46 protein-coding genes (2 of these 46 cut by a window edge) are annotated in these 57,671 nt (G+C 37.4%); 9 read left to right on the top strand and 37 right to left on the bottom strand.

Annotation, left to right across the window (positions count from 1 at the left end; translation table 11 throughout):
• The 5 genes from FHS59_RS16955 to FHS59_RS16935 form a co-directional block, all read left to right on the top strand.
• Nucleotides 1-3,078, top strand: the 3' portion of a protein-coding gene (locus FHS59_RS16955; protein ID WP_184496562.1) for a SusC/RagA family TonB-linked outer membrane protein. The gene continues 246 nt to the left of window position 1, outside the view; the window shows 3,078 of its 3,324 coding nt (coding positions 247-3,324); its start codon lies off the left edge, out of view; its stop codon occupies nt 3,076-3,078.
• Between the two features lie 11 nt (nt 3,079-3,089).
• On the top strand, nt 3,090-3,821 hold the full coding sequence (locus tag FHS59_RS16950) for a RagB/SusD family nutrient uptake outer membrane protein (protein WP_184496561.1): 732 nt from the start codon (nt 3,090-3,092) through the stop codon (nt 3,819-3,821).
• A gap of 4 nt (nt 3,822-3,825) precedes the next feature.
• Nucleotides 3,826-4,770 (top strand): RagB/SusD family nutrient uptake outer membrane protein, encoded by a 945-nt coding sequence (locus FHS59_RS16945; RefSeq protein ID WP_184496560.1) that lies wholly within the window; start codon nt 3,826-3,828, stop codon nt 4,768-4,770.
• Between the two features lie 93 nt (nt 4,771-4,863).
• Entirely contained in the window at nt 4,864-6,525 is a 1,662-nt protein-coding gene (locus tag FHS59_RS16940; RefSeq protein ID WP_184496559.1) for an FAD-dependent oxidoreductase, read from the top strand.
• Between the two features lie 117 nt (nt 6,526-6,642).
• The gene (locus FHS59_RS16935) at nt 6,643-8,292 is read left to right on the top strand and encodes an FAD-dependent oxidoreductase (protein ID WP_184496558.1); all 1,650 of its coding nucleotides are present in this window, start codon (nt 6,643-6,645) and stop codon (nt 8,290-8,292) included.
• A 319-nt stretch (nt 8,293-8,611) separates the two neighbouring features.
• Here FHS59_RS16935 and FHS59_RS23480 read toward each other — a convergent pair whose 3' ends face one another.
• Together FHS59_RS23480 and FHS59_RS16925 are read right to left on the bottom strand one after the other, a co-directional pair.
• Nucleotides 8,612-9,283, bottom strand: coding sequence for a GNAT family N-acetyltransferase (locus FHS59_RS23480; protein ID WP_184496557.1), 672 nt, complete (start codon nt 9,281-9,283; stop codon nt 8,612-8,614).
• A gap of 398 nt (nt 9,284-9,681) precedes the next feature.
• Complete coding sequence (locus tag FHS59_RS16925) at nt 9,682-10,590, bottom strand: glycosyltransferase family 2 protein (protein WP_184496556.1); 909 nt, start codon at nt 10,588-10,590, stop codon at nt 9,682-9,684.
• Nucleotides 10,591-10,633: 43 nt separating this feature from the next.
• Between FHS59_RS16925 and FHS59_RS16920 the strand changes: the two genes are divergently transcribed.
• Entirely contained in the window at nt 10,634-10,792 is a 159-nt protein-coding gene (locus FHS59_RS16920) for a hypothetical protein (RefSeq protein WP_184496555.1), read from the top strand.
• Nucleotides 10,793-11,085: 293 nt separating this feature from the next.
• Here the strand turns inward: FHS59_RS16920 and FHS59_RS16915 are convergent, their stop codons facing one another.
• The 4 genes from FHS59_RS16915 to FHS59_RS16900 form a co-directional block, all read right to left on the bottom strand.
• On the bottom strand, nt 11,086-11,913 hold the full coding sequence (locus FHS59_RS16915) for an ABC transporter permease (RefSeq protein WP_184496554.1): 828 nt from the start codon (nt 11,911-11,913) through the stop codon (nt 11,086-11,088).
• Between the two features lie 644 nt (nt 11,914-12,557).
• Entirely contained in the window at nt 12,558-12,836 is a 279-nt protein-coding gene (locus FHS59_RS16910; protein WP_184496553.1) for a GIY-YIG nuclease family protein, read from the bottom strand.
• A 319-nt stretch (nt 12,837-13,155) separates the two neighbouring features.
• Entirely contained in the window at nt 13,156-13,662 is a 507-nt protein-coding gene (locus tag FHS59_RS16905; protein ID WP_184496552.1) for a winged helix-turn-helix domain-containing protein, read from the bottom strand.
• Between the two features lie 276 nt (nt 13,663-13,938).
• The gene (locus tag FHS59_RS16900; protein ID WP_184496551.1) at nt 13,939-14,292 is read right to left on the bottom strand and encodes a four helix bundle protein; all 354 of its coding nucleotides are present in this window, start codon (nt 14,290-14,292) and stop codon (nt 13,939-13,941) included.
• Nucleotides 14,293-14,651: 359 nt separating this feature from the next.
• Here FHS59_RS16900 and FHS59_RS23475 point away from each other — a divergent pair, with 359 nt between their 5' ends.
• On the top strand, nt 14,652-14,777 hold the full coding sequence (locus FHS59_RS23475) for a hypothetical protein (RefSeq protein WP_262890873.1): 126 nt from the start codon (nt 14,652-14,654) through the stop codon (nt 14,775-14,777).
• Here FHS59_RS23475 and FHS59_RS16895 read toward each other — a convergent pair.
• From FHS59_RS16895 to FHS59_RS16865, 7 genes are all read right to left on the bottom strand, one after another.
• Nucleotides 14,774-16,333, bottom strand: coding sequence for a hypothetical protein (locus FHS59_RS16895; protein WP_184496550.1), 1,560 nt, complete (start codon nt 16,331-16,333; stop codon nt 14,774-14,776). The genes FHS59_RS23475 and FHS59_RS16895 overlap by 4 nt on opposite strands.
• Nucleotides 16,330-17,823 (bottom strand): hypothetical protein, encoded by a 1,494-nt coding sequence (locus FHS59_RS16890; RefSeq protein WP_184496549.1) that lies wholly within the window; start codon nt 17,821-17,823, stop codon nt 16,330-16,332. Before FHS59_RS16890 ends, FHS59_RS16895 begins: the two co-directional genes overlap by 4 nt.
• Nucleotides 17,824-18,133: 310 nt before the next feature.
• Entirely contained in the window at nt 18,134-20,584 is a 2,451-nt protein-coding gene (locus tag FHS59_RS16885; RefSeq protein ID WP_184496548.1) for a leucine-rich repeat domain-containing protein, read from the bottom strand.
• Nucleotides 20,571-21,413, bottom strand: coding sequence for a hypothetical protein (locus FHS59_RS16880; RefSeq protein WP_184496547.1), 843 nt, complete (start codon nt 21,411-21,413; stop codon nt 20,571-20,573). Before FHS59_RS16880 ends, FHS59_RS16885 begins: the two co-directional genes overlap by 14 nt.
• Complete coding sequence (locus FHS59_RS16875; protein ID WP_184496546.1) at nt 21,410-21,988, bottom strand: hypothetical protein; 579 nt, start codon at nt 21,986-21,988, stop codon at nt 21,410-21,412. The genes FHS59_RS16880 and FHS59_RS16875 overlap by 4 nt, the downstream gene beginning before the upstream one ends.
• 27 nt (nt 21,989-22,015) lie before the next feature.
• Complete coding sequence (locus FHS59_RS16870; RefSeq protein WP_184496545.1) at nt 22,016-22,483, bottom strand: nucleoid-structuring protein H-NS; 468 nt, start codon at nt 22,481-22,483, stop codon at nt 22,016-22,018.
• A 1,019-nt stretch (nt 22,484-23,502) separates the two neighbouring features.
• Nucleotides 23,503-24,432 carry an MraY family glycosyltransferase gene (locus tag FHS59_RS16865; protein WP_221444527.1) on the bottom strand — a complete coding sequence of 310 codons (930 nt, stop codon included), beginning with the start codon at nt 24,430-24,432 and terminating at the stop codon, nt 23,503-23,505.
• Nucleotides 24,433-25,229: 797 nt separating this feature from the next.
• Here FHS59_RS16865 and FHS59_RS16860 point away from each other — a divergent pair.
• Nucleotides 25,230-26,246: an MBOAT family O-acyltransferase gene (locus FHS59_RS16860; RefSeq protein ID WP_246388497.1), complete on the top strand. Its 1,017-nt coding sequence runs from the start codon at nt 25,230-25,232 to the stop codon at nt 26,244-26,246.
• 4 nt (nt 26,247-26,250) lie between these two features.
• Complete coding sequence (locus tag FHS59_RS16855) at nt 26,251-27,156, top strand: hypothetical protein (RefSeq protein WP_184496542.1); 906 nt, start codon at nt 26,251-26,253, stop codon at nt 27,154-27,156.
• A gap of 32 nt (nt 27,157-27,188) precedes the next feature.
• On the opposite strand, the gene FHS59_RS16850 is transcribed toward FHS59_RS16855, so the two are convergent.
• From FHS59_RS16850 to FHS59_RS16735, 24 genes are all read right to left on the bottom strand, one after another.
• Nucleotides 27,189-27,872 carry an FkbM family methyltransferase gene (locus FHS59_RS16850; RefSeq protein WP_184496541.1) on the bottom strand — a complete coding sequence of 228 codons (684 nt, stop codon included), beginning with the start codon at nt 27,870-27,872 and terminating at the stop codon, nt 27,189-27,191.
• Between the two features lie 111 nt (nt 27,873-27,983).
• A complete protein-coding gene (locus tag FHS59_RS16845) occupies nt 27,984-29,627 on the bottom strand; it encodes a hypothetical protein (RefSeq protein WP_184496540.1) in 1,644 nt (547 codons plus the stop codon).
• Nucleotides 29,628-29,855: 228 nt separating this feature from the next.
• Nucleotides 29,856-31,067 carry a glycosyltransferase family protein gene (locus tag FHS59_RS16840; RefSeq protein WP_184496539.1) on the bottom strand — a complete coding sequence of 404 codons (1,212 nt, stop codon included), beginning with the start codon at nt 31,065-31,067 and terminating at the stop codon, nt 29,856-29,858.
• A 95-nt stretch (nt 31,068-31,162) separates the two neighbouring features.
• Nucleotides 31,163-32,860, bottom strand: coding sequence for an asparagine synthase (glutamine-hydrolyzing) (asnB, locus tag FHS59_RS16835; RefSeq protein ID WP_184496538.1), 1,698 nt, complete (start codon nt 32,858-32,860; stop codon nt 31,163-31,165).
• Complete coding sequence (locus tag FHS59_RS16830; protein WP_184496537.1) at nt 32,848-33,555, bottom strand: acylneuraminate cytidylyltransferase family protein; 708 nt, start codon at nt 33,553-33,555, stop codon at nt 32,848-32,850. Before FHS59_RS16830 ends, asnB (FHS59_RS16835) begins: the two co-directional genes overlap by 13 nt.
• Complete coding sequence (neuC, locus tag FHS59_RS16825) at nt 33,556-34,710, bottom strand: UDP-N-acetylglucosamine 2-epimerase (protein ID WP_246388496.1); 1,155 nt, start codon at nt 34,708-34,710, stop codon at nt 33,556-33,558.
• Nucleotides 34,710-35,708: an N-acetylneuraminate synthase family protein gene (locus FHS59_RS16820; protein ID WP_184496535.1), complete on the bottom strand. Its 999-nt coding sequence runs from the start codon at nt 35,706-35,708 to the stop codon at nt 34,710-34,712. The genes neuC and FHS59_RS16820 overlap by 1 nt, the downstream gene beginning before the upstream one ends.
• Nucleotides 35,709-41,915, bottom strand: coding sequence for a PKD domain-containing protein (locus FHS59_RS23570; RefSeq protein ID WP_184496534.1), 6,207 nt, complete (start codon nt 41,913-41,915; stop codon nt 35,709-35,711).
• 315 nt (nt 41,916-42,230) lie between these two features.
• On the bottom strand, nt 42,231-43,340 hold the full coding sequence (locus tag FHS59_RS16810; RefSeq protein ID WP_184496533.1) for an acyltransferase family protein: 1,110 nt from the start codon (nt 43,338-43,340) through the stop codon (nt 42,231-42,233).
• A gap of 33 nt (nt 43,341-43,373) precedes the next feature.
• A complete protein-coding gene (locus FHS59_RS16805) occupies nt 43,374-44,378 on the bottom strand; it encodes a glycosyltransferase family A protein (RefSeq protein WP_184496532.1) in 1,005 nt (334 codons plus the stop codon).
• A 6-nt stretch (nt 44,379-44,384) separates the two neighbouring features.
• Nucleotides 44,385-44,852 carry an acyltransferase gene (locus tag FHS59_RS23465; protein ID WP_184496531.1) on the bottom strand — a complete coding sequence of 156 codons (468 nt, stop codon included), beginning with the start codon at nt 44,850-44,852 and terminating at the stop codon, nt 44,385-44,387.
• The gene (locus FHS59_RS16795; protein WP_184496530.1) at nt 44,833-45,267 is read right to left on the bottom strand and encodes a sugar 3,4-ketoisomerase; all 435 of its coding nucleotides are present in this window, start codon (nt 45,265-45,267) and stop codon (nt 44,833-44,835) included. Before FHS59_RS16795 ends, FHS59_RS23465 begins: the two co-directional genes overlap by 20 nt.
• The gene (locus FHS59_RS16790; RefSeq protein WP_184496529.1) at nt 45,260-45,664 is read right to left on the bottom strand and encodes a sugar 3,4-ketoisomerase; all 405 of its coding nucleotides are present in this window, start codon (nt 45,662-45,664) and stop codon (nt 45,260-45,262) included. The genes FHS59_RS16795 and FHS59_RS16790 overlap by 8 nt, the downstream gene beginning before the upstream one ends.
• A gap of 25 nt (nt 45,665-45,689) precedes the next feature.
• Complete coding sequence (asnB, locus tag FHS59_RS16785) at nt 45,690-47,549, bottom strand: asparagine synthase (glutamine-hydrolyzing) (RefSeq protein ID WP_184496528.1); 1,860 nt, start codon at nt 47,547-47,549, stop codon at nt 45,690-45,692.
• Nucleotides 47,550-47,553: 4 nt separating this feature from the next.
• A complete protein-coding gene (locus FHS59_RS16780; RefSeq protein ID WP_184496527.1) occupies nt 47,554-48,588 on the bottom strand; it encodes a glycosyltransferase family 4 protein in 1,035 nt (344 codons plus the stop codon).
• Nucleotides 48,585-49,481 (bottom strand): NAD-dependent epimerase/dehydratase family protein, encoded by an 897-nt coding sequence (locus FHS59_RS16775; RefSeq protein WP_184496526.1) that lies wholly within the window; start codon nt 49,479-49,481, stop codon nt 48,585-48,587. The genes FHS59_RS16780 and FHS59_RS16775 overlap by 4 nt, the downstream gene beginning before the upstream one ends.
• On the bottom strand, nt 49,478-50,674 hold the full coding sequence (locus tag FHS59_RS16770) for a glycosyltransferase family 4 protein (RefSeq protein ID WP_184496525.1): 1,197 nt from the start codon (nt 50,672-50,674) through the stop codon (nt 49,478-49,480). Before FHS59_RS16770 ends, FHS59_RS16775 begins: the two co-directional genes overlap by 4 nt.
• Nucleotides 50,671-51,990 (bottom strand): phenylacetate--CoA ligase family protein, encoded by a 1,320-nt coding sequence (locus FHS59_RS16765; protein WP_184496524.1) that lies wholly within the window; start codon nt 51,988-51,990, stop codon nt 50,671-50,673. Before FHS59_RS16765 ends, FHS59_RS16770 begins: the two co-directional genes overlap by 4 nt.
• Nucleotides 51,990-53,195 carry an O-antigen ligase family protein gene (locus FHS59_RS16760; protein WP_184496523.1) on the bottom strand — a complete coding sequence of 402 codons (1,206 nt, stop codon included), beginning with the start codon at nt 53,193-53,195 and terminating at the stop codon, nt 51,990-51,992. Before FHS59_RS16760 ends, FHS59_RS16765 begins: the two co-directional genes overlap by 1 nt.
• A 209-nt stretch (nt 53,196-53,404) precedes the next feature.
• Complete coding sequence (locus FHS59_RS16755; protein ID WP_184496522.1) at nt 53,405-54,532, bottom strand: glycosyltransferase; 1,128 nt, start codon at nt 54,530-54,532, stop codon at nt 53,405-53,407.
• Nucleotides 54,532-55,230, bottom strand: a complete 699-nt coding sequence (locus FHS59_RS16750; RefSeq protein ID WP_184496521.1) for a class I SAM-dependent methyltransferase — start codon at nt 55,228-55,230, stop codon at nt 54,532-54,534. The genes FHS59_RS16755 and FHS59_RS16750 overlap by 1 nt, the downstream gene beginning before the upstream one ends.
• Nucleotides 55,223-56,353: a glycosyltransferase gene (locus tag FHS59_RS16745; protein WP_184496520.1), complete on the bottom strand. Its 1,131-nt coding sequence runs from the start codon at nt 56,351-56,353 to the stop codon at nt 55,223-55,225. The genes FHS59_RS16750 and FHS59_RS16745 overlap by 8 nt, the downstream gene beginning before the upstream one ends.
• A complete protein-coding gene (locus tag FHS59_RS16740; protein WP_184496519.1) occupies nt 56,350-57,495 on the bottom strand; it encodes a glycosyltransferase family 4 protein in 1,146 nt (381 codons plus the stop codon). The genes FHS59_RS16745 and FHS59_RS16740 overlap by 4 nt, the downstream gene beginning before the upstream one ends.
• A 27-nt stretch (nt 57,496-57,522) precedes the next feature.
• Nucleotides 57,523-57,671, bottom strand: partial view of a hypothetical protein gene (locus FHS59_RS16735; RefSeq protein ID WP_184496518.1) — the 3' portion only. 1,261 nt of this gene lie beyond the right edge of the window; only the last 149 of its 1,410 coding nucleotides appear in the window; its start codon lies off the right edge, out of view; its stop codon occupies nt 57,523-57,525.

Here is a 57,671-nt window from a genome sequence, read left to right as displayed (position 1 = left end):
CAGATTCAGCTGTTAACTGCAACGGGTACGGTAGAAAGTTTTCTGATTGCAGTATCCAAGCAATCCAATTTGCGCTTCAGGCAGGTCAATAATTCTATAGATGTCAAAATCAACCCGTCACTACCTCGAGTATCGATTGTCACAGAAAACCAGGAAATCCCTATAAAAGGAAAAGTTGTAGACCAGTTAGGAGTCCCTATTCCAGGGGTAACTATCGTATTAAAAGGCACTACCGTCGGTACCATCAGTGATGTAGAAGGAAATTTCAGCCTTGATGTTCCGGAAAATTCCACATTGGTATTCTCATTTATTGGATATGAGGACCAGTCATTGGAGATTGGCAATCAAAGCACGGTCACTGTAACGCTACTAGAGAGTCTTTCTGACTTAGAAGAGGTAGTAGTGGTCGGATATGGTACCCAGCGAAAAGTGAATTTGACAGGAGCTGTCAGCGCCATTCCTTCAGAAGACATTAAAAATCAACCAGTAGGACAATCCTCTATGGTACTTCAGGGAGTTGCCCCGGGTGTCACAGTAACCCAAAGAAGTGGGCAACCCGGATCAGATGGAGGAAATATCCGAATTAGAGGAGTAGGAACACTTGGTGATTCCAATCCATTGATTATGGTGGATGGTGTAGAAACCAATATGAACAATGTGGATCCTAATGAGATAGAAAGCATTTCCGTGCTTAAAGATGCTGCATCTGCTGCAATTTACGGTTCCAGGGCTGCCAACGGAGTTGTTTTGATCACTACTAAGAGAGGTAAGGAAGGAGTAAGTGTCAATTATAATATGTATGCAGGAATTCAAGTACCAACGAGATTACCGGAAATAGTAGGTGCTATGGACCATATGCTTTTGGCAAATGAAGCCTTTACTAATATCGGCAATGACCCTCAATATTCAGATGATTTTCTATCTAGGTATGCCGCAGGTATGCCATCTGATCAATTTCCGGACACCGATTGGCAGGCACTAACAATGAGTAATTCTGCTTTTATGCAAAGCCATAATGTAAGCGTCAATGCAGGTAGTGAAAAATCAAAAATTCTAGGATCGTTTAGCTATTTAAATCAAGGGGGAATTATTCCCAATACAAGTTTCAACAGGTTTAATATTCGATTGAATTCTGATATTAAAATTACGGACCGATTAAACTTTTCATCAGATATTTTTCTCAGAAGAGCTGAGCAGATAGAACCTTCCAATGGGACAGGTTATGTATTTCATTGGATGAGAAGAATACCAGCCAATGAAGTGGGAATCTTGTCTAATGGAAGGTATGGAGAAGGATGGAACGGAGACCATCCATTGGCAAGGGCGAAAGATGGAGGTCTGACCACAATGGAGAGTTTAGATGCCATCTTGAACTTCAGGCTAAAATATGATTTGACAGATTGGCTTTCGGTGGAAGGAATGTATGCTCCCAAACTTTGGAATCCACATAATAAAAGCTTTGCCAACATAACGCAGACTTATGCCCGTGATGGAGAAACACCAACATTTTTTGTCCCTCAGAGAAACTCACTTTCCGAAAGGTATACGAGAGAGTGGTATAATAATGTGCGCTTTTTATTAAATATAGAAAAGACCTTTAACAATCTGCACACAATAGGATTTACAGGTGGTTACCAACAAGAGGATCAGACAAACAGTTGGATTTCCGCGTACAGGCAGGTATTTCCATTGCCGGATTATCAGCAGATCAATGCCGGTAACAGATTAAATGAACAAACAGGAGGATCTGCTACACATTGGGCACTTCGTTCTCTTTTTGGAAGAGTTACCTATAATTACGATGAAAGATACTTATTGGAAGCAAATCTGAGAAGAGATGCATCTTCCCGCTTTGCTGAAGGAAACAGAATTGGAGTATTCCCTTCTTTCTCTGCTGCATGGAGAATTTCGGAGGAAAGCTTTATGAAAAACTCCACTGGGATAATTGACCAACTAAAAATCAGGGCATCTTGGGGAAGGTTAGGAAACCAAAACATCGGTTTATACCCTTATGCCGCCTTTATTTCTTTGGGGGGCAGTGGCCAGGATTATTCATTTGACAATGTGATTTCTCCAGGTGCGGCACTAAACAGCATGGCAAACCAGGATATAAAATGGGAAGTAACAGAATCCACAGATTTTGGTATCGATTTCAACCTTTGGGGAAAACTCGATGTCACCATGGATTATTATATAAGAAAGACCAAAGACATCCTCTTACCTCTTAATATTCCATTGACTACGGGACTCAGTGCTCCCTATCAAAATGCAGGGATAGTCAATAACAAAGGTTATGAATTGATGCTCAACTATCGCAATCGAATCGGAGCTTTTAACTATGGAGTAATGGTCAATTTCTCTGATGTCCAGAATGAGATTATTGACATGAAGGGCATAGAAAATACTGGTCTCACCGTCAATAGAGAAGGTCATCCTATAGGCTCATTCTTTGGTTATGTTGCGGAGGGGTTATTCCAAAGCCAAGAAGAGGTAGACAACCATGCTACCCAGTTTGGAAACGTGGCTCCAGGGGACATTAAGTATAAGGATATAGATGGAGATGGGATGATTAATGACAGAGACTTGGCCGTAATAGGTAGTCCCATTCCTAGGTACACTTATGGACTCCGATTAAATGGAGATTATAATGGATTTGATTTTTCTGTGTTTTTTCAAGGTGTAGGGAAAGCCGATGGGTATTTATTCGGTCAAGGAATTATGCCATTCTACTTGGGAGGAACTGTACAGGAACAACATAAAGATCGTTGGACTCCAGATAATACCGATGCGAGGTATCCTAGATTAGCTTGGAATCAGACCAACAATCAACAAAATTCAAGTTTTTGGATGAGTGATGCTTCTTATCTGAGGTTGCAGAGTGTACAATTAGGTTACACTTTTCCTAGTCCATTATTGGAAAAATGGAAAGTCAAAAACCTTCGGGTTTATTTAAGTGGCCGAAACCTGTTTACCATCACCAATTTCTATGAGGGTTATGACCCTGAGGCACCAGTAAGTGATGGAGGTTGGTACCCACAGATGTCAACTTATACAATGGGGCTAAATCTTAACTTCTAATCTGGCAACTCATGAAAAATACAATCATATATATCGCAGTACTATTTGTTTTATTAATTGCTCCGGCTTGTGATGATCAATATTTGGACAGATTACCGCTGGATTCGCCATCAAGTGAAACTTTTTTTGCCAATGAAACAGAATTGGAGATGGCTGTCACAGGAGTCTACAATAGGTTAATGTATAAGACGCAGGGTGCAGTATGGTTTTTAACCTTTGATTTCGCTTCAGATGACGGTTGGGATCGAAATGGCAGTGCACTACAGGCATTGGGAAGAGGTGAGCAAAATGCTGATAATGGTTACACCAATGGGTTTTGGTCTAACTTTTACAGGGCGATCAATCGTGTAAATGCCATCACTTCAGGATCTGAAGATTTAAGGACAAAAATGGATCCTGAAAAGTACAATCGGCTAGTTAGTGAAGCCAGGTTTCTGAGAGCATATTTTTACGCCTATCTGGCTCAACTATACGGAGATGTACCATTGGTTACTTCTATACTTAGTTTAGAAGAAGCTCAAGTACCAAGAACCCCTAAAAGCGAGGTTATTGATTTTGTCCTTTCTGAAATGAATGAGGTAAAAGAGTACTTACCGATGAGCAGTACACAGAAAGGAAGAGTCACAAAAGGTGCTGTATTAGCGATGATTTCAAGAGTGGCGTTATGGAATGAGCGATGGGATGAATCAAAAGCTGCAGCCTTGGAGCTTATGGAATCTGAGGCTTATACAATAAGACCCTGAATACATGAGCATGTTTACTTTTGCAGGGGACAATTCTCCTGAAGTAATCATGAGAATCCAGTTTTTAAGGGGAGTTGAAACCCATAATACACCTAGGGACTTTCTATCCAGAATGGCTTTGGGACATTCCAATAAGAAACCACCGCAAGATTTTGTAGACACTTTTGACTGTATCGACGGATTATCTATCGATAAATCTCCTTTGTACAACCCGCAAAATCCTTTTGAAAATAGGGATCCAAGGTTGAATTACACTTTGGTGGTGCCTGGTTCAAGATTGGTAAACTGGATATTTGAAACACATAGAGACAGTACAGAGACTTGGGAATTTAGGGGTGATGAAAAAGTGAGGGTGCCTAACATTGAAGCCCAACATGCCTATGCTTCCTTTACTGGATACCTTTTCAGGAAACATGTGGATGTATCTGATTATCCTACAAATGTGGGATCATCTGATCAAAACTTGACAATTTTAAGATTTGGAGAAGTTTTATTGAATTACGCGGAAGCAAAAGTAGAACTGGGAGAAGTTGATGAAAGTGTTTACGAGGCCATCAACAGAATTCGTCAAAGAGAGTCTGTGCAGATGCCTCCTATCCCATCAGGGAAAACAGCTACTGAGTTGCTCAACATAATTAAAAAGGAGCGACGAAGTGAATTGGGTATAGAAGGATTGAGATATTTCGATATCAGAAGATGGAAAATTGCCGAAGATGTGATCCCAGGTCCGGTAAGAGGAAGAGTCAATCGGTATGGTGAAGGTGGATGGTTAACTGAAGCTCCTATAATTGATGAATTGGGAACTCCGCATTATGACCATATCAGTAATGCCGATGAAATGGTGGTCATAGAGACTAGGGCTTTTAATCCTAATAGAGATTATTTATGGCCAATTCCAAGAATCGAATTGGAAACCAATACTAATCTAGTGCAGAACCCTGGATACTAATATCACTTTAAGGATAGGGTTATCTTATTTAAAACAATCATTTTATTTAAGTGAGGTAATCCTATCTTTTTCAAACAGTTAAATAAAAATTTTATGAAAAGAATATTAATTGTCTTTTGCATTCTTTTATCATTCTCAATTACCCAAAATACTCAGGCACAGTCTTATGATTTAGTCATCTACGGCGGTACATCAGCTGGAGTAGCTGCAGCCATCCAAGCATCTAGAATGGAAAAGTCGGTTGTGTTAATTGAACCAGGCAGTCGATTAGGAGGCCTAACCACAGGAGGTTTAGGACAAACAGATATTGGAAACAAGCAGGCTATTGGGGGTATTAGTAGAGAATTTTACCAAGAAATAAAAAACTATTACAACCAACCTGAAAACTGGAAATGGCAAAAAAGAGAAGAGTATAAAGACGGAGGTCAAACCACCACAACTTCCAAAGAAGATGCCATGTGGACCTTTGAGCCATCTGCTGCTTTGAAGGTATACTTAGAGATGTTGGAAAATGAGAAAGTGGATATAGTATATGGAGAGAGACTGCTAAGAACAGCGACAGGGGTCAATAAAACGAATGGAAAAATCAATTCCATTACCATGGAAAGCGGAAAGACATTCGAAGGCAAAATATTTATGGATGCTACATACGAAGGGGATCTAATGGCTACTGCCGGAATTAGTTATACAGTAGGAAGGGAAAGTAATGAGCAATACAAGGAATCCCTTAATGGAGTTCAGGCGAATTATTGGGGTGTTACTTTGCAGACCAAACCTTCTAGAAATGCCAAGAACCATAATTTTGTCCCAGGTGTAGATCCCTATATCGAAAAAGGAAACCCCGAAAGTGGATTACTGCCTTTTATTACCAAAGGGGGACCGGGTATTGATGGTTCAGGGGATAATAAAGTACAGGCCTATTGCTTTAGAATGTGCTTGACAGATCATCCGGATAATCGAATTCCTTTTTCCAAGCCTGAAGGTTATAATGAGTTAGAATATGAATTATTGTTTAGAAACTATGAGGCAGGAGAAAACTCTGTGCCTTGGATTAATTCATCTATGCCCAATAGAAAAACAGATACCAATAACCGGACAGGATTTTCTACTGATTACATAGGTCAAAACTATGATTATCCAGAGGCTAGTTATGAAGAGCGGGAGAAGATTGTAGAAGCCCATAGAAAGTATCAGCAAGGGCTAATGTGGACTCTTGCATATCACCCAAGAATTCCTGAAAAAATCCGAAATGAAGTTTCCCGATGGGGTACGAGTAAAGATGAATTTGAACGTGAAGATGGTTGGCAGAACCAGTTGTATGTCAGAGAAGCAAGAAGAATGATCAGTGATTTGGTAATGACCCAACAGCATTGTGAAAGATTAGAAGTTGTAGATGATCCAGTGGGATTAGCTGCTTATGGCATGGACTCCCATAATATTCAGCGCTATGTAGATGCGAATGGATATGTACAAAATGAAGGAAATGTTGAAGCACATGTATCAGGTCCCTACCCTATCAGCTATCGATCTATTGTACCTAAAAAATCAGAAGCTCAGAATCTTTTGGTACCTGTTTGTGTCAGTGCATCTCATATAGCATTTGGTTCAATCCGGATGGAACCTGTTTTTATGGTTTTGGGACAATCTGCAGCAATAGCTGCTTCCTTGGCAATCGACCATTCACTTGCTCTGCAAGATTTGCCATATGACACCCTAAAGACTGCTTTGATTGAATATAAGCAACGTTTAGAATAGAGAATTTTTATAAACAACCTTTCCTAAAATCCAGTGAAAACCTGGTTTTTAAGGGATAATTATTTCAAAAATAACATGACAATTTCCTCAAGTATTAGATATTCCATTGGAATTTTTATGCTGCTATTTTCAATAGTGTTTGAAACTGGCTGCAATTCCAATCAAAAAGAAGAAGACATCAAAGACCTCATAGTATATGGAGGTACATCAGGAGCGGTTATCGCAGCAATTCAAGCAAAAAAAATGGGGAAATCCGTGGTATTAGTTTCTCCTGACACCCATTTAGGAGGACTTACTTCAGGAGGACTTGGCTGGACCGACACCGGAAAAAAAGAAGTTATCGGAGGTCTTTCCAGAGAATTTTATCAGCGGGTTTATGACAAGTATTCCCAAGAAGACAATTGGAAGTGGGAGGCACAAGAGGAATTCGGGAACAAAGGACAGGGCACTCCCGCCATTGATGGAGAATTTAGAACCATGTGGATTTTCGAACCACATATAGCAGAAGAAGTCTTTAATGAATGGGTCAAGGAAGTTGGCCTGGAAGTGTTTCGAGATGAATGGCTAGATAGAGAAAATGGTGTAATTGTTAAAGATGGGAAAATCACTTCTATCAAAATGCTAAGTGGTAAGGAATTCAAAGGTAAAATGTATATCGATGGAACTTATGAAGGAGATTTAATGGCTGCCTCGGGAGTGAGTTACCATGTGGGCAGGGAGGCCAATAATGTTTATGGAGAAGAGTGGAATGGAATCCAAACAGGAGTTTATCATCATAGACATCATTTTCAAGTCTTAGAATCGCAAATCGACCCATATTGGATAAAGGGGGATCCAAGTTCAGGACTTATACCTAGAATAAGTGAAAACGACCCCGGTATCAAAGGAGAAGGAGATCATAAAATACAAGCTTACTGTTTTCGGACTTGTATGTCAAATCACCCTGATAACCGAGTTCCATTTCCTAGGCCTGCAAATTATGATTCTACCCAATATGAGCTATTGGTCAGAATTTTTGATAATGGTTGGGATGAATGGTTTGGGAAATTTGATATGATCCCAAATCGCAAAACCGACACCAACAATCATGGCCCATTTAGTTCGGATAATATCGGAATGAACTACGATTACCCAGAAGCTACTTATGAGAGAAGAAAGGAGATCATCCGCGAACATGAGGATTACCAGAAAGGTCTGTTGTATTTTGTCGCAAATGATCCGAGAGTTCCGAAAGATATTCAGGAAGAATTCCAGAATTGGGGATTGGCCAAGGATGAGTTTATAGACAACGGAAACTGGCCACATCAAATATATGTAAGAGAAGCACGGAGAATGGTAGGGTCTTATGTCATGACTGAAAATGAATTACTCAAGAAGAAGGCTACACCTGAATCAATAGGAATGGGATCTTATACCATAGATTCGCATAATATCCAACGTTATGTAGATTCAGAAGGACATGTACAAAATGAAGGAGATATTGGAGTACACATTCCTGGCCCCTATGAAATTGCACTAGGATCTATCCTTCCCAAAAAAGAAGAAATCACCAATTTGGTGGTTCCCGTTGCTGTTTCATCAAGTCACATAGCTTTCGGTTCTATCCGGATGGAACCAGTTTTTATGATTTTGGGACAATCTGCCGCAACAGTTGCTATGATGGCATTAGATCAGGATTTGGCTGTTCAAGACCTGAAATACCAAGACCTTAAATCAGAGCTTTTACAAGATGGACAAGTTTTAACGATGGAAGATGCTATTCAATAAACTTTAATCTTTTTAAAAAGTAGGTTGGGGTTTGGGAGTGGGAAGTTGGAAGTACAAAGTACGAAGTATGAAGTCTGAAATAAGAAGGGAAAAGTCTGAAATAGGAAAGATGAAGTATTTAGTAAACTGTTAACTCTGCACTGATAACTATAAGATGTACAATGTACCAAGTACTAAGTACAAAGTATTTGGAATGTGGTATGTCGTATGTGGATGTTTGAGAGAGCTATTGATTACTGATCACTGCATACTGAGACTGCTTACTGTTTACTGAGACCTACCTTCGGCAGGCAGGCTGGATACTGACCACTGCGACTGCTCACTTACCTTTCCACCAATGATAGACATAAACCTGTTGAACAGGAGTATAGCCAAGGGATTGGTAGAGTTTGCATGCAGGAGTATTATGTGCCTGAGTGGGGATGAAAAGAGTCTCGGCACCAGAGAGTATGGCTTCATTTTCTGCAGCAAGTACGAGTTGCCGGCCAAGGCCTTTGCCCCTCTCCTTTTCATCTACAGAGAGTAAGCCTATGCTGGCTTCTTTTTCCTCCACTGAAAGTGTTGCCATTGCAGTCAGGCTTTTATTGGTAAGGACAATATCCTCGTCAATTGCTTTTTCTATCCAGTGCTGGTATAAGTTTTCAAACTCCTTTTGATTTAAGCGAGTATCCTTTTTGAATCGGGAATATTTTCCGCTATCCAATGCCAGAGAGACAATTTGTTGGTTTAATGTAGAGTTGAATTGTTGAATACCACCTACCTGGTTGGGATGAAACAATAGCTTTCTAAAAGTTACTTTCTCTCCCATAAATTGAATATCCAAGCTGAGAAACTCCTGAGGAGAATCAGAAAAAATATAGACGAGTTGGAATGCTGATGCAGCATCCAAAAAGGACTTTTCATTCCAATCCTGATCTACCTTCGTTTTGGCAACTGGGTATTTGAACAGGGAAGAGTCGAATGGAAGGGGTTGGAGGTTAATGGGGGACACGGGAAGTTGGAGGTTTGAAGTTGGAGGTTGGATCCGCCACAGCGGACAGGTGTACAAAGTACTTTTTTTAATTCAGAAGTCTTAAGTATGAAAGCTAAAACTGTAAGATTAACTATCCCAAATAAGGTTGACCTCTTTGGTACAAAGTATGTGGTATGTGGTATGTGGTATGTGGTATTTAGGAGGTAGGTTAGAAGTGAAAAGTTTAAAGTGGAAAGTGGAATAGGGCCTCTGGGCGAAATACCATAGAAATAGGCTCCCTACAGGAGCGAGATATTGAAACAGAATAATTTTAGAACCCTATCTCAGAATCGAAGATTCTGTATTTCTCTGCCGAAGGCAGAATATCTCAGCGAAGCTGTATCTCTGCGAAGCGGTATTTCTGGCGACGAAGGAGCCTATATCTCCTTTTCTATTATATAAATCGGCCTGTTCTTTACACCTTCAAAGGTTTTTCCTACATAGAGGCCTACCATTCCCAAAGTCACCAATAAAATCCCTGTCAACACCCAAATGGAAATAATCAAACTGGCATATCCTGCCACAATGATTTCACCGTTGAGGTATTTGTATAAGTTGTAAATTGCAAAAACAAAGCCTGAAAGGGCTACCAGCATACCAACTTTGACTACCAATCGGATAGGTTTATCGCTATAAGCCAGCATAATATCCAATGCTAGATTAAACAATCTCTTGAAATTGTAATTACTATTCCCCTCCTCTCTTCCTGCATGAACCACATCCATTGTAGTTTGCTTGAAACCAACCCATTTGACCATAGTTGGGAAGTAGCGGATGCTTTCCCGCATCTTGATAATTTCTGCAATTACTATTTTATGGTAAAGCCCAAAATTACCGATGGTTTCATCTTGTTCAGAGCCTGTAAGCCAAGCCAAGGTCTTATAAAAGATCTTGGAGGAAAGCCTTTTGAAAAAGTTGTCCTGCCGGTCAATTCTCCTGGCCAATACCACATCGAAACCTTCTTGAGCTTTTGCCAGTAAGTTGGGGATTTCCTCAGGTCTATCCTGAAGGTCGCAATCCATTACTACTACCCAGTCCCCTTTTGCTGCATCCAAGCCGGCAGTAATGGCATAGTGTTGACCGAAATTCCGGGAAAGTTTGATTCCACGGATTTCTGAATGTACCTCGGCTAATTGTTCAATTTTACGCCATGAATTGTCAGGGCTGGCATCATCCACCAAAATGATTTCAAATTCTCCTTCCGTAATACATGCCTGAATCCTGGACACGAGTTGGTCGAGGGTGTTTTCAGCACGATAAACTGGGGAGATTATGGAGAGAAGCAATTTTTTAATTTAAAATTTAAAATGAAAGAATTGAGAATTTAAAATGAAGGGTATTTACCCGCAGCCCCTAAAGGGAAGTATGGGCTTATTGGTTACTGGCTACTATGAGATGTACAAAGTACCAAGTACGAAGTACAAAGTATTTGGAATGTGGTATTGGGTATTGGGTACTTTCAACTGTCCACTGACCACTGTCCACTGAGACTGCCTACTATCAGATGTATAAAGTACCAAGTACCAAGTACGAAGTCTGAAATTGGAAAGATGATGTACTTAGTAAACCGTTAACTCTACACTGAAAACTGCCAACTGAGACTGCCTACTGCGACTGTCTACTGAGACTGATCACTATGGGAGGTACAAAGTACCAAGTACGAAGTACAAAGTATGTGGTATGTGGGATTTGGTACAGTCAACTGTCCACTGACCACTGAGACTGCCTACTGACCACTGCCAACTGCGACTGACCACTGCCAACTGATCACTGACCACTGTTTAGGCCACATCTGCAAAAATCCTCTCCATCCTACGAAAGTACATCATGCCAAAAACAAAAAGGATGAATGCGACGATAGTTCCTGGCCAGATCCATTCCCATGGCATGGGTCTATCGAGGAAGGCTGCACGGAAGCCTTCTATTACTCCTACCATAGGGTTCAGAATGTAAAACTTCTGGTATTGCTCAGGAACTGCTGTGGTGCTATACACTACCGGTGCAGCATAAAGCAGGAGTTGGACTACAAAAGTCAGGGCATGTTTCACATCCCTGTATTTTACTGCCATGGCGGAAAGCATCATACCCATGCCAAGGCTGCACATGAGGAGTTGGATGATCAAAAGAGGCAGAACCAATAAGCCCCAACCTGGTGTGATTTGGAAATAAATCATCATGCCGATCACTACCACAAAAGCGATGATAAAGTCCAGCAATTTGGAAAGAATAGAAGAAAGTGGAAGCACCATTCTTGGGAAATAGACCTTGGTGATCATGTTGGCGTTTTGGATAAGGGAATTCGCCGATTCTGTCAGTGTACCTGAGAAGTAATTCCATGGCCAAAGGGCTAGGTAGGAAAACAAAGTATAAGGGATTCCATCCGAATCTACTTTCGCCAATCCTCCAAAAACGATGGTAAAGACAACCGTTGTAAAAAGAGGTTGAATGATAGCCCAGGCAACACCTAAAACCGATTGAGCATAGCGGGCTTTAATGCCCCTAAGCGTCAGGAAGTATAATAGGTCTTTGTAGCGCCAAAGCTCTTTGAAGTCTATGAGTTGCCAACCGGAAGTTGGTTCGATGACTTTATAATGTTGTTTTTGTTCCAAGTTGAGTTAAGTAAATGGAATTTGGTATATGGTATTTGGGGTATGAAGTACTAAGTACTATGTACCAAGTACAAAGTATGGGGTACTTGACTTGTGGTATCTGGTATCTGGTATTTAGGAGGTGGGAAATACAATTGATATGTTACTATTTGCGAGATTTCTCCTCGCGGTATTAGCTGTTCTTCCTTTTCGTATGGTATTCGCTCGTTCGAAATGACTGAGTGTTAATTGATCGTTTTATTGTCATTTCGAAGGAGGGAACGAATCGGTTTTTCAACTCCTAAAAAACAACCGACTGAGAAATCTAAATCATTAGTATTTGTTACTATTTGCGAGATTTCTCCTCGCGGTATTAGCTGTTCTTCCTTTTCGTATGGTATTCGCTCGTTCGAAATGACTGAGTGTTAATTGATCGTTTTATTGTCATTTCGAAAGAGGGAACGAATCGGTTTTTCAACTCCTAAAAAAACAACAGACTGAGAAATCTAAATTATTAAGCCTATTCGAGATTATGAGATTTCTCTCTCCGCAAGCTCCGTTCGAAATGACTTTGAACTATGTTGATATGAATTATTCGAGTCATTTCGAACAATTGTTATTGATTTTTGTCATTTCGAAGGACGAAGGACTGAGAAATCTCAAACCTAGTCTATTTCTAAAAACTCCCATTTGGGATTTTGAATTTCTATAAGTTTGTTCTTTTTCTCCCTTCTCCACTTTTTTAATTCCTTTTCTCTTTCTATTGCCTCCTTTGGCGTCCCATATTCTTCATAATAGACAAGGTTGTGACATTGGTACTTTGAAGTGAAGGAATTTAAAGACCCAAGACCATTTTTATGTTCATAAATTCTCCGATGAAGATCATTTGTAACACCAATGTAAAGTGTAGTTTTTGATCTATTTGTAAGAATATATACAAACATATATTTAAAAGAAGATTGAATTTAGATTTCTCCTCGCGGTATTAGCTGTTCTTCCTTTTCCTATGGTATTCGCTCGTTCGAATGACTGAGTGTTAATTGATCGTTTTATTGTCATTTCGAAAGAGGGAACGAATCGGTTTTTCAACTCCTAAAAAAACAACCGACTGAGAAATCTAAATTATTAAGCCTATTCGAGATTATGAGATTTCTCTCTCCGCAAGCTCCGTTCGAAATGACTTTGAACTATGTTGATATGAATTATTCGAGTCATTTCGAAGGACGAAGGACTGAGAAATCTCAAACCTTCCGTCAATAAATTTTAGGAACCAAAAACCAAAATACCTTGGATATCCCCGGGATCGGACTCGAGGATAGTTACTTCCACTTTTCGTTGGACTTTTTCGAAGGTTTTTTCTTTGATGAATTCCAGGTATTTCTTATCCAGATTTTTACCAATTAAGATCATATTGACTGTTCCAGAGTCTATTCCCAAAGCATAATCTCCCACGATATAGGCCTTCTCCACCTCCCCCATTCTTTTGACGATTCTCTCCATCAAATCATCCAGCCCCAGAAACTTGGACACCATATTGGTGATTTCATTGAAAAAGGGATGGTTTTTATTGGCTTTGTAAAGCTTGGTTTTCCCCTCCTCCTCCGATACCAATAAACCAGCCTCTGTCAAGCGATTGAGTTCGACCCTAACGGAATTGGTAGACTCATCAAATTCCTTGGCCAATGAACGCAGGTATCCTGAATTGGCATGAGCAAAGAACTTGAGCAGAAGTTTGATGCGGGTTTTAGATGTGACTAGGGATTCGAGCACTTATTAATTTAAAATGGAAGAATTAGGAATTTAAAATGGAAGAATTAGAAATTTAAAATGGAAGAATTAGGAATTTAAAATGGAAGAATTAAGAATTTAAAATGGAAGAATTAAGAATTTAAAATGGAAGAATTAAGAATTTAAAATGGAAGAATTAGAAATTTAAAATGGAAGAATTAAGAATTTAAAATGGAAGAATTAGAAATTTAAAATGGAAGAATTAGAAATTTAAAATGGAAGAATTAAGAATTTAAAATCTCAACTGGTGGCGAGGAGCTATTTTAAATTTTCTCTAGATTTCTTGATTATAGAATTAAGCAGGAGAATTATTTCTTCTATTTCTGATTTTAAATAGGGAAATGAAGGATGTTCGGAGAGTAATTCTTTTTTATCCAATAGTCTTAGCCAGTACCTGGTTTCCCGAGCTTCTTTATTTGAGATCGTGAGTTTTGCTACGAAATCAAGCTTCGAGTGGGCAGCTTGTGCTTCTTCAACGTTGGCGCCAATAGAGGTTCCTGATTTTACTAGTTGATCTGCAATTTTGTAATGACCTTTTTCTCTTAAATCCAGATAAACAGTAATTATCTCCTGAGCAAACCTGAATGTTTTATCAACAATAATATTTGCCATAATAAAAAATTAAAAATGGGGAAATTTAAAATGGAAAATTAATAATTTAAAATTAGCAGATAATCATCCACCAAAGACAGTCCATTGTCCATAAAATGTTGAAAGAGACTTCAACCCCTTTTTTCTTTGGGTACAGGTATGAAAGCGTATACTAAAATTTAAAATTAAGGCCTAATTAATTTACAAAAGATTAGAAATAGAACCCAAGTTCAATTTTAAATTAAATAATTATAAATTTTAAATTCCGCCTCCGGCGGACAGCTTCGCCCTTTCACTCCCACCATGGAAACTAGCGACTGAGTAAATTTATTACTCGGTTAAACAAATTTAATGGGATTTGGGAATAATGCAATTTTACGATGAACGGTGAAGGGAGAGTAGAGAGTTTAAAGTTTAAAGTAGATGGGGAGAAGTCGGAAGTTGGAGGTGGGAAGTTGGAGGTTGGAAGTGGGAAGTTGGAGGTTGGAAGGATTTATTTTGATTAATGTTTCCCCACACTGGCTTTAAACCTTAAAAACTGAAAATTATCACTGGTATTATATGATTTCAATTGAAAATTCGGATTTATGGATTTCATATAATCAGGGAAAACAAGTGGCTCATCCATTCTAATTGCTAAAAGAGAAAAAGAATCCAAATCTTTTAAACTATTCACTCCAAACCTCTTTAAAATCTCTTTTTGAAAGGGGGATCTAGAAAGCCATCCTTGGTTGATAAAAGGTACCGGAGAACTTGCACTATAATTCAACCCAAACATATGTTCTTGATACCCTTCTAAAAACACAGGTTCTGTATCAGGCAATTCAGCCAATAATCTTTTCATCTCTTTTTTCATCACTCTTCTACCATTTCCTTCATCCAGAAAATTGTAAAAGTGATATCCTAAACCCAATACTAATAAGAGTCCAATTGCATAAATGAATTTAGGTTTTTTAATAACATGCGAATTTTGAAACAATACAAAAACTAAAACCAGAAAAAAGAGCATATTGACTCTTCCATAAAACAAATAAAAATGATTTAAAATCATAAAAATCAAAGCCCAAAGACCTAAAAACAGAACATTCTTTTTCTTGAAACCGAAAAGGATTAGAAGAACAACTATCAGCGATAAAAAGGATTTAAATGCTTCCGCCTTTTGAACCAAAACGATTCGAACAAATGTATTTTTGAATTGATTGATTGTAAAAAGCTCAGAATCCAAATTACTTTTCTCAGCGTTTAACGCATCTAAATCAATATGACCTTCTTCGAAATACCATCGCGAAAAATAGAACCAAGGATCATCAGGGTCAATTTCATTTTCCAGAACTTTCCGATAAAAAACCGGATGATCAATAACTGAGGATCTAGCTCTGTTAAAAGCCAAGAATTCATTATAATCCGATGCCTTTTCATAAATGGTTTTACTCCCAAAAACCATTGCTCCTATCAAAATGATTGAGAATAAAAAAGGAAGAAATCCTTTCAGATTTTTAAAAGGATATTGGCAGAAAATCCAGATGAGTATCCCGAAAGTAACCAGAGCAGCAGCTTCAAATCGGATTAAAAAACCAATTAAAATCAAGAGATATGACTCCCATTTAACTTTCTCAAATTCCTCTTTTTTAATAAGTAGGCCGAATCCAGCCATGGTCATATAGCCTGCTACCTGGGTGAATTGTAAAAAGAAAAGTAAATGAAGTAAGATGGAAAGGTTGAGCAACCCAAAGAGACTTTTTTGACTAATTGATACTTTTAATCTCCCAATAATTGATATTAATGAAGTAAATGACAGGAAAACAAAAAAGAACCAAGTAAGAGGATACCAAGGAATATTTGGCGCTAGGGTGTAAAGCTTGGAAAAGATCCAGCTGAGGATGGGATGGATGAAAACGACATAGGATTCAGGTGTGCAAGTATAGGCTCCTGAAACCAGCCACATCATGATTTCATCATCATTTACCTGAAACCTCCAAGGCAAAAACCAAATGGTAATGGTGGCGATAAGCCCAAGGATGGACCAGATGAATTGGAAATTATTCTTCAGTAGGGTTTTCAATCTTCTTGCTTTCTCAATTCCAATTTAAGAGTACCTTGGGCAAAGCTATATTCTTTTTCGATAAATTCTTCCGGCCTAAAATTTGGGAGCTCTTGATAAGGAAAATATAAAATGGCTCTCAGTCCCTTGGGAAATTCAGGATAAAGAGATTTTAATTGATCCTGATCCCAAATTCCGGGACTGTTAGGAGATTGTCTGTTCAGAAGATACATCCATCCTGGGTTTCTATAAACAGCGATCATTTCTGAATCGGGGATTTCGGCAAGCATTGGCTTCACATCTGACAAAATCTCATGCATTTCCCGAGAAAGCAAAATATACCTTCCTGGTTTATATTCCCATTTGCTGTTAAAGTTCCAAAGCGACTCTGAACCGAAAGGTTTCCACCATATCCCATTGAATACTAAGAGCAAGGAAACAATGGGAACTGCAACTTTTATTTGGGAGATTTTATCAGTGTCTGGGCCTACTAAAAACATCAAAGTAATAAGCCAAAACACCCAGTAATGAATTCCGAGTCGCAGCCAGTAAACATTGGAGCCCATATGTAAGGCAAAAGGAAGGATCAGAACTAATAACAGTAAAAGATGCTGATCTTTGGAAATTGATTTCCAATCAAATCTCCCGACAAAAAATCCCATCAGAGCAGCAGTGATCAACATAAAAATATGAGACCATTCCTCTGTAATCCAAGTGATATTAAATACTACTCCTATGATTCCTAAAAGAATAGCTAACAAGTATGAAGTAAAGCTGGATTTCAGTTTTGAAATCAAATAAGCAGGAATGGCTACCAGAAGAATCCAAAACGCTCCCACTAGGTTGATTTTAAATAAATGTCCCCATTGATAATCAGACCTCGAGTCCATCATCGCCCAACTTTCCTGAATTCGGGAGATGACCGAAACACCCACTGAAAGACTAAAAAAGCATTCCAACAAGATAAATGGAACTGAGAGGCTTAAGATAATTTTCCAGTTCAACTGCCTTTTATATCCCAAGCAAATCAGGGATAGGATCAGCAAGCAAAATGCTGCGGTTATTTTCACATAAATCAGCAAAGCCAAAATGAAACCCAAAATCAAAACTCTGGATAACCGAATTGTCTTATAAGAAATCATCCAAAGCCATAGGCAAGCCAATGTCACCGATAGGGAATTATAGGATAAACTTGCCGGCAAAAACGCATAACCTGAGAATATAGCTAATAGAAAAATCAAACCATGCTCCCAGTCAAAATCCTGTTTTTGATTAAGATTCTTCCAAAAATAAGTAAGAGATAATGCCGCTAGGAAATAGCAAAGCAATCTTAAAAATCTGGAGCAGACAATTCCGAATTCAAATCCAGTAAGTTGGTAGAAGAGCTTGAAGAACAAATCATAATGATAAATCCCAGCTTGATTTTCCTGTAAGGGATCTAGAAGAAGCAAATACAAACCTTCGTCCATGACATCGAAACCCTTATTGAAGCCAAAAATGATGAAAGCCAAGGTAAGCAGACAAAAACTAATGAGGTAAATCTGAAAAAGTCTGCTTTTTTTTAAAATCATGCTCCAAATGAAAACCTTAAGCCAAATAAATTTAACACCATAAAATACAATCAATTCCTTTAAAAAGACCAAAATGTGGATAAATTCATGTGCCTGAAACAAAAAAATACCCAGTACTGGGTATTTTTTTTTAATGGGGACTCTATACCTTTATGTCAGGGTGATTAAGCAACTTTTCTCATAATTTTTTCTAGAACATTGATAAGGGATTCTTTTTTATAATTTTTTATCCCTTATTTTTTTTACCCTTTTAATAGAATCGCACTTCGCAATCAGGCACTGCCTGCTTAAAGCTATCAACGGATCTACTATTCAATCTTGTGTTAAAACAAGAAAGCTTTTTAAGATTGGTCAATCCTTCAATTGGCCTCAGGGATCTTAGATTGGTACTAGCCACATCCAGTTCCTCGAGATTAATTAATCCTTCCAGACCTCTAAGTACTTTTAGGTTTGTGCCAGACAGATTCAACTTTTTCAAATGAATTAGATTCTCCATTGGGTCCAGATCGGAAATGCCTGTATTAGAAATATCGAGTTCTTCCAATTCATTTAAAGAAGCAATGGCTGAGAAGTCAGAAACCGGAACTTGGGAAATCTTTAGAGATTTAAGCAATTTCATTTCTGAGACAGGAGTAATATCCATCAGTGGAGCATCAAATATGGTCAGAGACCTTAAGTTGCTGAAGATGGTCAATGCTTCAATTTTCCCAATGGCTACCCTTTCAAAATCCAGAGAGGATTTTCCAGTCATGGCATGTAACTGATCTGTATTTGGGTTTTCAGGAGTAGAATTCTGTTTTCTCAATAAGGTTTTCCATACATCATCCAAAGAATCCCACCAAGCCATCAATTCATCTGTTCTGTAGATGATATTTAAGCTAGGTTTCTGGATCAGTACTTCAGGAACTTCCTCAGCAAATATTTCTGAGTTATTGACATTTAGATAAGTCAAAGCTGGCAGAGAAAGTACATCCATAATACTTTGAACCGGAGCTCCTTCCAGATCTATTCTTTCCAGTAACTCATTGTTTTTAATTGGTGAGATATCCTTAACCGTAGTGTTTTTACCCACAATTTCCACCAGAGTTTTTACTTCGGAAAGTGGCAAAAGATCAGAAATCTCATTTTCGGAGAAATTTAAGGTCTGTAATTTGACAAATCGTGTTATAGGATTTAGGGTCAATATCCCCTCCCCTGACATATCCAAAGATTCTAGACCAATTGTTTCAGTTAGGATTTCTACGTTTGGATTGTCAGTTCTGATTTTCGGGTTAGCCTTTTTCAATGTTGATTTCCAGGCATCGGAAAGTCCAGACCACCAGCTTTCCAAATCCTTGACATGGTGGATCAGGAGAACTTTCGGGTTATTTCTGGTGAAGTTATCTGCGGCCAGAACGGAAAGCTTACTTTGATCTGCCAGAACTTTTACCAGTTTAGGTTTGGCATTCAGGACAGAGATATCAGCAATCTGGGTTCCTGTCAAATCCACTTGTTCCAATTCCTGCAGGTTATTCAAAGGAGTTAAATCCTGGATATTGGTTTCTGAAAGATTCAGGTAAACCAAGTTTTTCAAGTCCGCCAGAGCTGTAAAATTGATCAGATAATTTCGGCTTAGATCTAGACTTTTCAATTTGCTTAATTCCTTGATATTTTCAGCGCTGTTAAATCCGCTTTCCACCAAGCTTAAGCTTTGAAGGCTATCAAACTCATTCAAGACCGCAAAACTCATTATTGGAGTTCTGTCAGCTTTCAATGATTTAAGAGACTTTAAATTAGCCAGTTCCTCTATTTGTTGGATTTGGGTATTCGAAATATCCAGATGCTTTAGGCGATCCGAGTATTTGATAAATTGAATATCAGAGGTAGGTGTATTGCTGACGTCCAGGTATTCCAGAAAAGTCACATTGGATATCGGGCCTAACTCAGTTACCTGAGTATTACTTAGGTTCACATATTTCAACTCCCTCATTGCCTCAAGTGGCTTTAGATTCAGGAGTGTAGTGGTGCCGGAGATATCCAAGGAATCCATGCCTACAAAACGGTAGAGCATATCCGTGTCGACCGAGTCAAACTCAGTCAGTTGAAATTTCTCCTTTAAGAATACTTTCCAGTTGGGATCCAGAATTTCCCACCATTCTGCCAATTCCTCGTCGCGGCTAAGTTTGGTGGTATAGATACTGGCAATTTTAAGTTCCTGGGATTTTTCATCCAGGTTGACTTCTACAAAGCGAGGTTTGGTGTTGGAGATCTTCTCTCCGGTTTTACCGCTGGCGGTGATGGTCCTATCCAATGAAACTACAAAGAAAACATCTCCATTATCCTTTTGGGAAGGTTTTACTTCCCTGATTTTGAATTTGAAATCGGCATTATCGAAAAAGAACTCAATATCTTTCAGGTAAGCAGTCACGTCCTTATTGGTCACGACTTTTCTGTCCATGAGAAGATCGTCTTCTACCTGCACCTGAGCATCTCGAAAAATTTTCAAATAGCTTTCTCTGATGACCACATCCTTATCTCTTGCCGGGGTTTCTGAGTTACCCACGGTGTTAAGAAGATATTCGAGAAAGCGGATCTGATCCTCTACTTTTCCACTGAAGTCTTTTATTTCATCTGAGGAATACCCCTTTATATTTTGGGCAAAGCTTGTAAGCCCAAAGCAAAAGAGTAGAACTAGAAGAGAAATTTTTTTACTGTTGATCATAAATATATTTCAGGATAGTATCCTTATCACCTGGATTTAATTTAACCAGATTTGATATCAACCAACCTGTGTTAAATCCCGGTCTATTGAATTGATTCACTTCAAAGTACCATCCTTCAATTTGGAAGAAATGGAATTTCACATCTTTGACAGTTTCGAATCGGATATTGTTCTGTTTCATTTCATACAAAAACAGTGTCAAATAATCAGGTTCGAAACTGGACTTGGTAAATGCTTCTGGCACTTTTGAATCCTGAAAAGCCCTACGAAGGTTCATAAAGCCCAATTCATGGCTCAAAGGGTGCAGAAAATCTTTTTCATTCCCGACGGGCTTGTTGAAGAGATCCTTAAAAGGGGGAAAACTCACCCTATCTATGACCCATTCATACCCCAATCCTTCTGGCTGCAATTTCAAGATCAAAGTGGCTGTTTCCCTTTTTCCTTTGAAAAGAAAATCTGCCTGTACTTCAGCAAGCCAACCTTCACGATGGAAGTTGAGATACTGTGGATATGCATCCGACAGTACGTTTTTGGTAAATTGATCTTTAAGGTCTGTAGAGATGGAGGAGGTTTGGTTATCAAACAGGATTTGTAAGAAACCTTCTCTTAAAGCCTTATTATGATATAGGGAATCCCCTGGGTAAAACCTTTTGTTTCCATCTGTTGGAGATTCTTCTGCATTGAATCTCCTAAAAAATTGATTTACTTGTTTTGTTGATGCTGCGAATCTGCCGTCATCTTTAATTGTCCCGGGGCTGCCTATGCCCTGCCCCGAGACAAGAAAGATGCTTGCATTAAAAAACGCAAAAATCAGGAAAATTAATCTCATGCGGAGGTTTCAGTAACTCTAACATCGCCTAACATCACATCCCAGAATTCGATGGTACGTCCGGCAATTTGAGTTTGCTTTTTCTCTACGTAAATAGTGATGTCTTTTTTCGTGGTATCCTTGTAGTTCATGCCAGTTTCAATGGATGTACCTTCGAATCTTTGGAACACGGTGATCACCCCTACATATCTTCCATCAGGCTGTCTTTCCAGATCAGAGATGTACTGGATATCGTACCAAGTGATATTTACTCTATCATAGTTAAGTGCCATCAATCTTTCGAAGTAGCGTCTTACTTTATAATAAGCAATTTCGCTGGAGTTAATGCTGGAAACTCCCATTTCAGCACCTGGAGCGAAAAGCTCTTCAGCTCTATCCATTACACGATTTGCTTCAGAAAACTGAGTTTCTTTGCTACCGATGATGCTGATATATTTACTTAAATCTTTTACTTTTTCTAAAGCTAGAGAGTCAATTGCCTGCTTTCTTGCTGGGCTAATATCATCTGCTTGTGCGAATACACTTACTGTTGTGGCAAGAAATAGGCCCAACATAAGGATCATTTTATTGTTCATGTCAAATCTAATTTTTCAGATGGGAGATTATTTTCTTCTAAGTTCCAATTCAGAAACTTTACCATTTGCATCCAGACGGATATCTGAGATGAAATTCAGGTTTTTCTTGGTGTCTTTCAGGTACTCAAGGTACTTTTTGATGGTGGTAGGCTCATCATAATCCTTGATTCCGTTTTCTTCATGAATCACGATCAAAACGGGAGTTTCCTGATTTGAGAACATGGCCAAAGTTTCCTGAATAGATTGATTTGCCATGGAAGTATTCCCGGAAGCTGCTACAGAGTTGAAGTAATTTTCAAGTTTTTCAGCAGCTACTTCTTCAGCAGAAGCCACTGGTGCTGGCGGAGGAGTTTCAGTAACTGTTTCTACTGGAGCCGGAGCAGGAGCTGGTTCTACAGCTTTCTTTTTACTCTTACATGCGCCAAGAGCCAATAGACCTACTAGGGCAATTATTAGAGAGCGGTTGATCGAAAAAGAGAGTAACTTTTCTTTCATTTTAGGGGTTTGATTTAATTTATTTAGGTTTTTCTTGGAATTGCAGAATAGGATATTCCCGATCGGCAAATGTGGTACAAAGTAAATAAAAACAGATGATTAAAAGGCAAATGCTGTACCAAATCATAAATCCTTTTTGTTAATATTTCATATTGCCTTTTTGACGGCCTTATATTTTGGTGAAAGGGGTATGGGTTGATGTATGATGTCGGATGTTAGATGTCAGATGTATGATGTTGGATGTGGGATGTCGGATGTTAGATGTTGGTTATCGAAGACGGATCCCAATCCCCCTTGTAGATAATTGTTGATAGGATGAAAATCTTAATTAAAGGGGGCTGGGGGATTTTTAACGAATCTCAGTAGGCAGTCGCTTCACCGGTAATAAAAGTTAAAGTGGTGAAGTTAAGTTAGAAGTATGAAGGCTGAAAGGATGAGAGACGGAAGACGGGTGACGGGAGACGGAAGTGGGATCTATGATGTATGATATATGATTTATGATGTCGGGTGTTGGATGTATGATGTGAGGTGTCGGATGTCGGATGTCAGATGTATGATGTTGGATGTCGGGGGTTATTTCAAATTTCAAATTTCAAATTTTGAAATAAGAATTTGAAATTTATTTGGAATGGGATCTGGTGAAAATTCACATTAGGGTTAAAAATCATGCGAAAAAGGTCAAAAAATACCCAATATTGGGTATTTTCTTTACGCTTTTTATGTACTTTATTTGTTAAGCGTTAAGTTTAATTAGGCTATTGCCTAACATATAAAGAGCCGGGGTCTTCCTCGGCTTTTTTTGCTTTGGGATGGATATGTCTTTTTTGATCAATTTTTCTTATTTCCCAGAATTCATGAACAGCTTAATATTCTAATCAAAAGTTGATTCCAATTTCATGAATTTGTTTCCTTCTTCCACAGATTGGATTGAAGAACCGAGGTAAACTGACAGAGAAAAAATAAGCAACTATCCGGTTTGCAGGATTGTCTGGGTTAAAAAACAAAAGCAAATAGGAATTTTAATTCAGATGGTGTTTTCTCTGTAGGGATAGTTTGATACTGAGGTAAAGCAAACAAAAAACAACTATTACCAAAACAGTTAAATCATTTGCAGGCATGGTCTTATATCGTATAAATAAAAAGTAATTTAACAGAAGTTGTATCATGGCATAAAAAACAGCAATAAGTACATGCTCTTTTTTACCTTCATTTGCAAGAATCTGGTAGAGGTGTTTTCTATGGGGTTGAAGTACGTTTTCTTTATTCAACCCCCTTTGGATCATGGTGAGGATGGTTTCTACCCCATAAACCAAAAGGACTAACACGACGGTCCAGCTTTTGGTCTCCAGATACCATTGGGTCATGAAATAAATCATCAAATAGGCAATAGAGATACTGCCTATATCACCTGCAAACATCATTGCCCGTTTTCTAAAATTGAAAATCAGGAAAACACAGATGGCAAGAATCTCATATTGGATCAATTCACTGTCAAAAATGGGGGTATATTCATTGATGGCAAGAAGACTTCCCAAGAAAACCAAGGAATATAAGCCCGTGATCCCATTGATCCCATCCATGAAATTGACGGCATTGATACATCCCAATCCAATGATATAAAATCCTAAAATGACATACCAGGGCATTAATTGAAATACATCCAATTCAAAAAACGCCATAGAAATCGCCAAGAACTGGACTCCAAATCGAAGTTTTCTGGAAAGAGAGTACAGGTCATCCATCAATGAAATGGCGGCAACCCATAAGATCCCAATTACCATCCAGGTATTCTGGAAGTCAAATGCCATCCACCAGAGTAAAACTCCAGCAGGAAAAAGAATCCCTCCTCCCCTTACGGTAGGGATTTGATGGGAACTTCTGTCATTAGGAACATCAATTATCTTAAACCTGATAGCAAGCCTTTGATAAACCAATGCTATTAATAACAAGATCAAAAAAACGATGAGGTGTGATAAAATCATCTAAACTGAAATGTACGAAACTTGAAATTAGTATTAAATAATTATTATTGAGGACAAAGATTTAATAAACATTTTTGAAAAAAACATCAAAAAAAATATAAGGCATTTTCTTCAATTGTGATTAATTGGAATTCAGCTGGTTACCAAATTAAACAATAAGTTAACAAAATCACCTTGAAAGGTGCATACAATCCAATTCGCTTATTTTAAATATAAAGAGCCCTAGCCCATTTTGCAATCCGAATCGGAAAATCGAATGGAGACAATATTCAAAATAGGTTTTCAAATTTGGAATAATTACGCTTGATTTGAATATGGCCTAATTACCTATTTTCAAAAAACTAATTCATACATTTATTATGCTGTTTAACTCGATTGAGTTTGTAATATTTTTGACTGTAGTTTTCTTCCTTTATTGGTTTGTGTGCAATAAAAGCCTCAAAATCCAGAATTCTTTATTATTAGCTGCCAGTTACTTTTTTTATGGATGGTGGGACTGGAGATTTTTGGGGTTAATCCTTTTCAGTTCACTTGTTGATTATATCATAGGCAAAAAAATACCCGAGACTAGCTCTCAAAATATTAAAAGACTGTTGCTCGGAATCAGTATTAGCTTGAATTTAGGACTCCTCTTTTTTTTCAAATACTTTAATTTTTTCGTTCAAAGCTTTATAGACTCCTTTACCCTATTTGGTGCTCAATTAGACTTCGTCACAATAAATATCATTTTACCGGTAGGCATCAGCTTTTACACTTTTCAAACCATGAGTTATACCATTGATATTTATCGGGAAAAAATAGAACCCAGTCAAAATTTGATCGGGTTTTTAACATTTGTCAGTTTCTTTCCTCAATTAGTTGCAGGGCCAATTGAAAGAGCTAGTAATCTTTTACCTCAGTTTTTTAAGGAGCGTAAATTCAATTATGAATTTGCCGTATCGGGTGTAAAGATTATTATCTGGGGGCTATTCAAAAAAATGGTGATCGCTGACAATGCCTCAGTTATAGTTGACGGTATATTTCAGGATTATAGTAATCAAAGCACAGGATCCCTATTGATAGGAATGATATTTTTTGCTTTTCAGATCTATGGGGATTTCAGTGGTTATTCAGATATAGCCATTGGCACAAGCAGGTTATTTGGATTTGACCTGATGACAAACTTTAAGTTTCCTTACTTATCGAAAAATATCAGTGAATTTTGGAAAAGATGGCATATTTCACTTTCAAGTTGGTTTAGGGATTACCTTTATATTCCACTTGGAGGAAGCCGAAATGGTAAATGGAGAGCATTAGTTAATGTAATTATCGTATTTATTATAAGTGGAATCTGGCATGGAGCCAATTGGACTTTTTTGGTCTGGGGCTCCATCCATGGTTTATTATACTTGCCGGTATTCATTTTGAGAAAAGAAAAAGATGAGGAATTCACCATCATTTCCCTTAAAAATATCGTCCCAATAATCTTGACTTTCGGGATGACCTGTTTGGCTTGGGTATATTTCAGATCAAATACTGTTTACGATGCAAATCAGTATTTAGTAAACTTATTTGCCTCAACAGGAACCACAAACCTAATTTTCTCTACCTCCAAACATTTATTGATAACAGGATTTGTGTTTATAGGGATATTCCTTTTAATGGGAATTGAAATATATTTTTCCCTAAAAAAGAAAGTTGAAGTCACTCTAAATAGTAAAATGCTTGTGGCCTTATGCATTTTGATCCTATTTATGGCAGCCTTTAAAAATCCTATCAGTTTTATTTATTTCCAATTTTAAGAGAATGAGACATTTTCTAGTTCAAATTGTCAAATACAGTTTACTAATCATTTTACTGGCAAACCTCATTTCATTTTCTGCGAATTACTTTCTGAAACAATCGTCCTTTTTCAAGCCTAGCTATATCATAAATGAATTTCAACCGGGACAAAAACTGGATTTCATAATTGCAGGATCCAGTCGTGGACTTACCTCATTGGACACCAAACTTCTTGGAAGTTTAATGAATCAAAAAGGTTTCAATCTTTCTTTGGATGACACCGGACTACCAAGTCATTTGTTGATGGTTCAACATTTCTTTGAATCAGGCTTCGAAGCAAAAAACTGCATTTTGGTCATTGATCAGGATCACTTTGTAACCTCCAAAATTGAATTAAATGACAATGATTACAGGATTGGGCCCTATGCAGAGAGGGAATATATCAGGAATTATTTATGGCTGAGGGAAAAAGGTATTCTAAAGCCCTTGTCATATATCCCTTATTTCCCTATGCTGGCATATAGTTACTATAATTCCGAATTATTGGTCTCCTCTATCATTTCTGCTATAAGACCCAAGTATCGGCATAGGTTTGATGAATTTGGAGATTACACTTATCCAAATGCAATAGACGAAGGAGTTTCTGAGTATTATGAAGGGACTGTATCCAAAAAAGTCAACATCACTAACCCAATCATTGAGGATTTAGCAGCTTACTTGAAAGAAAACAACTGCAATTTAATTTTGTATATCGCCCCTTATAAAAGTGAAAAAATTGAGATCTCTAATCAATTAAATTTTCCATTAATCAATCACTCTGATCTACTTAAAGAAGCTTCCCTCTTTTATGATGAAATCCACGTCAACCTTGAAGGGAAAATAGCTGCTACTACAGTATTTGCTGAAAGCTATCAGATACTTCAGAAATAATTGTAAAAGGAAATACCTGTAGAAAAAATCGATTAAATCCTGTATTCATTTTTCACAAAAATCAGGTTTCCAGAACCATGTATATTTTGAACATGCTTAGATATCAATCGATATTCTTTTTCTCTTAGAAGTTGATAAATACAACTATTCAAATCTTCCTCGAAAGATTGATCCGTTTCTACCATAATAACTTTTGGTCGGAATAGTTCCCAATTATTCGATTTCAAGACATCTAAATCAAGACCTTCAACATCCACATCCAAGAAGTCGATCTTGTTTTCCAGCTTGTGTTCGGAAATCAATTCATCCATGGTAATAATGGGAATTGAGAGCTCCTTCTCTATGTATTGAACCAGATTATTCTTTTCAAGAAAAGAATAATCAAAAGTATTCATTGAACTCATTTTATAAGGGAGAGTGTAATACTTGAGTACACCTGGAGATGAGGAAATCCCTTTGTTCACAAATGAATCTTGGGGACGAAGAGTTTTGAATAGGTTTTTTAATGTGGGATTTGGGTCTACGACTACACCTGACCAGCCCCTGAGGTAAAAAAAATAGGTATTGGAAAAAGTAACAGGTTCAAAACAGCCAATGTCCAAATATGCGCCTCCTGAAGAATTAAGCAATTTAAAAATCTGAATATCTTCCCCGGATTTTGAGAATGACACTCTATATCTTGAATGAATCAACCTTCTGAGTTTATCTTTCAACATAGGTAAAAAATTAATTCGTTTAATTTAATAATCCCAAAAAGCTCTGACAGACAAAATATAGATTACCTATCTACCAGCTTTAAACTAAAGTAATAATCAAATTTTGTTTTTTTATAGATTTTCTAAATAATTAATAAAATCTATAGCCTTTTGATCCATTTGGCCTTCAGATTTTATAGTGTCCCTAGGATGAAATTGATCTTGAAAACCTTGGCATTCTTTTAATGTATAGCCTTTTGATTTTCCAACTCCCGACTTTGATTGTCGATAAAAGCCCTTATGTATTGTTTTTCTAGCCCAGACAGAGATTTCTTCATGGTTATATGAAAGAACTCCAAAAGGATTAGAGGCCAGCATATAATCAATTCCATGATCCACCTCCACATTTGTCTGCCAGTTTTTATTGTATTTAAAGATAATATATCCAGGTCTAGGTTTTCCGTCCAGTAAAGCTTCTCCCATACTTTTAATTATTTCTACTTCAAATACCATGGGTACATTTGTAGGTAGAGCTTTATCCAATTTAAATTCTTCCGAATAATAAGAGTCTTGCCCATTGTGTCTATACTCTGAATTAAAGGCAACACCATTCACTCTATCCTTTACTTTAATCGTATATTCAATTGAATCAATTTTCAATACATCTCCAGCTTGAAGGGACCTTACAATATTTTTTGACGGAGTAATTCCTAGCTTTTCCCAATTAATTACATTTCGAATCATATCTGGAATGATTTCATTATCGATTGAATAGCTCCTGCTCACAAGAAACTTCTCCCCTTTTTGAGGAATTGAATGAATGTAGTGCGAACTATCATTATTGGTTTGAAGTAAAGAGTCAAAATTGTATCGATTGTGGTAGTTCTCGATAAAAGTTTTTGGAGGAAGTAAAAAAGTCATCCCTTCGCAAAAAATAATATTTGAGCTGTTCCCCATTCCCTGAAAGATATTTTCAATTTGATTAAAACTCCCTTCCAGTAGTGTAGCATAATTTTTAGAAAAGCTTATCTGTTTTTGAAAGTAAGTGGGAGGATCCCATTGCTCTAAATAGCAATTATCCATAATCAAAGATAGACCTCCCCCATTTTTTGCTTTAAGCTCCTGCCAAATCACTCCTTTAAATTTAATATCCTTTTGAATGACAGTTATACTTTCGTCTTGACCCCCAGAGTAAATCAATCCAAACTCCATATTGGTGTCTGAGTTAATGATGGCAATAAATCCGCTTTGTCCTTGCTCGATGGAATTAATAAATACTCCTCTATAAAATGGTTGTACCTCGGCAACTGTATTGGCAGACTTTAGATCAGTGTTGATGATTCCAACTTTTGAATTCCACTTTCCTAAATCAAAAACATATCTATCCTGATTCACTCCTGGATGAGGTTTCCATTGATCATAATTATCAATTCCGAAGATTAATTCCGAATCTCCTTCTGAAATAATAAAGAGGTCTTTTGTTAGTTTTTGGGTTGAATACTCTTTGATTTTGTATTTCTTCCCTTTTTGAAGTTTAATAATTGATACATCAGAATTTTGAGTGTGTTGGATGGCTTTTTCCCAATCGTAATCAAATTCCTCAAGGGTAATATATTTTGATTTTGAAATTTCTGGGCTAGCACCGGGAACCAAGTCTTTTGGAAGAGCTGCCACTATTGCCGAGGAAAGTGAATTAGCGATGGTTTCGGAAAGATCCTCGGCTTTCTCCACTTCTATGTCAAAGGATAGATTAGAGATATTGACACGATATTTCATAGTTTAAAGAATTAATAAAAGATAATGTTTAACAGATTCCCAAATTTTTTTTCGAATTAAAAGTCAATTCTGGACAGAAGGCAATCTAAAAAACAAAGGCAAAATTAAGTTTGCTACATCTTAGTCTAAATTAAAAATGTGATCTCAAGCTTGCGAATGTATTCTTTAAATATCGTGAATTTTTGATAAATTTTTAGGTTTCTATTTTATCTTTAATATTGAAAAAAATCAGGAGTTAGCATTTAAAATTTCATTCAATTGAACTTTGAAATTCTCTTGACTGAAATAATCCCCAAAAGGCTTAATCTTCTCTCCTTGGTTTAACTCATTATCTATGAGTCTTTTAAGTTTAGTTTTTATTTCATTGACATCTCCCATATCAGCAATGCAAGTTTCATCAGAAACTATATTTCTCAGTTCGCTTTTCTTCGGGGAAACACAGAATACAGATTTATCTATTGCTGCTAAAAAAGGAGCTTTCCCCACCAAAATATTGCAATAGTAAGGTCCGTTTTCCAGAATAATTACAATATCACTTTGAAATGCCTGTTCATTGGATGAGGTAGCAAAATCCACCGTATCCAAAAACTTGATGTTCAGGGCATTTCCATAAATCTCTTTGAAGCGAGCCACCTCATTTCCTTTAACCCTTAAAATCAATTCGGTATTTTCCACATAGTACGGATCGGAGTTTATCAATTCGCTGTATCCTTTAATCAGGTTTTCAATATTTCTACCAAACATCAAAGCACCATGGTAGGAAATGCTGACTGCCTTTTCTTTTACCCTCACATTAGAAGCTTTTTTTTCCACAAAGACAGTAGGATCATATTGATGAGGAAGTGTATAAAAAGGTTTTTTTGATCCATAGAGATGCTGCAAATCGTGGGACATATAGGAGGCTGTAGAAGTACATACATTTGCATTCTCTACAACTTTCATCATTTTTTCCAGCCTGTAGAAATCAAGTCTTGTTGGTTTTAATTTTGAACCGACGTACCATGAAACTGGAAATGGATCATGAAAATTAACGATGGCTTTTTTAAGAATCGGTAAATCCTTTATAGCCAAAATTATTTCATGGCCGATACCAGCACTTCTAATAAATATATGGTCGTATTTTTCGTAGTCTATCTTTGCTATTATCCTTGTGTATTGGTCTACCAACCACTCTTCTACCAAAGAAACATTCATTAGTCTCCAATACGGTTTGTTGACTAGTTTTACAAAAAATGGAGCAGAAGCATTTATTTTGTATTCTACAATATTATCTACAGGAAGTAAATCAAGCCTATCGACAGAATCCTCTGCTTTTATGTAATGAACATCAATTAAGGAATCTGGATAAGCCTTTCTTAACTTACCCAAAAATGATCGGGATATAATTCCCTGACTAGTACCAGAAACCCTTAAATCTTGTTCAACAATTAGAAACTTCATTTTTTTAAAATTTGAAAAACATCTTTAAAGATGAATTCTGTAAATATTATTAATAACTATTCTTGCTAACCCTGTATTCAAATGCATAAGGGTTTTTAAACGGAATAAAATGAACCATTAATCCATTGCCAAATGAAAAAACTATTGTCATTTTCCCCGTTTTTATAATTCTTCCATTCTTGCTCCAAGGCATTTCTTTCAAACCAAGGGTTTGATTTCAGCAAGCTGATTCTTTCTTCAACGTACTCAGCCATTGCGCCTCCTATCCATTCCCTTTGAGGAGTCTGTAATGGTCTTTTTGGAGCTAAGGCAATATTTTCCAAGGCTTCTTTTACCAACTGCCTTGGTAACCACTTCCCTTGATCCTCTCTGATTTTCATTTCCCTCTTCTGGGCAAAAGCCATTTCTACCAATCGATAGTCCAAAAACGGCTCCCTTAATTCCGTGCTATGCATCATGCTAACCCTATCATTAAATCGAAGGGCGCGAGGGATCTTTGTATAATACAGATCTCTAAATTGTTTGTTTTGAAGATCATTATCAAAAGGTTCTGGATAACTAATTTCCCTTGCCAAAGAGCGTAAATCAGGTGATAATGCATTCGGTCTTGTCAAAGGACTTTTTATTCCTTGCACGACTGCCTTGGACTCTGTTCTGTAATAATCATAACCTGCCCAGGCTTCGTCCATTCCTTGCCCATCCAATAATACCAAAAAACCTTTCTCTCTTGCACTCTCAAAAATTTTGGAATAAGCCAAAGTAGGGAAGCCTCCATAAGGTTCGTCTTGGAAAAACGTCACCTTCTCGATCAAATCAGGCACTTCCCCTATTGATAATAGAACAGGATTTAAAGGACTCTTGGTTTTAGAGATCAAATCCTTGACCCATGGTAATTCATCATAGCGATCATCACCAGTGTAAAATGAAAAGGCTTCAATATTTTCTGTTTCACCAGCCTTGATTTTTGAAATCATTGCCAACAAAATGGATGAATCCAATCCACCGCTTACATTGAAACCCACTGGTACATCCGACCTGAATCTGAGACGAATGGAATCAAGTAGCAATTCTAAATACTCTTCCTGAAGGTTGTTTACATTATCAAAAACCTTTTGACTTTCGACCTCAGAAACAAAATCATAGTAAGGTCTGATTTGAGGATTAGAATCACCTATCCTATATGTGAGGCTATTTCCAGGAGAAAGTTGATGAATATTCCTAAAAAATGTTTCTTCCGGAAAACCATAACTTCCATGAACAAAATAATCTGCCCAAACTTGTTCATTTGGAGTATTAGGAACACCGGCAGCTAGCAAAGTTTTAATTTCACTTGCAAATAAAAACTGATCCTTGTGGAAGGAATAATAAAAAGGTTTTACTCCAAATCGATCCCGAGCAGCAAAAAGCTTTTTCTCCTGTATATCCCAAATGGCGAAAGCAAACATCCCATTGAGATAATTAAGCATTTTGTCCTGGTACTTGATATACATAGCCAACAGAACTTCTGTATCAGATTTAGTTCTGAAAGAATAATCTAAGGTTTGCCTTAACTCTATGTAGTTATAAATCTCACCATTAAAAATTATAACAAACCTCCTGCAATTACTGAACATAGGCTGATTAGCTGCCTCAGAAAGGTCCAATATTGAGAGCCTATTATGACCTAAAAAAACCTCTTCATCAGCCCAAGTTCCTTGTGCATCAGGACCTCTGTGTTTCTGCATGTCTAGCATGCTTGTCAGAACAAGCTTATTTTCAGGATTTCTTCCGACAATACCGGCTATTCCGCACATTCAAATAATTCTTTATATGTTACTTCTGCTTTATCCCAATCTTTTGGAGTATCCAAATTGGCATAGTAGGATTTGTTAGACAAAACACCCACTGTTTTGCCTCCTACCAAAACTTTTTTATCTCTGATAAGGGACACTTTAGAGATATAAATCGATCCATCTCTATGGTAGGCCATTGGCAATTCCTGTCTTCTTGGGATCAAAGTTTCTTCACCTGTTGCTATGGATAAACTTCCTTCCTTATCCATTTTAAATGTCCAGTGCGGGTTGTATTCATGAGGCACCTCTAACACAGAAATTAGACTATCCGCATCAGTTTCTATAAATTTTTGGACACACTCATCTACAAAACCTTTGGGTCTGAATGGGCTAGTAGGTTGTAGTAGGCAAACCGCATCAAAAGATTCTCCATTTTGTTCAAAAAAATCAATTGCATGCAAAACCACATCTATCGAAGGAGTCTTGTCTTGGGCCAAGTCTTTAGGTCGGATGAAAGGAACTTCCCCACCATAATTCCTGGCCACTTCGGCAATTTTCTCACCATCTGTGCTTATAGCTGTTTTGCTTAGAAGCTTTGATCCAATGCCATCTTTGATTGAGTAAGCAATTAGAGGTTGGTGCCCTAGCGTTTTGATATTTTTGCCAGGTATCCCTTTTGATCCTTCTCTAGCAGGGATCAGTCCTAATATTCTCATTTAAAAGGTGATGGTTTTATGAAAAATCAAAGGGAGTTCAGATAAATACTGGGCAATCTTTTTGCCTGCATCCCCATCTCCATAGATGGTAGAAATCTCAGGTCTTGGAGATTCCTCAATTTCTCTCAATGCCTGTAAAATTTCTGCTCGTGAATAATCCACATCATTAACATTATTGCCTCTTTCTCTACTATTCTGACGTGAGCCTATATTGACTACCGGAACTCCCATAAAGGCACATTCTCTTATACCAACAGAACTGTTTCCTATTAATCCTTTACTGGAATAAAGAAGTTTCAAGAAATCCTGAGGTTCCATATTTTTAAAGAAATGGAAATTTTCCAGGTCATGCGTTTCCCTAAAAGATCTAATTCCGGTGCTGGTTCCATCTGCGCCGGCATCTACATTTGGCCAAAACCAAAATACGGGTTGATTTAGGCTATACATGGCATGTAAGGTCTCTTCAATATGAAACCGGGAGTTTCCAACTTCTGTGGTCACTGGATGCTGCATAACCACCCAATATCCTTTTGAGAAATCCATCACTTTCCCAACTCCTCCATATTTCTGGATAGGATCAAAATCAAGAGTAGGCTGTTGTTTTATTTCATATGCCAAGTCAATACTTGGGCAACCTGTATTAAACACGAATTCTGGATTTTCACCTAATTTGATTACTCTTTTATAAGCATCATCAGAGGCTACAAAATGATAATCCGCCAATTTTGTAATGGCATGCCGTACTTTTTCATCAATATTTCCTGTTACCTCACCTCCCTGAATATGGGCCAGGGGAATGTTCATGTAACTGGCTGAAATAGCAGTAGCCATGGTTTCAAATCTATCTGCAACTGTTACTACTATATCCGGATTCAAATTATTGAAAACAGTAGAAAGCTCTAGAATACCTATTCCGGTTGTTTTTGCAGCGGCGGTCAGGTTTTCACCTTCTAAGACATTGAATACCTTTGCGGTGATAGTGAAACCGTCTTTTTCAATATTATTTACAGCATTTCCATAGCGGTCCAATAAAGCGGATGCAGCTACAACCAATTGCAATTCCAAATCGGGATGCTCATTGATGGCTGCCAGAGCTGTTTTTATCCTTGAATAGGAAGGACGTGCGGTAATTACTACGCAGATTTTTCTTTTCATCATTTAGATTTAAGATCTTCCATAGATAGAAAATCCCATTTTTCTAGCTTTCTATTTAATTCTCTACCAAGGACATTTTGATAGTTTGAGGCTGGTATTCCTTTGTCTCCAGGCTTTTTTGATTCCAGATCATCCACTGTTAATATATAACCTTCACTTAAAGTCTTATTTACAGCTAAAGATTTCCCAAACATTACCTTTAATTCTGAATATTTCTGGTTATCAGATTTAACAACAGGATGTTGGATCGCAGATTGAATCTTTTTAATCCCTTCACATAAAACCTTTGTCTGATCTATGCTGATACTGGCAGGTGAATCCGGCCCAAACTGTCTTTTATCAAAAACCACATGAAATTCAAAGATCTCAGACCCAAGAGAGGCTGCGGCGAGACATGCATAAATATCTCCACTATGATCCGAAAAGCCTACAGGAACCTGATAACGATCTTTTAATTCAGACATCACATTCAATCCCCATTGTTCGGGTTGCGTGGGATATGCAGTAGTACACTGGAGAATACTTAAACTATTTCCAAATGGCTTTAAAAAATCAAAAGTCTTATCAAGCTCTTCGAATGAACTCATTCCGGAGCTTAAAATTATAGGTTTCCCGGTTTTTGCAATTCTATCAAGCATTAGAAAATTGCCTAATTCTCCGGATCCGATTTTATATCTTTTTACTCCTAGCTCTTCCAATAAATCCACGGCAGCATTGCTGAAGGGAGAGGATATAAATTCAAGATTTTTCTCCTCACAATGGTCTTTGATACCTTTCCATTGCTCTGGAGTGAATTCCATTCTTTTCCAATAGTCAAACCGAGTAGAGTCCTGTTTGGAAAATTTTACCCGGAAAGGTTCGAAGCTGGACGATTCTGCCTCTGCTATATGAGTTTGAAATTTTACAGCATCAATACCTGTTTCTGCTAAAGCATCAATAAAGGCATGTGCATTTCCCAGACTCCCATCGTGAGCCTGTCCTATTTCGGCTATGATCATTTATCGAATTAAAATAAATACTCCTGATTCATCAAATACATTTCCAGATCTGGTTTCGTATTTGACTTTGTATACATAGTTTCCATTTGGCGCAGGTTTGCCATTATGGTTTCCATCCCAGCCAAGGTCTTCCAAAGAATCAGTTTGATAAATCAACTCTCCCCAAGTATTAAACACATAAAACTCAATACTTGCTATGCCTCTCTGCAAAGGTTTATAATATTGGTTTTTCAGACCATCAGGAGTAAATGCATTAGGCATCATTAAAAGATAATCGTCTTTAACATCCACCGTAATAGAATATACACTTTGACATCCAATGGAATCAGTGGTTTTCAAAGTCACTGTATATGTTCCTTTTTTCTGATATACGTGATTCGGGTTTTGCTGATTACTGGTACTTCCATCTCCAAAGTTCCACTCCCAAATTATTACCTCACCTGTAGAAATATCTTCAAAATCAACATTCTCTTTGACCTGTATGACATCATTGCTGAGAATAATTCCACCGCCTTGATCTGCATGGTAAAGGAAGTTTGATTCTAAAAGTTCTTCAGCAATCCTCACTAAAATCCTTTGAGATGCTGTCCAACAACCTGTGCCTTTCATAGAAGAACTCACTTCATAATTTCCAGAAACATTTACTGCACTTACTTCATTTCCAACTAAGGCAGTTCCCAATGGGCTAATGATATTGTATTCATATACCGAAGGATTATAGCCTTCAATGTAATTGGTAAGGTCCACTGTTCCTTCTGGATCACAAACGATAGAAGGGTTTGAAACCCGAAGGTTTGGATAAGGGGTAACCGTAATTAGAGCTTTTTCAGGAATAACTCCGCAAACTCCATTACCCTCTACCATGGCATAATATTCATATGCTTGAGAAGAAGGTGCAAGACCTGAAACTGACAATTCGCCATTTGAATTTATCTGATAATCCACACCATTTACCGAACCGTTTTGGATTTGGTTATTCATTTCTTCATCAAAGAACCAGGTAAACACTGGAGAATCAACTGAACTTGGCACAGTAGGAATTAAAACAGCATCCTGACCTTCACAGATCAATTGGTCTTCTACAGTAATTTCTGTTGGAACTTCTACCAATTCCAATGGCTCAGATAATGTAATAGTACATCCCAATGCGTCAGTAATTTCAAATACAAATTCACCTTTTGAAACATCTGGTATTAAAACAATTCCATTTTGATCAGATGTAAAGGTTCCTTGGCTAGTGCCATCTTTAAAGGCTTCTACACTATAATTTTGTACTCCACCTGTAACAGTTAAAGTCAAACTACCATTTGCTATATCACATGAAGGGTTGACAATATCTGTAATCTCAGCTTCCAAGGGAGCTGAAGGTCCAAGAATCTCAATATTAGCAAGTTGAACTTCACAGGTTTCAGGAGTGCTGATGGTGACAGTATGAATTCCTCTTGGCACATTTTCAAAAAGTCCAGAATCTTGGGAAATCTGACCATCTAATGTAAAGGTGTAATTACCAGAACCCCCAGATGCAGTCACATTGATACTCCCACCATCTTCAAAGCAGACTTCATCCACTTTTGTATAACTTGCAGTAGGGGTCCCATAAACCATTACCTCTGCTTCTGCGACAAATCCTGTACAAACACCTGCACCCACAGCGATTACATAATATTGATAAGGGTTATTGGATACTTGCAAACCTGAAACAGATAATGCCCCAGTAGACCCATCTATCTCATAAGTTATTCCTTGAGCATTTGGAGTAGAACTGGAAACTATTTCCTGATTTGTATTTGAATCAAAGTACCATTCAAACGTAGCTCCTGGAGTAGCAGGATCAATAGTAGGAGTCAAAACAACTTGTTGACCTTCACAGATTGCCTGATCGTCAACCAGAATTTGAGAAGGGCCATCAATTAATTCAAGCTCTGTAGAACTAATCTGGCAACCTTGAGCATCTTCAACTTCCAATAAGTAGATTCCAGATCCCAAACCATTTAGGGATACAGAAGAACCTGAATCCATTATGGTCTGAAGAACAACTCCATCTTTTATGACAGTAATTTGATAAGGACTCCAACCGCCAGAAATTGTTGCTTCCAATTTTCCATTTAATGCTCCACAACCAGGATCTATACCTGTTAATGGAGTGATTTCCAAAGCAGCATCTGGTCCTTCTATGGTGAATTCCAATTCCTGTGGACAACCTGCAGGTGTAGTAACTTCCACAGTATAAGTTCCAGCTGCAAAACCCATTGCTTCGAATTCACTTTGAGATATTGGAGCAGCTGAATTAATGCTATATTCATATACAGGAGAGGTTCCAGAAATAAAATTCACTTTTCCATCAATCGCTCCGAAGCAAGAAACAGGAGTAGTTTCCAATTGAACAGTAGGAATGGCATATACTTCTATTTCCACTTCTATTTCCTGACCTGTACATTCTACATAAAAATAAAAATCATGGGTTCCTTCAGGCAAACCATCAATTAAAAGTCTTGGATTTAACCAATCTGTATCATCTATTGTATAGATAATATCAAGATTAGAAGGATCTGTACCATTCTCAATAAGACCATTTTGGCCTTGGTCTTTATACCAGAATACTTCTGTAAATGCTGCAGGAGGAAGATTTGGATCAGGAGCCAAATGGATAGGTCTAATTTCTACCTGCTCTCCTTCACAAACATTTATAGGGGGAACTAAATCGTAAACCGGATCAGACAACTCTTCTACGATAAATTCAAAAGTTTCTGAGCAGCCTTTTTCATCCATAACCAATAAATAATAGGTGTCCGGGAATAGATCTGAAGCTCCTGTGATATCACCGGTTACTATGGATCCATCTATTGCACCTTTTCTCCATTCCACTGAGTAATTGCCCCAGCCGCCAACTATTTGGATATCTTTGACCGAACCATTTGGAAGATCACAAGAAGCTCTTTCAATTGATTGATTTGCTATTCCAATTGGCTCAGAAGGTTCTAAGACTTCTATTCCATCCAAAGTGGTAATACAATCCAAGGCACTTTTTATACTTAGTTTATATTCACCTGCAGGAAGGTTTTCAAACAAGCCCCCATTATTAGAGAAATCTACAAATACGCCATTATAACCTGAAATACTAAACTCAAAGTCAGCATAATTATTTCCTGGAATCTGAGCCTGAATAGATCCTGTGCTTTCACCAAAACAAGTTTCAGTGACAATTGGGGCATTCATTTCTGGACCTGGAGTAACCTTTATTTCAGTTGGTATATATCCTTGATCACAAATTCTATCTCCAGATACCAAAAGATAAAAAATATAAGGAACTGAATCTGCTGGAAGGCCAGTTACAGAAAGTTCGTAATCCGAGCTAATCTGGTAGGAATAATCTCCTACAGTCATCCCATCTGAAATTAATACATAGTCCCCTGCTGCATTCTGATAATACCATTCAAATATTGGTGAACCTGTTGATGGGTCTTGAACATCCAGGTTAGCAGTTCCAACTTTCCCTTCACAAACCTCTGAGCCAATTGTAGAAAAGTAGGAAGGAGGATCTGCTGCGACTTCCATAGTCTGGCTAGTAGTACATCCCTTAGCATCAATGATATCTATGGTATATTGAGTAGCTGATAATCCAGTTACTGTGTAAACGCCTTTTGGATCATATGGAATTTGAGTCCCATTCACTTTGATTGATTGATAAGGAACATTTCCCCCAAATAAATCAAATGTAATAGATCCATTTGGAAGCCCACAATAAGAGTTATCTACTGCTCCTGGTGCAATTACCAATCCTTCTGCCGGTCCTTCCACAGTAACTTCTTCTATTGGAGAGCTACAACCGAGAGATGGGGATGATCCAAAAACTTTGTACAATCCAGCTGGTAAAGAAGAAAACACCCCTGTGGAATTAGTTCCCAACTCCTGATCATTTTCATCCAATAGCGTATATGTCACATCAGATGCTCCTGTTATTGTCGCTACAATTTCACCTGAATAGCTAATACACCAATCATCTTTATGGTCAACTGAAAAAGTCAGCGGTGGATTTACCAACACCGTAGCTTTTGTCAAGACATCACCAATGTATGGGCAGAAATTACCACCTGCTTGGGTCTGATCAGCAACTTCTACAAAAAATTCATAAGTGGAATTTGCCCCATTATTTTTCAAACCAGAAAGTGTCAATTCCCCAGTAGCAGCAATGGAAACGGTTACTTGATTTCCATCAACATCGATGGTGGAATTATTCACTAATGCTCCTCCAGATCTATTGGCATTTTGGTACCATAAAAAAGTTGGAGTTGCTCCAGAAGGAATATCAGCAGGATCTACTAAAGGAAGGAAAGATACATCCTCTCCTTCACAAATTGTTTTATCAGGGATATCAATAGTTACTGGTGTACCATTTTCTTGATCCACAACAACAACTACTGATTCATAACAACCTCCAGTCTGAGAATCTGAAGGGTTCCAAACATTCAAAGTATATGTGCCTAGATTGACTCCTGCTAATTCAAAAGTTGCTTCGCCATTTACCAATGAGCTGACAGAAGCACCTGATTTTCCTATAGAATTTCCATCAAAAAGCCATTCGTAATCAAATCCAGCAACCAAATCCCCAACAATTACATCGTAGATTCTTCCATCCTGCTGTCCATCACAAGTAGGGTTGTCAATAGATCCATCTTGAATTTTTATTGGGAATGGGTTGGACACTACAGTGATCTTTGATGGCTGGGAAGTCAATCCATAGTTATCTGTAACGTTATAATAAACTGTTGCTTCACCTGTAAATCCTGGGGCAGGTTCAAATCTAATTGTTGCCTTGTTTCTTTCGTCTTCAAAGTTACCGGTATTCAATTCTTCTAAAATGGAATAAAATGTTCCTAAAAGGTTTCCACTTGCATCGTAAACTGGAACTTCATAATTATCTGGATTACATTTCCCAGTACAAAGCGAACCATCAAACCCACAATCAAAAGTGTTTGGCGGGACAGAATTATCAGGAGGACCTGGGTTATTGGCAAAAAGTTGCATACAGGTAATAAATGCGTCATTACCTGATTGAAGATTTACATCAAATGTAAACTCTAAATCATCATCTTTACAGATTATTTTTTCTTGATCGGAAACTTGTGGTAATAATGCCGCAGATATATCAGCAACGTTTACAGTTACGTTTCTGATTTCATGGTTATTCCTACCATATCCAGTACTTCCTGCAAAACCAATTTTCAATCTTTCAGGAGCGGCATATGGGTAATTTATTGGAGGAAATGAAACAAGTTGAAGCCCATCCTCATCATTTACCAACATATCTATCTTGATATCATATCCTCCTAGTCCATTTGGGGTCAGTTCAATAAAAACTTTTCTATATCCAGGTTGATTACAATCAATTGTTCTAATTGAAGAAATATTATCAATATCAAACCATTGAGGTTCTGGATTGCTCGGTAAATATTCTATTCCATCTGTATCACGAGACCTATTTGTAACAAATCTTTCTAATACGTCATAATTAGAGGTTTCAGGACCACGTATTGTGATAGTGTTAGGCAAGCCTTTTAACCATAGAGAATTATCCTGATTTAAAGTACCAACACCAAAATTTCCTCTTTCATCAAATCCAATTCCAACATACCCACCAGCAATACCTGGTTGCAACTCTGTACCATCTAGGTCTATATAAGGAGCATATGCTAGTGATCCACCCAAATACCCAATATCGATAGGTCTATCTGCATCAAACATAAAAAAACTGATCCCATCTGCTGGAACTGCCCGCTCGGTTGCCCTATCAAAAGGACCATAAGAAAAGTATTCAAATGATGCTCTTATCCCAAATTGAGATGAGAAAGGAATATCAACAATCGCATACCCAGAATGCCAATATTGGTAAGGGGTTAATTGTAGTGATTGACCTGTAGGGTTAGCAATAAATGAATTTATAATAGTATTTGATGTGGGGTTTTCTGGTGCTCCAACTGGAATTCTAATTTCCCCACCTAAGATTGTATAGTCAAAAGGCCCACCTCCTTGAAAGGGCTGACAATAAGGAAAACCTTCTCTTGGTATGACTACTACCTGTGCTTCTACAGAATGGCTTACAATAAATTGAAAAAAAAGAAAGACTAAAGCCGTTAAAGCAAACAGCTTTCCTCCTTTTCGGAGAGAAGTTCTTACCAGTCTTGTAAAGCCAAGTAAAGTTTTTGCCATTTACTTTAAAATATCTTTCAAACTATTAACCAAAGGTGAGGAAAAACCAAACCGTATGCAATTGAAACAGATGATAATCTACCCTTCAAATCGCCAACCCTAAAATTTAACAAAAACTATGCAAATAACAGGAGATGCATTGAAACAACATGAAATCCGAATTTATGACTAGAGGCTAAGCACTTTGTTTGAAAGGGCAGAAGACAGAAACAAGAGACGGAAGACAGGAGACGGGAGCCAATTCGATTGTATTTCTAATCCTTTAAGGCTTTGATTTTTGTTATTGATAGGAAAGAGGATATATTAATTAAACTATTATGAACTCATTTTTACTTCCTTTTCGGAAGTGCTTTTAATAGTGGTGTATTTTGATTTTAGTTTTAAAAATGCTTTTTCGAAATAATGGAAGGAAAGGTAGGATATTGCGAGTGTCAATACCAGCGAAAGGACTGCCAAAGTGGTTAATTTCAAACCATTTGGAAAGGGTAAAAATTTAACAAAAGGTACTAGTAGCAATACAATCAGTTTGTGATAAACATATATGCCATAAGAAAGCTTGCCTATAAAATTGAAGAAATTGTTCTCCAAATTTAATATTGGATTTTCTAATGAAATGTTGGATAGAATTAAGGAAAGCGTGATTAATGCGACTAGTTGATGATCTATTAACATGGAAAATCTAAATTCCTCGAGTAGCATGACAGCCAAACAAATCAAAACGATCCATTGGACAGTTTTACTGGTGAAAAAATCAACTACTTTACTTTTCTGATGGTAAAGGACTGCCCCAATGCCTCCAATTCCCATACAATCAAATCGATTTACTTTTAAGACCGTATAGAAAATATCACTATCAGTATATTTAAAAACCACCAAAGCGAGGACCTTTAAAAAGTAAAAGGCCAAAACAAATACAAACAACTTGGTAAGAATACTTTTTGTATTCATAAAAAACCATGGCCAAAAAATATAAAATTGTTCTTCCACTCCAATAGACCACAAATGACTAATTGCCATTAGCCCAGAACTAAGAATAAATGGAACATTAGCAAAAAAGGTCAAATAGTATAATAACTCCTTCTGAATAATATTGGCTTCAAGGAAAAAATACAAACAAGCTGCCGAAACGAAGATGTATAAATAGTAAATCGGCCAAATTCTAAGAATCCTTCTGATATAGAAATCTTTGAGTTTGATGGTGCCCGTCTCTTTGTTTTCCGTCAATAAAAGGCTGGTAATAAGGAAACCGCTTAAGGTGAAAAACATGGTAACACCATAGTTTGCTATATCCAATTCATCTATCTCTAATTCCGGATAGATATAATTAGCCCCAGTTATAATATGGGAAAGGAGGACGGATAAAGCAGCGATTGCCCTTATCCCATTCAATCCTTTATAATAGAGCACCTTCTCTTGAGGTGTCATTAAATTTCATGTTAAATTTAAAATCCTTCGAAATCATAAGCTTTTGAATTGGACTGTTAATTCAGGCGCGGGTGGCCTTGAATCATTTTTAAGCTTGAATAATTTAGCAAATACTCTTTGATTAGTTTGATTGATCTGCCCTGTTTTTAATTCTTTTAATTGAATCAGTTCAGGAACATTATCATTTTTCTCAACCATTGAAAAAGCAGTGTTGTTTTCATCAGTCAACTGGTTGCCCATATGATGAACCCAAGTCCGGAGAGTACTTAACCTCCAGGTCCCTAATTCATTGATTGGTTTATCAATCCAGTTTAACTCAGATCCTGATCCTATTTTTATAAAACTTGGCTCAACTGGCATTTTGAAAAAAAGATCTCTTCTGATGGTAAATACCTGATGCCCGCTACCCATCACTGCTTGCTGCCCTTTATTTGATACTACTGGTAGTAATCCATCGTATTCAGGAACGTAGTTCCAACCATAAGAATCATACACTTCTTTGATCATGTCATGTTCAGATGTTTCTTGAAACTTAAAGCTAATCTCACCCATTAATGCTGCCTTTTGGGTTGAAGAGGAATGATAATACATATGTCTAGCAATGGGAAAAGGTGCTACTGAGCCAGCTTTAGGAAATGCAATAAATACTTTCTCAACTTCTTCTTGCCATCCATTTCTAAATAAAATATCACTATCTGACAAAGTGATGAGTTCTTCTCTACATCCCCTTGCAGCTCCTATTATAGCATCGATCTTGCCTACATTTTCTTTATGAGTAATTAGAGTTTCAATGATACCTTGATCCTGAAGTTCTCTGAGCCAGGATTTCACTTGATCACACGATCCATTGTCCACCACAGTTATTGCTGACCTGCCATGCTGAGTCAAAAATGCGGATTCTATACAGAGGCGATACACCTCCATTAAATTCTGGAAATAGCCTGAAATCTCAGGAATAAACACAGGTATGATTATCCTGTGATGGTATTTTTGAGCAATTTTGGAGTCTAGTTTTGCGGGATTTATTCCTGTTCTCATGTTGTATTACTCAGTATCAACTTCAATTTTTCGTACCACTTTGGCTGGACTTCCCATCACAAGGGTATTTGGCGGAACATCTCTGGTTACCAGAGAGCCGGCACCCACCATGGAGTTTTCACCAATAGTGCAGCCTCCCAAAATCACAGACCCAGCACCAATGGAAGCTCCTTTTTTGATGATTGTTCTCTGAAACTCTGATGGATATTTTTTTGATCTGGGATATTTGTCGTTGGTAAAAGTGACATTTGGCCCGATAAATACATCGTCTTCAATTGTCAAACCATCCCAAAGATATACTCCTGATTTTACCGTCACCCGGTCCCCAATGAGTACATCGTTTTCTATAAAAGTATGACAGTTTACATTGCAATCTTTCCCAATTTTGGCTCCTTGCAAAACAACTGCATATTGCCAGATTCGGGTGTTTTCCCCAATCTTTTGGGTTTGAACGTCAGCTAGCGGATGAATCATGGGGCTTAATAAAGTTTAAATACTCATTATAATCTCTGATATAATCTTTTTCGTTAAACTTCTCACTAGCTAATACCAAACAGACAGCACCTGAAGAGAAATTGATCTCTGATGCCCAAATACCAGCTGGAATCAATAATCCTAAGTCTGGCCTATTTAATAATACTTGTCTTTTTGAATTACCATCATCCAATAAAACTTCAAAGGCACCACTCACTGCAACTAAAAATTGATGGCATTCGTAATGCGCATGTGCTCCCCTACTTTCACCCCCAGGAATATCGTATAGATAAAATACCCTTTTGGTTTCAAAAGGTAATTCTTTCAAGTTTGTGACTGGAGTAATATGACCTTTTCTATCTCCTAATTTTGGAAGATAAACCAAGTTACAATCCCAAATTGTTTTATTAGCCATTCTTAAGTTCCTTGTAAATTTCAAAATCCCGGATATAATCCTCTTTCAAATAATCAGTATCAGATAAGTGCAATGCCACTGCATTAGTAGAGAAGTTTTCAAGATGTCTCCAGGTCATTTTTGGCAAAAACAAAGCATTATAAGACCTATTTAGTGAAGTTCTGATTTCCTCTCCGTTTTCATTGGTAATTACCACATCAAATGATCCGCTGAGAGCTACAATCAACTCCTGCTGCTGTCTAAATGCATGGCCACCCCTGATCTCTCCTCCAGGAACATCATATGTCCAAAATACTCTTTTTATCTCAAAAGGGATTTGGTCAGGGTATTGTAAAAATGTGAGATTTCCTCTGGGATCAAATATCTGTGGGAGTTTTACCTGTTCATTTCTTTGCATAAAATAGATCGGGTTAAATGCTGGCTTATTTTTCTATGGTTGAAAATTCAAATTTTGTTTGGAACCACATAGCAGTGAAGAAGATTTGCCTGATGGTTGGGTAATACAATTTTGGATTCTTTTTGAAATTCTCCACTATGCTTTTCGCATCGAGGTAGCAATATGGCTTCATTAAAAATAAGTCAGAATTTGGCAAATTCTCCAAATGTTCCCTAAGAATTGGGTTTTGTAAAATCAATTCATCCCATGGAACTGACAATCCAACTTTTCTATGTTTGGTAATATATTCCGGGAGCTTTTTACCGATACTGTTCATCAAAAGATCTTTCCCTTTTCCTCTGATGTGGAAATACTTATCTGGCAAACTTCCCACCCCAATGACCAAATTCGGATCTAAAAATGGATCTCTACATTCGATAGATGCCCCCATTGTAGTTCGGTCATTCCTGTCATTAAGAGTATAAAGATGGGTATGTTGCTCAAGATAAAGTAACTGTCTCAAACGGTTGTTAGGATAGACTTTTTTAGCTTCTTCCAAAATTTTGACTCTAAAGTCAGGAAGTAAATCGGAAGAAAGCACGCCTAACTTTTTAAGGTCAGCCAAGTACAATTCGTTAGCATTCATCAAAATTTCAGCTTCTCGATTGCCCATTCCCAGATAGCGTTTCATCTTTCTCAATCGGTCATTTTTCAACCATTTGTCAGGAACGAAACGAATCATATTTAACAAGTTATACCGAAGCTCATTATCATGAACCTTGTATCTGACATATCCTCCAAGAATTTCATCTGCACCTTCACCGGAAAGTAACACTTTTACCTCCGACTTGGCTTTCTCCGAAATCCCCAATAAATGTCCATCAGAAAAATGCATGATGGGTTCATCATGCTGAACAATGGATCGGGTAGTCAAATCAACGAGTTGCTCATTATCGAACTCGAAACTATGGAAGTTAGCTCCCAATTCCTGGGATAATTTCCTGGCTAAATGGGATTCATCGTGCTCTTTGTTGCTAAATGAAATATTCCAGGCACTCAGATCATCAAAGCCTTGAGAAGCTTGGCTAAATAAGGTACTGCTACTATCCAAACCTCCACTTAAAAGCGTTCCAACAGGAACGTCTGCTATCATCCTTAGGCGAATGCTTTCATGAAATGTCTGTTCAAACCACTCGTAAGGATTGTTGATTTTAGGCTGAGCAGCAATAGAATTTCCAAGATGAAACCAGCGCTCCGAACTTACCTGCCTTCCTGAATCTTTTAATCTAATCAGATAGCCTGGTAATAATCTGTAGATATTTTTGAAAACAGTATTCTCACCTGAAGTAAATCTGTAGAGAAATAATTCATCTAGTTGAGACTCTTGGATATCCTTCTGCACATCTCCTGCCCATAGAGCCTTGATTTCACTTGCAAAATAAAAGCCCTGATGGTTATTGGAATAAAATAATGGTTTTACACCAAATCTATCCCTTACCAAAATCATTTCCTGATTTCTCTTATCATAAAAAGAAAAAGCAAAAAAACCATTGAGTCGGCTGAGCGAATCAGTTCCGTATTCCATAAGCAGATACAGTAATACTTCTGTATCTGAGGTTGTTTTAAAGCTGTATCCTTTATTTTTTAGCTCTGGGTAAAAGCTTTTATAATTAAAAATTTCCCCATTAAATACTAAAATAAAATTTCCGCAAGGTGATTGAAAAGGCTGATTAGCCCCCTCACTCAAATCCAGAATCGAAAGTCTTCTATGCCCTAAACCAATTTTTCCTTCCGCCCAATGGGATCCTGCATCAGGACCTCTATGAACCAAAGATTCTCTCATGGCTGTCAGCGTAGATTCCGAAGCCGGTAATTCTTTATTCCAAAAACCTACAATTCCACACATGGTTTTAATTTATTTGCATTAAGGTCTTATATCTATCTGTAATGATTTTCATGTTTTTTTGGTGATCTACATGATCTTCAATGTACTTTCTGTTTTCTGTCAAAGCTGTATCAACCTGGTTCCCATTTATTAAAGCTGATTCTATTGCATCTGCCAATTCTGATGGTTTGCAGGGACTTACAAGTTGCCCATTTATTTTATTTTTTATAAAAGCCTGGTTAGCAGGAAGATCTGTCACGATTGGATAACAGCCTGAGGCCATTGCCTCAAACAATGAACTAGAAACACCTTCAGTAGTAGGGACTGCAACATAATATCGACATAAATCCATCAATCCAGGAAGTTGAGTATTTGGAATATGCCCTTTTAGAAATACCACCTCTTCAAGATCATACTTATTGATTAATGATTGTATTTCGGGTTTTTCAGGACCATCTCCTACTATGTACACTTGGATATTTATAGACCTGTCCTTAAGAATTTTCACCGCCTCAATTATATCGATATGCCTATATAAATCATATAAAGATCTAGTCACAATAAAAGCTGGTGCCAATTCCCTCTTTTCCGGACAATGATATTTTCCCAGATCGATTCCTTTCGGCAATACCATAATTTTGTGTGGACTTGCTCCTGATTCCAACATAGCATAAGTCATCACATGCCCCCAAGCATGTATCAAATCCGCATTTTTATATGCAAGTCTTTGAAGAATACTTTTATAATATCCAGAAATGCCTCCTTCTGGATAAACATCAGTTATACCCTGTTGTGCAATTACTCTCTTTTTGGTATGAACAAACAAGGAGAAAAAACCATAGCTGGTAGCACGTTCTGCAAGGACCAAATCATATTGTTTAGAAAATCTGGTCATTAGCAAATTCACAAAAAAACCAAGCGCTGAAATCATCCTCAAAATCCTTGAGTTTCCTTTTGGAAGTTCTCGAGTTTCCAATTTTACTCCTAGATTCATTTCGACACCTTTGATCCAACTGATGGCATCGGCTCTATAAGTTTCTCCCAGAAATAAAATTCTCATGAAGTAATAGTATTGTTTTTCAAAAATTCAAGAACACTATTTGGCTTCCAACCAAGCTCCGAGATTGCTTTACCTGTATCAAAAGTCAGTGTATTTGATAGCTTTTTAACTTTCAATGAATTTATAGGAAAGAAGGGTATAAGATCTCCGATCTTAGCAGCCAATGTAATTGGGAGGTCTGGTAAAGTTTTCACCTTAAAAGCATACTGGGATGCAATCGAAGAGTCTATTTCTGATAAACAAGAAGGGTGAGGGTCACATAAATGATATATACCAGGTTTTTTATCTTCTAATTGAGGAATCAGGTAAGCGACGTCTTCTGCTAAAACCATTGATTTTTTATTTTCTCCCTTCCCTATTCTGAAATATATTTTTTTCTTGATTGCCTTGGCAATAGCAGATAAGTTACCCGGCGGATTTTCGCCAACCACTAGTGGAAGCCTAAAAATAAATGTCTTTACTTCATTTTCCCTGGCCCAATCCTGTATTATATTTTCAGCCTCCACTTTGCTTCTCCCGTATGGAGTATCAGCATTAAGAGGGGCCGATTCTTTTATCATTTCACCTTCCTCTAATCCATAAACAGCCACGGTACTGATGTAAACGAAGATTTTTGGTATCTCTGTCAATCCATTCAGTAGCCTTTCTGTCCCAATTACATTGACATCAAAAAATGATTGTTTTTCAGCTGCTGTTTTAGGAATAAAATGAGCTGGACTGGCAGCATGAATAACCCAATCCACCACTGGTAATGTAGGAAGTTCTTTATTGAAGTCAGCCTGAATGCTGTTTTTCTCAGATCTCCCAAGAGTTATCACTTCATGATTATTGCTAAGGGCTTTATAGATATAGGAGCCTAAAAACCCAGTTCCTCCCGTCAAAAGTATTCTCATTGACAAGTCTTTTCAATTCCTGCAAGCATTTTTCTTGCTAGGAAATCCGCATCAAATTCCTCTTTGGCTATTCTCATTGATCTATTCCCCATCTCAATCAATTCTTCTCTGTGATCCTTAAGATAAAGTAACAGATCAGCTAACTGGTTCGGATCATTTGGAGAAAGTGTATAACCAATTTTGTTTTTTTCCAAGAAGTCCTTCATCCACCCTTGGGTATTTTGAATAACTGGAACTCCGGCAGATAAGGATTCGAAAAATTTGTTAGGAGATGATGTGTCCAAAATCTTAGTTCCTTTTAATGGAACCAATGAAACCATGGCATGCTGAATCAATGGAACAAGCTTGTATTTTGGCATTAATCCCAGACGAACCAAAGTCTCTAAACCTTCATTTTGTATTGCCTCGTCAATTATTTCCCTTTGTTGACCTTCTCCAATAATCAAAATCTTAACATCCTTTAATCCCTTAACCTGAAGTACCCTTGCGGCTTCCAAGAGCCAAAGTGAATTATTTACTTCACCGATATTCCCTGTGTAAATCGCATATTGGTATGGCTTGACCGGCATGCCTTCTGGAAATTGAACTGGGGTAGAAAACAAAGAAATATTCGCCGCATTGGTAACGGAAATTACTTTTGTTTTGGGCGATTTAGCTAAAACCTCAGACTTCATCCCTTCGGATAAAGCGACTACCAGGCTTGAGGATTTATAGCAAAACTTTTCAAACGCAAGAGAGAGTTTTTTTAGGATCGGATTCTTAATTATACCTAATTCAATAGCTCCATCCGGCCATAAGTCTCTCACTTCAAAAACCAGCTTTCTTCCCCTAAAATATTTTGCCAACAATCCGGGTAAACCAACTGTTATGGGGCCACTTGAAGCTATGACTACCTGACAAGAATATGTCAAAGCATACCAACAGGAAATAAATGAATAGGCCAGGAATGAAAAAATCCTTTTTAAAAAAGGTTGTCTATTATCAATTCTTACATTGATGATAATCACTTTTACTCCTTCGTAGTATTTTGTCTCAATAAATTTAGAGGCTGAAATATCAGATTTGGAATAAACACTTGTGACAACAGTTACTTGATGTCCTTCTTTTACCCACTCCTTTGTAAATTCATGAACCCTCGTTCCCCAGGAACCATTGGAGGTGGAGAAGTACTGATAAAAGTATAGGATATTCATGATTTACCGTCTTCCAAAAATGTGATGAATTGCTTCAACTTTCCGGATTTTTCCCGGTTGATTTTATCCACCTTCTCCACTTTTAGCTTTAATCCTTTTTCTATGTAAAGTTCAAATGCTTCATTCACTGCTTTAATTGTCTTTTCATCCAGTTCCTGATCCATCACCAGATCAATTTCAAAACAGTTTCTGGTTAGTTGTCTCACTTGGTATTCTTTGAGATATCCCAAAGAAGAAGTCAAGTGTTTTGAAATATAATAAAGCGTAAATCCAGGTGCTTTTCTACCTGAGGGAAGAACGATGTTATCATTTAATCTCCCATTTAATTGACTTAGTTCGTCAAGAATGGAATCATCATGTTTTTTTATTGCTCCAATATCTCCAACTTCATACCTTATAAATGGCATTGCTTTGTTGAAGATATTTGAGAAAATCAAACTCCCTCCTTCACCATTTTTGACAAGCTCATAACTGTCATTGACAACTTCGGACACAACTGTTTCAGAGGAAAGCCACCTTGTTCCGTTCTGGTCGCTCATAGCTAAAAATTCCAATTCAGAAGCCCCATATTCGTTAAAGACTGGGATTCCAAATTGCTTTTCCAGAAATGACTTATCCTCTTCTGTACATTGCTCAGAAGTTACAATTGTCCCTTTCAAGGTTGGACAAATTTCTTTTAGAACAATTCCTTTCTTTTCCAGATACCTAGCAAAAAAAAGTTGGGAATTAGTGTATCCGTAGGTATAGATAAAGTTGCTCTTTCTGAATTTATCTATGAAACGCTCCATGTTTTCATCAGAAAAATCAAAAACCACGAACCTGAATCGGTTCATCAATTTATCTTTTAATCGCTCCTTTTGATAATGGGGAAATCCTAAAGGGATCCCATAAAATCTTGCTTGAAAATCATTGGGAGAAAATCCAATCTTTCGGTATCTATCTAAAATCAAAGCCCAAGTCATGCTGTGGGAATACTTGTCTTTCGCGAATTTCAGGGCAATGCCTGAAGAGCCAGAAGTATTCCCAAAATGGAGGTCTTTCTTAAGTAATCCTTCGCTTAACTTTTCATCAAAACCACACTGTACATCTTTCTTTTTAACGATTGGCAAATCTTCCCATCTTTCAGGCAGGTGCTTTCCAACCAATTTTTTATACAATGGATTATAGTCAAAATGAAACTTTACTGTATCCCAGGCTTTTTTCTTTTTCCAGTCTTCAAATTGATCTTTGGATAAAGATTGAAGGTAGGTTAATTCTTTCTGAGCAGCTTCAATAGGGTATTTTTGAAGCTTCAATAAATCAAGAATGTTTACCATTAGGTAGCGGGAATTGGTTCAGAAACTAAGGGCTCCAATTTTTTTACTCCTTTGGGCCTTTGCTTTTTTGGCTTTGATGGTTTTACATAAATCAAACTTAGACCTATAAAAAGCGGAGTGAGATAGGTCCTCATCGCAGCATGAAAAGTGGTGTATAATGCGATGACAAAAAATGCCACCATGATTCCTTTTTCCATTGGCGTTTGTTTTCGCAACAATACCAAAATCAAAACATAAAGAAGTAAAGCGAAATAGAGCAATCCTAAAATCCCATGTTCTGATAAAAGGCGACTCATCTCTACGTGGGATAAATAAAAGTGGCTAAAATTTCTCATATAAGAAGAGGCTCCTGCGCCTACACCCAGTATAGGGGCATCAGCCCAAAGCTCCATATCTTCTAAGAAAATATCTACCCTACCAGTGGTTATTGAATTAAGTGATTTCTCTTTGGTTCCAGCCAAAGTCCCTTCCGTTTCCCCTAAATATCGAAGACTTAATAGACCACCTGTCAGACTATCAGCCAATTGGAAAGTAATCATTATCAAAAATATAGAAAGCAAAAAGGCTTTGCCGAGATTGGGTAATCGGAAAAAATTCTTTTTCTTTTTTGGGGTCTTGATCACAAAGTAAACGACAATCATCATCCCCAAAGCACCTCCAAGAATTCCTCCTCTTGAAAATGTCAATAGCCCTTGAAATCCGAAAAGGAAGAATAATAAAAAATCAGTCAGTCTATAGCCCGTCAAATTCCATTTGTTGATTAGGAAAATAAAGGAAATAAACATTCCTAATCCCAATACAGTGGATACTTGATTGGATCCTCCTCCTCCACTTGTTGCAAAATTTGCTCCTAGGGAAAATTCCAAATCGTTATAGGAAGGGGTTTTGAAAATGGTAGAAGCAAGAATTGAAATCAAAGGCAATAAACTAATCCTTAACAATCGGATCAACTGCAATTTTGAAATTGTTTTACCCTGAAAAAACCAGATGGCCATGGCCACATTAATTGGCCCCATCAGATTAAATATCAAGGAACTTCTGGTAACCTCCCCTGATCTGTCAAAAAATGCAGAAGGGATCAGTAAGGCCAGCATCACTAAGCCTATAATACTTTTTGATTTAAACTTATAAACCCCAATACATAACATAAAAAAGAGTAAATACTTACCGAGTTCGTATGGAATGAAAGGGGATGTTTGAGACATCCTTGCCAATAGTTCAAAAGATGTAAGGTAGGCAATAAAGAGGCAAAATGGATAAATGGATTTACTCCTAATCACCAAAAAAAATGAAGATATAAAGACGATATAAAACCAGGCAATTAACCCAAAAGGAGTAATTGCTGATGCGATCCCCAAAAGAATATGGAATATGACCCAGGCAAATCTAGATTTCGATGTGATAATCGTTTTTATCATACTGGCAAGGGACTGCTTGATTTAATCTTAAATCCCGGCAAAGCTACAGGAAGATATTTCTTCATAAAATTTGTTGCCCCATAATTTTCTTCGGTATGTTTCTGTAGTCTAAAAGCTTTCTCCACAGCAAAAGGGTAATTATTGAATACTTTCAAAATAGCTTCTTGCAACTCTTCCGGGGATTTTGGAGAAACTATTTCACCAAAACTTCCATTTCCAAGTACATCAGCACATTGCCCCACTTCGGTCGCAACAGTTGGCAAAGCGCCCATTCCATACTCCAATAAAGCCACTGGCAATCCTTCAGATTCTGAACTCAAAATACCGATGTGGGCCATTTCAATAAATGGGGTAATGTTATCTACAGGACCTACAATTTCTGTGGAGTCCTCTAAACCAAGTTTGTTGATTTCATCCCGAACTTCTGCAAGCCAATCCTTCTCCACAAATTCTCCTAAAAAGTAGACTTTAAATTTTCCAATCTTATTTTTTAAGCCTCCCAAGGCTCTTAGAAGGGTAATTTGGTCTTTCTGTCTCCTGAAATTTGCGATGTTTAAAATCTTAAACTCAGTCTCTAATTTTCTTGTAGGGACAGAAATCAATTTTCCTGAAAAGTTCTCAATATAAAAGACAGTGTTCTTTTTTTCAGGAAATCTTTTCTTCCAATATTTTTCAATTTTTTTATTTACCGTGACGATGGAATCAATGGAGGAAATCAACCAGTCCATTTCTTTTCTAGGATACTGATCTAATTGTTCGCTCATCCCGAAATGGTCGTGCCAAATCAATTTAGTTTTTGGAAGGAATTTCTTTAATAAAACCGCCCATAAAATAGAGGTCTGATGCGCGTGCAATACTTCCGGGTTTTCTGACTTTAAGAACTTCAGGATTTTATAGAAGGTAAAAAGGTCAAGCTTTCCTTTCTTGTTATAGATTTTTTTCTTGACTAATGGGTTTAGGTATTGCTCCAATCCACCAGATTCTCTAGTCACAACCAAACCACTTTCAATCCCCATCTCAGCCAGACTATTAGCGATATTCACAGACATTCTTTCTGTGCCTCCTAAACTAAGAGAATCAACCAATTGGTAAACTTTGGGTTTGTCAAATGAGGTAGTTACCATTAATTTGCTTTAGCGACAACAACTAGGCTAAACCCAAAAATCTTGGAATAAAGCCAAGGATTCAATGCTACCATTAGCCTTTTAACAGGAGTAAATAGCTTTTGAAGCAACGTTTCATTATTGGATGGGGCTTTGATCGTTTCTTTGGAAAAATCATAATCTAAAATCTGCAAACCGGCCATGGTTATCATATTTAATGCGGAGTTTACATTTAAGAAGATCAAATGCCCAGGGTTTTGAATTTTTTGCCTTTGAAGATTTCTCAGATTTACACTTACGCAGTCATCCAAAGGAATATGGAAAGCTATTATTTTCCCTTTCTTAGATACATTTTTAATGAAATTTACAGGATCAGGGACATGTTCAAAAACATCAGTCAGTGTGATCAGATCTGTATTGGTTCCTATCTCCACAAAATCTCCATGTTCGAAAACGACATTTTCAACTTTCATGTCTTTAACATGAGGGGAAACATCATATCCTTTTACTTCTTTCAGGATATTTCCATTTTTTGCAAAAGCTTCTGAAATCCCTAAAAGAACTCCTCCTGCACCACAGCCTACATCAGCATAAGAATTGATCTTTAAGTTGTTTTTGCTAAGTACTGGGTCTAAAATTCTAAGAATAGCATTTACTTTAAAATCTGAATCTTCCAAGTGCCTCTTGGTATCGGAAAAATAGGTTCCTTCTTTATACATTAGTTATTAACTTCTTTATTTCTAGTTCAAAACTTTCCTTGGTAAAAGCTTTGGACCATTCTTTTGAATTTTTTGATTTTCTGTCAAAATCCAGAGGATTTTCTAAATAATAATTGATCCTTTTGACAACTTCATTTGGATCTTTTCCCACCAAATCACCTCTTTCTCCATTACCCAACATATATGGGACGCAAGATACGGGAGTAGTAATAGGAAGACAACCAAAATACATGGATTCAGCTACAACTTTTGGCCAGCCTTCACTATCTGATAAAAATATTAAAAAGTGGGAGGTTTTATATTTTTCTTTTAAAGCTTCACTTTGCAAGTTTCCACAAAGCTCCACTTCCTCAGTAAGATTATTTTCCTTTGCAAATTGGCGTAATGGCTCCATTTGATCACCTTCTCCACAAAAAGTCAATTTAAAATTCAGGTTTTGTGCCTTCAGTATTCTTGCCACTTCAGCTGCCATAAGAGGGTTTTTTCCGTAAACCAATGCGCCAACAAAAAGCAATTGAAGCTTATTCTCGGAGCTCAATGGCTCTCTGAAGCCTATTTGAGGTTCATTTTCACTATAAGAAAATGTAAAAAAAGGCACAATGTTTTGGCTTTGGTGAGGCCATTCACCATATACCAAAACCTTCATTTTTTTAGCAAATCCCGGATTTGAAATCAGTTTTTTCTGCAGTTTATAAGTGTAAGGTTGCGTACTTTCAGGATCCCAATTACCAGCATATTTTGCTGTTTTATTTTTGGATGGAAAAAAATATTGGAGAATAGCTCCTAGCAAACCCATATTCCCAGGACATCTAAGGTGAATATGGTCTGTGGACCTCATAGCACTGATGATTTTCGCTATTATGCCTGGTAATGAAACAAGGGTTTGAAACCTACCCTTCCAAGAAGTTAAATTGATTTCTTTTACAGGAATAAATCTGATATTGTTATGCTCATAGGCAATTTCAATGGGATTTATTTCCCGATCTTGGCTTAAAGGTGCCAAAATGGTTACAGAAGTAAAAAACTTGGTCCAAATATTCATTTCCCTAACATAGGGGCCATAAGCAAAAAATCTTCCGCCTTTTTTGACATGGTGAACATGCGAAAGAATCAAAAAATTCATCTGGATACTACTTGCCTAAAAAGGTCTATGTTTTTATGCACTAGCTTATCAATTGAATAGCGTTCCAAAACATCTTTTCTGGCAGCCTCAGCCATTTTCAGATTTTTTTCCTTGTCGGAAAGCATTTCCAGTAATACAGTCTCCACACTTTTTACATCCCTTGGGTCACAAACCCTTCCGGTCACATGATCATTTACAACTTCAGGACCAGGACCTAAAATAGAGCCCAAAAATGCCTTCCCCATGCTCAAAACTTCTATCCAAGCAAGAGGCATCGCTTCCATATGAGAAGGGTAAGCACAAATTTCTGCTTCTTCCATAAACTTTGGAAGTTCATGATTTGCGACAGGCCCCAAGAATTTAATGGAATCTTTCACCGAACCTTGAATCTGTGAATCTTTCAGATACTGAATGTAAGACCTGCCATCCGGAAAGAACCAGTCTCTTCCCGCGATATACAATTCACTTTCCGGAAATTTTTCCTTGATCTTAGGGAAGGCCAAAATCAATTGTCTCACCCCCTTTTTCTCACAAACGGTTCCAGCAAAAAATATTCTACCAGGTATAATCTTTTTTGGATCCGCTTTATAAAAGTGCTCCAGATTTGCAGGATTGTATATAACTGGTCCTTTTTTTTCAGCGAAGTCCAAATATTTAGCGGTATGATTGATTACATATTCGCTTACCCCAAAAACCAAATCTGCTTTTTTAAATGAACGTTTTTCCTGAAACCCTTTCCATGGATCAATAGGTCTATTTTCAGATTCAGCGAAAAAATGATGTCCTCCATTCATTCTGATCAAATACTTGATTCCAGAAATCTTTTTTATGAAAGCCAAACCCAATTCTGTGGATTCGACAATGGAGATGGGATGCTTCTTATGAATTTCCCTGATTTTGGAATTAACAGCTTGAAAAGTAAGATACCATGTTATTGGTTTTACTTTTCTAGGCTTAAGTCTAAAAATGTGTACTCCCGCATCGATTGCCTCCTCGTATTCATCCGTATAGTTTAGACCGACTATTGAAACACGTATGTCATGCTTAACAAGATTCCTTGCCAAGATTTGGAGAAAAGTCCCTACTCCTCCATGAGGGAATCCTGCTTTAGGGTATTCGCTGGTCAAAAAGCAAATATGCATTTCTATATTCTTAATGAGTTGATTTTTCTATTCCTGAACAGCCTCTGTTTCCACTAAAATAGATTCCAAAAATGCTGTAATTTGTTTGGAGGAAAGGTTCTTTTTTCTATTTGAGGCAATCTTGTCTCTCCAAAGATGCTTTTGGGTGGAAAAAGCCTCTGGCTTCTCCAACACCT

Origin of the sequence: Algoriphagus iocasae (assembly GCF_014206875.1) — a bacterium.
GTDB lineage: Bacteria > Bacteroidota > Bacteroidia > Cytophagales > Cyclobacteriaceae > Algoriphagus > Algoriphagus iocasae.
Note: the sequence above shows the minus strand (reverse complement) of the source record. Positions and strands in the feature narration are given on the sequence as shown.

Excerpts from the sequence above, each read along its gene's own strand:
- FHS59_RS16950 (WP_184496561.1), top strand. The coding sequence starts at position 3,090 with ATGAAAAATACAATCATATATATCGCAGTACTATTTGTTTTATTAATT.
- FHS59_RS16945 (WP_184496560.1), top strand. The coding sequence starts at position 3,826 with ATGAGCATGTTTACTTTTGCAGGGGACAATTCTCCTGAAGTAATCATG.
- FHS59_RS16940 (WP_184496559.1), top strand. The coding sequence starts at position 4,864 with ATGAAAAGAATATTAATTGTCTTTTGCATTCTTTTATCATTCTCAATT.
- FHS59_RS16935 (WP_184496558.1), top strand. The coding sequence starts at position 6,643 with ATGCTGCTATTTTCAATAGTGTTTGAAACTGGCTGCAATTCCAATCAA.
- FHS59_RS16920 (WP_184496555.1), top strand. The coding sequence starts at position 10,634 with ATGAAGGGTATTTACCCGCAGCCCCTAAAGGGAAGTATGGGCTTATTG.
- FHS59_RS16910 (WP_184496553.1), bottom strand. The coding sequence starts at position 12,836 with ATGTTTGTATATATTCTTACAAATAGATCAAAAACTACACTTTACATT.
- FHS59_RS16900 (WP_184496551.1), bottom strand. The coding sequence starts at position 14,292 with ATGGCAAATATTATTGTTGATAAAACATTCAGGTTTGCTCAGGAGATA.
- FHS59_RS23475 (WP_262890873.1), top strand. The coding sequence starts at position 14,652 with ATGAACGGTGAAGGGAGAGTAGAGAGTTTAAAGTTTAAAGTAGATGGG.
- FHS59_RS16885 (WP_184496548.1), bottom strand. The coding sequence starts at position 20,584 with ATGATCAACAGTAAAAAAATTTCTCTTCTAGTTCTACTCTTTTGCTTT.
- FHS59_RS16880 (WP_184496547.1), bottom strand. The coding sequence starts at position 21,413 with ATGAGATTAATTTTCCTGATTTTTGCGTTTTTTAATGCAAGCATCTTT.
- FHS59_RS16875 (WP_184496546.1), bottom strand. The coding sequence starts at position 21,988 with ATGAACAATAAAATGATCCTTATGTTGGGCCTATTTCTTGCCACAACA.
- FHS59_RS16870 (WP_184496545.1), bottom strand. The coding sequence starts at position 22,483 with ATGAAAGAAAAGTTACTCTCTTTTTCGATCAACCGCTCTCTAATAATT.
- FHS59_RS16860 (WP_246388497.1), top strand. The coding sequence starts at position 25,230 with ATGAGTTATACCATTGATATTTATCGGGAAAAAATAGAACCCAGTCAA.
- FHS59_RS16855 (WP_184496542.1), top strand. The coding sequence starts at position 26,251 with ATGAGACATTTTCTAGTTCAAATTGTCAAATACAGTTTACTAATCATT.
- FHS59_RS16850 (WP_184496541.1), bottom strand. The coding sequence starts at position 27,872 with ATGTTGAAAGATAAACTCAGAAGGTTGATTCATTCAAGATATAGAGTG.
- FHS59_RS16845 (WP_184496540.1), bottom strand. The coding sequence starts at position 29,627 with ATGAAATATCGTGTCAATATCTCTAATCTATCCTTTGACATAGAAGTG.
- FHS59_RS16840 (WP_184496539.1), bottom strand. The coding sequence starts at position 31,067 with ATGAAGTTTCTAATTGTTGAACAAGATTTAAGGGTTTCTGGTACTAGT.
- asnB (WP_184496538.1), bottom strand. The coding sequence starts at position 32,860 with ATGTGCGGAATAGCCGGTATTGTCGGAAGAAATCCTGAAAATAAGCTT.
- FHS59_RS16830 (WP_184496537.1), bottom strand. The coding sequence starts at position 33,555 with ATGAGAATATTAGGACTGATCCCTGCTAGAGAAGGATCAAAAGGGATA.
- neuC (WP_246388496.1), bottom strand. The coding sequence starts at position 34,710 with ATGAAAAGAAAAATCTGCGTAGTAATTACCGCACGTCCTTCCTATTCA.
- FHS59_RS16820 (WP_184496535.1), bottom strand. The coding sequence starts at position 35,708 with ATGATCATAGCCGAAATAGGACAGGCTCACGATGGGAGTCTGGGAAAT.
- FHS59_RS23570 (WP_184496534.1), bottom strand. The coding sequence starts at position 41,915 with ATGGCAAAAACTTTACTTGGCTTTACAAGACTGGTAAGAACTTCTCTC.
- FHS59_RS16810 (WP_184496533.1), bottom strand. The coding sequence starts at position 43,340 with ATGACACCTCAAGAGAAGGTGCTCTATTATAAAGGATTGAATGGGATA.
- FHS59_RS16805 (WP_184496532.1), bottom strand. The coding sequence starts at position 44,378 with ATGAGAACAGGAATAAATCCCGCAAAACTAGACTCCAAAATTGCTCAA.
- FHS59_RS23465 (WP_184496531.1), bottom strand. The coding sequence starts at position 44,852 with ATGATTCATCCGCTAGCTGACGTTCAAACCCAAAAGATTGGGGAAAAC.
- FHS59_RS16795 (WP_184496530.1), bottom strand. The coding sequence starts at position 45,267 with ATGGCTAATAAAACAATTTGGGATTGTAACTTGGTTTATCTTCCAAAA.
- FHS59_RS16790 (WP_184496529.1), bottom strand. The coding sequence starts at position 45,664 with ATGCAAAGAAATGAACAGGTAAAACTCCCACAGATATTTGATCCCAGA.
- asnB (WP_184496528.1), bottom strand. The coding sequence starts at position 47,549 with ATGTGTGGAATTGTAGGTTTTTGGAATAAAGAATTACCGGCTTCGGAA.
- FHS59_RS16780 (WP_184496527.1), bottom strand. The coding sequence starts at position 48,588 with ATGAGAATTTTATTTCTGGGAGAAACTTATAGAGCCGATGCCATCAGT.
- FHS59_RS16775 (WP_184496526.1), bottom strand. The coding sequence starts at position 49,481 with ATGAGAATACTTTTGACGGGAGGAACTGGGTTTTTAGGCTCCTATATC.
- FHS59_RS16770 (WP_184496525.1), bottom strand. The coding sequence starts at position 50,674 with ATGAATATCCTATACTTTTATCAGTACTTCTCCACCTCCAATGGTTCC.
- FHS59_RS16765 (WP_184496524.1), bottom strand. The coding sequence starts at position 51,990 with ATGGTAAACATTCTTGATTTATTGAAGCTTCAAAAATACCCTATTGAA.
- FHS59_RS16760 (WP_184496523.1), bottom strand. The coding sequence starts at position 53,195 with ATGTCTCAAACATCCCCTTTCATTCCATACGAACTCGGTAAGTATTTA.
- FHS59_RS16755 (WP_184496522.1), bottom strand. The coding sequence starts at position 54,532 with ATGGTAACTACCTCATTTGACAAACCCAAAGTTTACCAATTGGTTGAT.
- FHS59_RS16750 (WP_184496521.1), bottom strand. The coding sequence starts at position 55,230 with ATGTATAAAGAAGGAACCTATTTTTCCGATACCAAGAGGCACTTGGAA.
- FHS59_RS16745 (WP_184496520.1), bottom strand. The coding sequence starts at position 56,353 with ATGAATTTTTTGATTCTTTCGCATGTTCACCATGTCAAAAAAGGCGGA.
- FHS59_RS16740 (WP_184496519.1), bottom strand. The coding sequence starts at position 57,495 with ATGCATATTTGCTTTTTGACCAGCGAATACCCTAAAGCAGGATTCCCT.